Source organism: Streptomyces sp. NPDC005761, assembly GCF_040630635.1.
Lineage (GTDB): Bacteria > Actinomycetota > Actinomycetes > Streptomycetales > Streptomycetaceae > Streptomyces.
Genome location: NZ_JBEXXX010000004.1, coordinates 227018 through 279329, shown reverse-complemented (window position 1 = coordinate 279329; position 52312 = coordinate 227018). Strand labels below are relative to the sequence as shown.

The following is a 52312-nucleotide window of genomic DNA, read 5'->3' as shown; positions in this document are numbered from 1 at the left end:
GACGCACCGACAAATCCCAAACAAGACAGTCGAAGACGTCAGTCAGTCGGCGAGTCAGACGCATCAGCAGAACCACCACTCACATCATCACTGTCAGTCGATGAGCGAGTTCTTCGGGGACAGCACGCAGAACTCGTTGCCCTCGGGGTCCTCCAGCACCACCCAGCTCACGTCCGCAGGCTGACCGACGTCGGCCCGCCGGGCCCCGAGTCCGGTGATGCGCTCGACCTCGGTGTCCAGGTCGTCGGGGGCGAGGTCGATGTGCAGCCGGTTGAAGGTTGTCTTGGCGTCCGTCACGGGGACGAAGGTGATGCCCGGCAGGGCGTGCTTGTCGGCGCCGATGACGATCTCGTCCTCCGCCTCGAAGAGCACCTTCCAGTCGAGCACTCCGCACCAGAACCGGGCGAGTGCGGGAAGGTCATGAGTGTTGACGACGATGCTGTAAAAGGAAACGGCCATGCCCGCCATTGTGCCCGGCGGACATGGCCGCGCGGGTGATTCGTCCCCGACGCCACGGCCGTTGTCACGCTCGCCGGGTGGCTCGTCCGCCCCCGTCGTTCCGCCGGCACACCGGAACGGCCGTGTCCGCCGGGCGGACCTGTGGGCACGGCCGTACGAAGGGCCGGTCGCGGCACGCTCCGCGCCGGCTCAGCCGCCCACGGTGAACCAGGTGGCGCGGGACTTCTTCCACTCGTCGTGGTCGAGGTCCTTGGCCTCCGTACCGTCCCCGTACAGATCGGCGGAGCCGGCGTCCGTGATCAGCTGCGCCCGCGCGCCGGGCACCGTCAGGTCCGGCACGTCCACGACGGCCTCCCAGCCACCGGGGTCGGCGGTCGGCAGGTCGAGCCGCTTCACCGGCGCGTGTGCCGCGACGCCGTCCCAGGAGTAGAGGGCGTACGGGTCGGAGTTGTCGTCAGCGGCCCAGGAACCGGCCACGATCAGATACTGGTCGGCGGAGTTCTTACGGATGTCGCGGATGCTGAGGCCGCCGAGGTCCAGCTCGACGGGTGTTCCGATGACCGCCTTCGCTCCGGAGCCGGCCATCCTGTCGAAGTTGGTGACCGGCACGATCAGCGCCTTGCCGCCCGCCTTCGGCGGGACGAGGGGCGCCCGGAAACCGAGGTAGGCGGTCGTCGTCGAGCCGGGTGCGAACTCCAGCCCCTCGATGTTGAACCCGTCGATCTGCTTGGGCACTTCGCCGTCCGCCGTGCCCGCGGCGAAGCCGTAGCGGTTGCCGTTGGCCTTGTCCCAGGCGACGAGGTCGTCGCGGAGGTTCTTGTAGGAACGGCCGACGGTCAGCTGGGTCGCGGCGCCGGAGCCGCTCACCGTGGTCGTGAAGACGGTGTTGCGGTCGGCCTTGTACTCGCCGTCCTTGTTGTTGCCGAGCGAGCCGGTCCAGTAGACCGTGTTGCCGACCCGGGCCGCGCCCTCGATGTCGATCTCCTTGGAGACACCGAGCACCGAGCCCACGTCCCACGTCCGCACCGGCCCACCGGAGGAGGAACGGTCGTAGAGGCGCAGCGTGTTGGACTCGTCGTCGGCGACCACCGCGTAGCCGTCCCCGACGTCGACGGCGGCCGAGGCGTCGGAGGAGCCGGTGAGGTAGCGGGTGTCGGCGGCGTTCTGCACCGCGGCGGAGGCCGCGAAGTGCAGCGTCCTGGTGGCGGTCTTGCCGCCGAGGCCGGTGACCTTGACGGTGAGGTCGGTGTAGCCACGGGCGTGCGGGGCGACACGGAGCTGCCGGGTGGCTCCGGTGCCGGTCACCGTCACGTCTCCGGTCGCGGCGACGGACGGCTTGGAGCTGGCGGAGGCCGCCACGCCGAGCGCGGTGACGTCGGCGCCGCTCTGCGCGACGGTGACCGTCACCACCGGGTCGGCGGTGGCGCCGCCCGCGCCGGAGAGATATCCGGCCGACAGGGCGATCGTCGGCGTTCCGTAGCTCGCGGCGTGGGCGGGCACGCCCAGGCCCAGGGCTGCGAGCGCCAGGACGCCTCCGGCGGCGGCGGTCCTGCGGTGGCGGAGGACAGGGGGATGCGGCACGGCGTACCTCTCGTCGGCGTGGTGTCGAGGAGAAGGTTCCGGTTCCCGTGCCAACGAGCGGTACACGCCAGGCGTACGCCGGACGAACGGACAACGCAGAACGGCCCCCGGCGGGTGCCGGGGGCCGTTCACACGCGTACGGGGGTGCTCAGACGTTGAAGCCCAGCGCGCGCAGCTGCTCGCGCCCGTCGTCCGTGATCTTGTCCGGGCCCCACGGCGGCATCCAGACCCAGTTGATCCGGAGCTCGCTGACGATGCCGTCCGTCGCGGACTTCGCCTGGTCCTCGATGACGTCGGTCAGCGGGCAGGCCGCGGACGTCAGCGTCATGTCGAGGGTCGCGATGTTGGCATCGTCGATGTGGATGCCGTAGATCAGGCCCAGATTGACGACGTCGATGCCCAGCTCGGGGTCGACGACGTCGTACAGCGCCTCGCGGACCTCCTCCTCGGAGGCCGGCTTGGTGGTAAGAGTCTCGTTCTCGCTCATGCCGTCTTCCCTTCGGACAGCGCTTTCGCCGTCGCGTCCTTCCACGCCATCCAGCTCAGCAGCGCGCACTTGACCCGGGCCGGGTACTTGGAGACGCCGGCGAACGCGACCGCGTCCTCCAGCACCTCCTCCATCGCGTCGTCCGGCTCCAGCTGTCCCTTGGACTGCATCAGCTCCAGGAACGCGGCCTGGATCTTCTGGGCCTCGCCCAGTTCCTTGCCGACCAGCAGCTCGTTCAGCACGGAGGCGCTGGCCTGGCTGATGGAGCAGCCCTGACCTTCGTAGCTCACATCGGCGATCGTCTCGCCGTCGTACCGCACCCGCAACGTGATCTCGTCACCGCACGTCGGATTGACGTGGTGCACCTCGGCGTCGCCGTCCCGCAGGCCGCGCCCGTGGGGGTGCTTGTAGTGGTCCAGGATCACTTCCTGGTACATGGAATCAAGCTTCACCAGTCAACCCTCAGCCGCTGTCTAACCGAAAAAGTTCCGGACGTGTTCCAGACCGTCCACCAGGGCGTCGACCTCGGCGGGCGTGGAGTACAGATAGAACGACGCTCGCGTCGTCGCAGGAATTCCGTACCGCAGGCATACCGGTCGGGCGCAGTGGTGTCCGACCCGGACCGCGATGCCCAGCTCGTCGAGCACCTGCCCCACGTCGTGCGGGTGGATGTCACCGAGCGTGAAGGAGATCGTGGCACCGCGGTCCTCCGCGGTGGCCGGACCGATGATCCTGAGGTCCGGGACCTCCAGAAGGCGCTTCACCGCGTACTCGGTGATGGCCTGCTCGTGTCGGTGGATGTTCTCCATGCCGATGGCCGAGAGGTAGTCCACGGCCGCGCCGAGGCCCACGGCCTGGGCGATCGGGGGCGTACCGGCCTCGAACTTGTGCGGCGCGGGGGCGTAGGTCGAGGAGTGCATCGACACGGTCTCGATCATCTCGCCGCCGCCGAGGAACGGCGGCAGGTCCTCCAGGAGTTCCTGCCGTCCCCAGAGCACGCCGATGCCGGTCGGACCGACCATCTTGTGACCGGTGAAGGCCACGAAGTCGGCCTGCAGCGCCTGCACGTCGAGCACCATGTGCGGGGCGGCCTGCGAGGCATCGATGCACACCAGCGCGCCGACCTCCTGGGCGCGCCGGACGATCTGCTCGACCGGGTTTATCGTGCCCATGATGTTCGAGACCAGCGTGAAGGAGACGATCTTCGTCTTCTCGGTGATGATCTCGTCGATGTTGGACAGGTCGAGCCGGCCGTCGTCGGTGATGCCGAACCACTTCAGCTTCGCGCCGGTGCGCTGCGAGAGCAGCTGCCACGGCACGATGTTGGAGTGGTGCTCCATCTCCGTGGTGACGATCTCGGTCTCGTGGTCGACGCGGTAGGGCTCATCGGCCCAGCCGAGCATGTTGGCCACGAGGTTGAGCGACTCCGAGGCGTTCTTGGTGAAGATCACCTCGTTGCGGCTGGGCGCGTTGATGAACGCGGCGACCTTGTCACGGGCGCCCTCGTACAGCGCCGTGGCCTCCTCCGCGATCGTGTACACGCCGCGGTGCACATTGGCGTTGTGCCGCTCGTAGTACTCGTTGAGGGCGTCGAGCACCTGGCGCGGCTTCTGCGAGGTCGCAGCGCTGTCCAGGTAAACGATCTTCTTCCCGTCGTGGACCGTACGATCCAGCAGGGGGAAGTCCTTGCGGATCGCCTCGGTGTCGAGGAGGCCCGGCAGCTGTGTCACGCGGAAGCGCCACCCTTCACATATGCCTCGTAGCCCTCGTTCTCCAGCTTGTCGGCGAGCTCGGCGCCGCCGGACTCGGCGATCCGGCCGTTGGCGAACACGTGCACGAAGTCGGGCTTGATGTACCGGAGGATCCGGGTGTAGTGCGTGATCAGCAGGGTGCCGACCTCGCCGGTCTCCCGGACCCGGTTGACCCCCTCGGAGACGATGCGCAGGGCGTCGACGTCCAGACCGGAGTCGGTCTCGTCGAGGATCGCGACCTTCGGCTTGAGGAGCTCCAGCTGGAGGATCTCGTGGCGCTTCTTCTCGCCGCCGGAGAAGCCCTCGTTGACGTTGCGCTCGGCGAAGGACGGGTCCATCTGGAGGCCGGCCATCGTCTCCTTGACCTCCTTCACCCAGGTACGCAGCTTGGGCGCCTCGCCGCGGACGGCGGTGGCGGAGGTGCGCAGGAAGTTGGAGACCGAGACACCGGGGATCTCGACCGGGTACTGCATGGCGAGGAACAGGCCGGCACGGGCGCGCTCGTCGACGGTCATGTCCAGGACGTTCTCGCCGTCCAGGGTCACCGTGCCGCTGGTGATCGTGTACTTGGGGTGGCCTGCGAGCGAGTACGCGAGGGTGGACTTGCCGGACCCGTTGGGGCCCATGATGGCGTGGGTCTCGCCCTGCTTCACGGTCAGGTCGACGCCCTTGAGGATCTCCTTCGTGGCGTTGTCGGCCTCGACGGTGACGTGCAGGTCGCGGATTTCAAGCGTTGCCATGGGTGACTCAGGACTCCTGGGTGACGGAGACGAGCACATCGTCCCCTTCGATCTTGACGGGGTATACGGGGACGGGGCGCGTCGCGGGGAGGCCGGACGGCTTGCCGGTGCGCAGGTCGAAGCTCGATCCGTGCAGCCAGCACTCGATCATGCAGTCCTCGACCTCGCCCTCGGACAGCGACACGTTCGCGTGCGAGCAGATGTCGTTGATCGCGAACACCTCGCCCTCGGTGCGGACGACGGACACCGGCGTGCCGTGGAGCTCCACCCGCTTCGGGGTGTCGTCCTCCAGCTCGCTCAGTGCGCACGCCTTGACGAAGGCCATCAGACCGACGCCTTCAGCTCGGTCTCGATCTTGTCGAGGAGACGGGCCTCGACGTCCGGCAGGCCGATCTGCTGGACCAGCTCGGCGAAGAAGCCGCGCACGACGAGACGGCGGGCCTCCTCGGCCGGGATGCCGCGGGACTGGAGGTAGAACAGCTGCTCGTCGTCGAAGCGGCCGGTCGCCGAAGCGTGGCCGGCGCCGACGATCTCGCCGGTCTCGATCTCCAGGTTCGGCACCGAGTCGACCCGCGCACCGTCCGTGAGGACCAGGTTGCGGTTCATCTCGTAGGTGTCGGTGCCCTCGGCGGCGGCCTGGATGAGGACGTCACCGATCCACACGGCGTGGGCACCGTCGCCCTGCAGCGCGCCCTTGTAGGCCACGTTGGACTTGCAGTGCGGGGTGTTGTGGTCGACCAGGAGGCGGTGCTCCTGGTGCTGGCCCTTGTCGGTGAAGTACAGGCCGAAGAGCTCCGCCTCGCCGCCCGGGCCCGCATAGGCGATCCGCGGGTGGAGCCGGACCACGTCGCCGCCGAAGGTGACGACGATGGACTTGAAGGAGGCGTCGCGGCCGACCAGCGCGTTGTGCTGGCCGACGTGGACGGCCTGCTCGTCCCAGTCCTGGACGGAGACGACGGTCAGCTTCGCACCGTCACCCAGGACGTAGTCGACGTTGGCGGCGAGCACCGCGTCGCCCGTGTGATCGATGACGACGACGGCCTCGGCGAACGCTCCCAGCTCGATGACCTGGTGGCCGTAGGCCACGCCGCCCTCACCGTGCACGGCGATCCGGATCGGCTCGGTGAGCACGGCTTCCTTGCCGACGGTGACGACGGAGGCCTGCTCGAAGGACGAGTACGCCTGAGCGGCGACCCGGTCCACCGGCGTACCGGCCTTGCCGAGGCGGGAGTCGTCGCGGCCGACCGTCTCGACCGTGACCCCCGCGGGCGCCTCGATGGCGACCTTCACACCGCTGCCGGTGGCGACGGCGGTGCCGTCGTGCAGCCCGCGCAGGCGCTCCAGCGGCGTGAACCGCCACTCCTCCTCGCGGCCGTGCGGGACCGGGAAGTCCGCGACGTCGAAGGACGGGGGCGCGCTCATGCGCGTGGCGACGGTGGACTCGGCGGCCACCGCGATGGACCCGGCGGTCGTGGAGCCCGCAGGGATGTTCTGAGCCTCAGCCATGGCTGTCGTGGTGCTCTCTTTCTCAGTCGGACAGATGTCAGGGGGGCCGGTCGTCGGCGTACTAGCCGACCGAGCCCTCCATCTGCAGCTCGATCAGCCGGTTGAGCTCGAGGGCGTACTCCATCGGGAGCTCCTTCGCGATCGGCTCGACGAAGCCGCGCACGATCATCGCCATCGCCTCGAACTCGGTCATGCCGCGGCTCATCAGGTAGAAGAGCTGGTCCTCGGAGACCTTGGAGACGGTCGCCTCGTGCCCCATCGACACGTCGTCCTCGCGGACGTCGACGTACGGGTAGGTGTCGGAGCGCGAGATCGTGTCGACCAGCAGTGCGTCGCACAGCACGTTGGACTTCGCGCCGGGCGCGCCCTCGCCGATCTCGATCAGACCGCGGTAGGAGGTGCGGCCACCGCCTCGCGCCACCGACTTGGAGACGATGTTGGACGAGGTGTTCGGAGCCATGTGGACCATCTTGGCGCCGGCGTCCTGGTGCTGGCCCTCGCCCGCGAAGGCGATGGACAGGGTCTCGCCCTTGGCGTGCTCGCCCATCAGGTAGACGGCCGGGTACTTCATGGTGACCTTGGAGCCGATGTTGCCGTCGACCCACTCCATCGTCGCGCCCTCGTAGGCGACGGCGCGCTTGGTGACCAGGTTGTAGACGTTGTTCGACCAGTTCTGGATCGTCGTGTAGCGGCAGCGGCCGCCCTTCTTCACGATGATCTCGACGACCGCGGAGTGCAGGGAGTCCGAGGAGTAGATCGGCGCGGTGCAGCCCTCGACGTAGTGGACGTAGGCGTCCTCGTCGACGATGATCAGCGTCCGCTCGAACTGGCCCATGTTCTCCGTGTTGATACGGAAGTAGGCCTGGAGCGGGATCTCCACGTGCACGCCCTTCGGCACGTAGATGAAGGACCCACCGGACCACACGGCCGAGTTCAGCGAGGCGAACTTGTTGTCACCGACGGGGATGACGGTGCCGAAGTACTCCTTGAAGAGCTCCGGGTGCTCCTTCAGCGCGGTGTCGGTGTCCATGAAGATGACACCCTGCGCCTCCAGCTCCTCGTTGATCTGGTGGTAGACGACCTCGGACTCGTACTGCGCGGCGACACCGGCGACGAGGCGCTGCTTCTCCGCCTCCGGGATGCCGAGCTTGTCGTACGTGTTCTTGATGTCCTCGGGCAGGTCCTCCCAGGACTCCGCCTGCTTCTCCGTCGACCGCACGAAGTACTTGATGTTGTCGAAGTCGATGCCCGACAGGTCCGAGCCCCAGTTCGGCATGGGCTTCTTGCCGAAGAGCTTGAGGCCCTTGAGCCGGAGCTTCAGCATCCACTCGGGCTCGTTCTTCTTGTCCGAGATGTCGCGGACGACAGCCTCGGAGAGGCCGCGCTTGGCCGCTGCGCCTGCCGCGTCGGAGTCGGCCCAGCCGAATTCGTACGTGCCCAGGCCATCGAGCTCAGGGTGGGCAGTCTCCGTAGGGAGCGTCATGCGGGGTTCCTCCCGGGCGTGCTTGCAGATGCTGAATCGGTGGTCTGTGGGGTGGGGTGGCCACTGCGCGGAATGTACGTCGTGCACACGCCGTCGCCGTGGGCGATGGTGGCCAGACGCTGCACATGGGTCCCCAGGAGGCTGGAGAAGATCTCGGTCTCCGCCTCGCACAGCTGCGGGTACTGCTCGGCGACATGCGCGACCGGGCAGTGGTGCTGACACAGCTGCTCACCCTGCTGCGGGCCCGGCGCGCTGCGCGCCGTAGCAGCGTACCCGTCGGCGGACAAGGCCTTGGCCAGTGCCTCCGTGCGGGCTTCGGGCGCCGCGGCCTCGACGGCCGCGCGGTAGGCCGCCGACTGGTCGGCGATCCTGGCCCGGGCGAAGGCCATGACAGCTTCGTCGCCCGAGGTCTCGGCGATCCAGCGCAGGGCGTCCGCGGCGAGCTTGTCGTAGGACTGGTCGAAGGCGTCCCGGCCGCAGTCGGTCAGGGCGAACACCTTGGCCGGGCGGCCACGGGTCCGTGCCCCGTAGACGCGCTGCTCGCGGGCCACCACGACGTCGTCGGTGACGAGGGCGTCGAGGTGGCGGCGTACGGCGGCCTGGGTGAGCCCCAGGCGCTTCGCCAGGTCGGCGACGGTGGACGGGCCGTGGTCCAGGATGGAGCGCGCGACCCGGTTGCGCGTCGAGCGCTCACCGGTCGCGAGTTCCTCCTGCGGAGCCTCGCCCGTGTATTTCACAACGCCATTGTTGCGTAATTCCCTCGGCTCTGACAACCACGGTCCGGAACGATCACGGGTGGAATCCATCACTTAGGGTCACCTAATCAAGCCCCCGGACCGGGCCCACACCGACGGCTGCCTAGACTTACCGCCCATGAAGAGCGAGTCCGCCCCACCCCCTTCCGGCCCGGCTGTCCAGGTCCGCGGCCTGGTGAAGCGGTACGGCAGCAAAGCCGCGGTGGACGGCCTCGACCTGGACGTCCGAGCCGGTGCGGTCACCGCGGTCCTCGGCCCCAACGGCGCCGGCAAGACCACCACGATCGAGACCTGCGAGGGATACCGCCGCCCCGATGCCGGAACGGTCCGGGTGCTCGGGCTCGACCCGGTCGCCGACGCCGCGCGTCTGCGTCCCCGCATCGGTGTGATGCTCCAGTCGGGCGGCGTCTACTCCGGCGCACGCGCCGACGAGATGCTGCGCCACATGGCGAAACTGCACGCCCACCCCCTGGACGTGGACGCCCTCATCGAACGTCTGGGCCTGGGCGGCTGCGGCCGCACCACCTACCGCAGGCTCTCCGGCGGCCAGCAGCAGCGGCTCGCCCTGGCGATGGCCGTCGTCGGCCGCCCGGAGCTGGTCTTCCTGGACGAGCCGACCGCGGGCCTCGACCCGCAGGCCCGCCGCTCCACCTGGGACCTCGTGCGGGAACTGCGCGCCGACGGGGTGGCTGTCGTCCTCACCACCCACTTCATGGACGAGGCGGAGGAACTCGCCGACGACGTCGCCATCATCGACGCCGGCCGGCTGCTCACCCAGGGCAGCCCCGAGGCCCTGTGCCGCGGCGGCGCCGAGAACACCCTGCGCTTCACGGGCCGCCCGGGCCTCGACATCGGCTCCCTGCTGAAGGCACTGCCCGACGGCACGCAGGCCGCCGAACTCACCACCGGCGCGTACCGCATCACCGGCGGCATCGACCCGCAGCTTCTGGCCACCGTCACCTCCTGGTGCGCCCAGCACGGTGTGATGCCCTCCGGCATCTCCGTCGAGCGCCACACCCTCGAGGACGTCTTCCTCGAACTGACCGGCAAGGAGCTGCGCGCATGAGCGCCGGAACGTACGCCCCCCGGCCGGGCGCCGCCCCACTGCCCCGCATGATCGCCGCGCAGACCGCGCTGGAGACCCGGATGCTGCTGCGCAACGGTGAACAGCTGCTGCTGACGGTGATCATCCCGACGCTGCTGCTCGTGCTGTTCAGCGCGGTCGACATCGTGGACACCGGCTCGGGCGAGTCGGTCGACTTCCTGACCCCCGGCATCCTCGCCCTGGCCGTGATGTCCACGGCCTTCACCGGCCAGGCCATCGCCACCGGCTTCGAGCGGCGCTACGGCGTACTCAAGCGGCTCGCCGCCTCGCCGCTCCCCCGCTGGGCGCTCATGGCCGCCAAGACGCTCGCGGTCCTGGTCACCGAGGTGCTCCAGGTCGTACTGCTGACGGTGATCGCCTTCGCGCTGGGCTGGTCCCCGCACGGCAACCCGTTCGCCGTGCTGCTGCTCCTGGTCCTCGGCACCGCCGCGTTCTCCGGGCTCGGCCTGCTGATGGCCGGGACGCTGAAGGCGGAGGCGACGCTGGCCGCCGCCAATCTGGTCTTCCTGCTGCTGCTGGTCGGCGGCGGGGTCATCGTGCCGCTGGACAAGTTCCCCGGCGCGGTGCAGTCGGTGCTGGGCCTGCTGCCGATCGCCGCCCTGTCGGACGGCCTCAGGGACGTGCTGCAGCACGGTGCCGCGATGCCGTGGGCCGACCTGGGCATCCTCGCCGTGTGGACGGTGCTGGGGCTGGGCGCGGCGGCGAAGTTCTTCCGCTGGGAGTGAGCCCGCGGGCGCGCTCCGTAGGCGGTTCGGGGTAAGTCGTCCCCCTCGTGAAAGCTTGCACAAGCGGCCGCCTACGATGGTGCGCGTGCCCAAGCTGACCCGAGCCGATGTCGCTCAAGCCGTGCGGAACCCGCTCCTCTACATCGCCGAGCGCTGGACGCCGTCCCCCCGGACCGTCCGCCGTGCGGCGATGTCCGCCGTCGTGATGAGCGTCGTCATCGTCGTCACCGGCGGTGCCGTGCGGCTGACCGGATCCGGCCTCGGCTGCCCGACCTGGCCCAAGTGCACCGACGACAGCCTGACGGCGACGAGCGCGATGGGCTTCCACGGCGCCATCGAGTTCGGCAACCGGATGCTCACCTACGTCCTGTGCGCTGCGGTCGGGTGGGCGATCATCGCCGCCCGGTCCGCCAAGCCCCGGCGCCGCAGCCTCACCCGGCTCGGCTGGACGCAGTTCTGGGTGGTCATGGGCAACGCGGTGCTCGGCGGCATCGTGGTCCTCGTCGGCCTCAACCCGTACACCGTCGCGGCGCACTTCCTGCTCTCCACCGCACTGCTCACGATCGCCCTGGTGACGTGGCAGCGGGTCGGGGAGGGCGACGCCGCACCGCGCCCCCTGGTCGGCAAGGCCGTCTCGCAGCTCACCTGGCTGCTGGCGGTCGCGGCGGGGCTGCTGATCGCGGTCGGCACGGTCGTCACGGGGGCCGGGCGGCACGCCGGCGACTCCAGCGACGTCCACCGCATCCCGATCGACTGGAAGATGATCGCCCAGCTGCACGCCGACCTGGCCTGGGTCGTGGTGGCACTGACCGTCGCGCTCTGGTTCGTCCTTAAGGCCGTCGACGCGCCCGCGGGACCGCTGCACCGTGCCCGGGACCTGTTCGTGATCCTGATGGCGCAAGGCGTGATCGGGTACGTGCAGTACTTCAACGACACTCCCGAGATCCTGGTCGGGATGCACATGTTCGGCTCGTGTCTGGTGTGGATCGGCGTGGTCCGCGTCCTGCTCTCACTGCGCGAGCGGCCGCCGGTTGTGGCCCCGGTGCCCGGGCCTGCGGCCGAGCAGCCCGAGCCCGCTACGGCGGGCTGAGGCGCCCGTACCCCTCGCACACGTCAGGGGCTCCCCCGCCGGACGGCTTGCACGCCGTCCCGTGGAGGAGCCCCTGTTCTGCGTCGCGAGCCGTTCTCAGGCCTTGTTCGCCGGGCCGCCGACCTGGATACCGGCCATCCGGGTCCACTCGTACGGGCCCGTGTGGACCTTCGCCGCGAACTCGCCGTCGAAGGACTCGTGCATCGTGATCCCGGACTTCTGTGCGGCGCTCTCGGCGACCGCGTACGAAGGGGCGACGAGATCGCCCCAGCCGCCGTCCTCGCCGACGAGAACGATGCGGGTGCCCATCTGCCCGATGTAGGCGAGCTGCCCCTCGGCTCCACCGTGCGCCTTCGCGAAAGCACCGATCTGCTTGGCCAGCCTGGCGGCCCTGCGCTCCGCGCGCGCCGCCTGCTTGCCGTCCACCTGCTGGGTCTCAGCCGTCTCTGCCATGCACAGGATGCTACCGATGGGTAGGTCAACGTGCGACGGGCGGGGAGCGTGGCGTGGGCCACGCTCCCCGCCCGTCGGCAGGTCGTACCGGAGCTGTGCTACTTCAGGAAGGGGTCCACCGCCACGGCGACGAACAGCAGGGACACATAGGTGATCGACCAGTGGAACAGCCGCATCTCCTTGAGCTTCGCGCCGGTCACACCGGACTTGGCCCGGTTCAGCAGGCCGTGCGCCTCCCAGAGCCAGAAGCCGCCGGTCAGCACCGCCACCAGCGTGTAGAACCAGCCGGTGTAGCCCAGCGGGGTCAGCAGCAGCGAGACGGCCACCATCACCCAGCTGTAGAGGACGATCTGGCGGGCCACCACCCGGTTGGAGGCAATGACCGGCAGCATGGGAACACCGACCCGTGCGTAGTCGTCCTTCACCTTCATGGAGAGCGGCCAGTAGTGCGGCGGCGTCCAGAAGAAGATGACGGCGAAGAGGATCACCGCGGCCCAGGACATCGAGTTCGTCACGGCGGACCAGCCGATGAGGACCGGCATGCAGCCCGCGATCCCGCCCCAGACGATGTTCTGCGAGGTACGACGCTTCAGGATCATCGTGTACACGACGACGTAGAAGAGCAGGGCGCCGAGCGACAGTCCCGCCGACAGCCAGTTCACCAGCAGCCCGAACCAGAGCGTCGAGATCACCGCGAGGGCGATGCCGAAGGCCAGGCACTCGCGCGGGCTCACCATGCCGGTGACCAGCGGGCGCTGCGACGTACGGTCCATCAACGCGTCGATGTCGCGGTCGATGTACATGTTCAGTGCGTTGGCACCGCCGGCGGACAGGTATCCGCCGATCGTGGTCGTGAGCACGAGCCACAGGTCGGGTACACCCTGAGCGGCCAGGAACATCACCGGAACAGTGGTGATCAGCAACAGCTCGATGATCCGAGGCTTGGTCAGCGCCACGAATGCCTTGACACGGGCCCCGAACGGGCGATGGCCCCCCGGGCTCGGAGTCAAGGCGACCCCTGCGGGTCGGGACTCGACGGCCGTCACGCACACCCCTGACAGAGAAATCCCAGCAAGCTCCGGGCGTGAAGGCCCGGTAGAGACTTGCGCGAACCAGACCACTGTAGACGTTGGGGACAGGCCGCCCTTCGCGGGGGTGGGGTCGTGTTGATGTGGCGCGGGGCGTTGCCTCGGCACATGTGCGAACGCTCGCACACGCCCCCGCGGCTCAGCGGCCCGCAGCGACGCGCGCCCCGCTCGCACAGGTGTGCTCCAGCCCACTCACGAGGGTGTCTCAGGAGTGTGCGCGGACGCTCATCGGAGGCCTCAGGAGTGAGCCTCCACGCTCATCGGAGAGAGCCCATCGGTGAGCCTCCGCGCTCATACGGGAGGCGGATTCGACGGGCCGCCCGCACCCTGGAAGGAGCCGGAAATCGCGGGTGCTGACGGGGGTAGGCTCGGCAATGCCCGGTGCGGTCACAGTCACCGGTTTACGACAGTGGAGAGGAGCCCTGACTCAGGGTGAGCACCAAGCCGACCACCACAGACCTCCAGTGGACCGAATTGGACCAGCGGGCCGTGGACACCGTCCGCGTCCTGGCCGCGGACGCCGTACAGAAGGTCGGAAACGGCCACCCGGGTACGGCCATGAGCCTGGCTCCCGCCGCGTACACCATTTTCCAGAAGGTGATGCGGCACGACCCCGCCGACGCGGAGTGGACCGGCCGCGACCGGTTCGTGCTCTCGGCGGGCCACACCAGCCTGACCCTCTACATCCAGCTCTACCTGGCCGGGTACGGCCTGGAGCTCGATGACCTGAAGGCCTTCCGCACCTGGGGCTCCAAGACCCCGGGGCACCCGGAGTACGGCCACACCACAGGCGTGGAGACGACGACCGGCCCGCTGGGCCAGGGTGTCGCCAACGCCGTGGGCATGGCCATGGCCGCCCGCTACGAGCGCGGCCTGTTCGACCCGGAGGCGGCCCCCGGCACCTCCCCCTTCGACCACATGGTCTGGGCCATCGCCGGCGACGGCTGCCTCCAGGAGGGCATCTCCGCGGAGGCGTCCTCGCTGGCCGGGCACCAGAAGCTGGGCAACCTGGTCCTGCTGTGGGACGACAACCACATCTCCATCGAGGGCGACACGGAGACCGCGGTCTCCGAGGACACCCTGAAGCGCTACGAGGCGTACGGCTGGCACGTCCAGCGCGTCGACCAGCTGCCCAGCGGCGACCTGGACCCTGCGGGGCTGTACAAGGCGCTGCTGGCCGCCAAGGCCGAGACCGAGCGCCCGTCGTTCATCGCGGCCCGCTCGATCATCGCCTGGCCCGCCCCGCACGCGCAGAACACCGAGGCCGCGCACGGCTCCGCGCTCGGCGACGACGAGGTCGCCGCGACCAAGCGCGTGATGGGCTTCGACCCCGAGAAGTCCTTCGAGGTCTCCGACGAGGTCATCGCGCACACCCGTCAGGCACTGGACCGCGGCCGCGAGGCCAAGGCCGAGTGGGAGAAGACCTTCGCCGCCTGGCGCACCGCCAACCCGGAGCGCGCCGCCGAGTTCGACCGCATCGCCGCGGGCGAGCTGCCCGAGGGCTGGGAGGACAAGCTCCCGGTCTTCGAGCCCGGAAAGGGCGTCGCCACCCGCGCCGCCTCCGGCAAGGTTCTCCAGGCGCTCGGTGAGATCGTTCCCGAGCTGTGGGGCGGCTCCGCCGACCTCGCGGGCTCGAACAACACCACGATCGACAAGACGTCGTCGTTCCTGCCGGCCGGCAACCCGCTGCCCGGTGCGGACCCGTACGGCCGCACGATCCACTTCGGGATCCGCGAGCACGCCATGGCCGCGGCCATGAACGGCATCGCGCTGCACGGCAACACCCGCATCTACGGCGGCACCTTCCTGGTGTTCTCCGACTACATGCGCAACGCCGTGCGGCTGTCCGCGCTGATGCACCTTCCGGTGACGTACGTGTGGACGCACGACTCGATCGGTCTCGGCGAGGACGGCCCGACCCACCAGCCGGTCGAGCACCTGGCCTCGCTGCGCGCCATCCCAGGCCTGAACGTGGTCCGCCCGGCCGACGCCAACGAGACCTCCATCGCCTGGCGCGAGATCCTGCGCCGCTACACCAAGGTGTTCGGCAAGGGCGCTCCGCACGGCCTGGCGCTGACCCGGCAGGGCGTGCCCACGTACGAGGCGAACGAGGACGCGGCCAAGGGCGGCTACGTGCTCTTCGAGGCCGAGGGCGGAGAGCCCCAGGTCCTGCTGATCGGCACGGGCTCCGAGGTCCACCTCGCCGTCGAGGCGCGCGAGGAGCTCCAGGCGGCCGGCATTCCCACGCGTGTGGTGTCGATGCCGTGTGTCGAGTGGTTCGAGGAGCAGGACCAGGCGTACAAGGACAGCGTCCTGCCGCCGTCCGTGAAGGCCCGCGTGGCCGTCGAGGCGGGCATCGGCCTGACCTGGTACCGGTTCGTCGGGGACGCCGGCCGGATCGTCTCGCTGGAGCACTTCGGTGCCTCGGCCGACGCCAAGGTCCTCTTCCGCGAGTTCGGCTTCACCGGCGAGGCCGTCGCGGCCGCCGCCCGGGAATCTCTCGCCGCCGTCACGCGCTGACGCCGTTATACGACTAGTAGGAGATGCAATTCTCATGACAGACGCACTCAAGCGCCTCTCCGACGAGGGCGTGGCGATCTGGCTCGACGACCTCTCGCGCAAGCGGATCACCTCGGGCAACCTCGCCGAGCTGATCGACCAGAGCCACGTCGTGGGTGTCACCACCAACCCCTCGATCTTCCAGAAGGCGATCTCGCACGGCGACGGTTACGAGCAGCAGCTCACCGACCTCGCCACCCGCAAGGTCACCGTGGACGAGGCCATCCGCATGATCACGACGGCGGACGTCCGTGACGCGGCCGACATCCTGCGTCCGGTCTTCGACGCCACCGACGGCCAGGACGGCCGGGTCTCGATCGAGGTCGACCCGCGCCTGGCCCACCACACGGCGGCCACGGTCGCCGAGGCCAAGCAGCTGGCCTGGCTGGTGGACCGGCCGAACACACTCATCAAGATCCCGGCGACGAAGGCCGGTCTGCCGGCGATCACCGAGGTCATCGGCAAGGGCATCAGCGTCAACGTCACGCTGATCTTCTCGCTGGAGCGCTACCGCGAGGTCATGGACGCCTACCTGGCGGGCCTGGAGAAGGCGAAGGCCGCGGGCCTGGACCTCTCCAAGATCCACTCGGTGGCGTCCTTCTTCGTGTCCCGCGTGGACACCGAGATCGACAAGCGGCTCGACACGATCGGCAGCGACGAGGCCAAGGCCGCCAAGGGCAAGTCCGCGCTCGCCAACGCACGCCTGGCCTACGAGGCGTACGAGGAGGTCTTCGCCGGTGAGCGCTGGGCCGCCCTCGACAAGGCGCACGCCAACAAGCAGCGTCCGCTGTGGGCCTCCACCGGCGTGAAGGACCCGTCCCTCAAGGACACCCTGTACGTCGTGGACCTCGTCGCCCCGAACACGGTCAACACCATGCCGGAGGCGACTCTGGACGCGGTGGCCGACCACGGCGAGATCACCGGCAACACCGTCGCCGGTTCCTACGACCAGGGCCGCGCCGACCTCGAAGCGATCAAGAAGCTCGGGGTCAGCTACGACGACGTCGTCCAGCTCCTCGAGGACGAGGGCGTCGAGAAGTTCGAGGCCGCCTGGATCGACCTGCTCAACTCGACCGAGGCGGAGCTCAAGCGCCTCGCCCCTTCGGAGGGCTGACCACTTTGTCTGGTGTTCCCGGAGCCAACCCGCTCCGTGACGCCCAGGACCGACGGCTCCCGCGCATCGCGGGGCCGTCGGGCCTGGTCATCTTTGGCGTCACGGGCGATTTGTCCCGTAAAAAGCTGATGCCCGCCGTCTACGACCTGGCCAATCGCGGCCTGCTGCCGCCGGGCTTCTCGCTCATCGGCTTCGCGCGCCGCGAGTGGCAGGACGAGGACTTCGCACAGGAGGTCCACGACGCCGTCAAGCAGCACGCCCGTACGCCGTTCCGCGAGGAGGTCTGGCAGCAGCTCATCCAGGGGATGCGCTTCGTCCAGGGCAACTTCGACGACGACGAGGCCTTCGAGACCCTGAAGGCCACCATCCAGGAGCTCGACCAGGCGCAGGGGACGGGCGGCAACTTCGCCTTCTACCTCTCCGTGCCGCCCAAGTTCTTCCCCAAGGTCGTCCAGCAGCTCAAGAAGCACGGGCTGGCCGACCAGAAGGAGGGTTCCTGGCGGCGTGCCGTCATCGAGAAGCCCTTCGGGCACGACCTGCAGAGCGCGCAGGAGCTCAACCAGCTCGTGCACGACGTCTTCCCGCCCAACGAGGTCTTCCGGATCGACCACTACCTGGGCAAGGAGACGGTCCAGAACATCCTGGCGCTGCGGTTCGCCAACACGATGTTCGAGCCGATCTGGAACCGGAGCTACGTCGACCACGTCCAGATCACGATGGCCGAGGACATCGGCATCGGCGGCCGGGCCGGGTACTACGACGGCATCGGCGCCGCTCGTGACGTCATCCAGAACCACCTGCTCCAGCTGCTGGCGCTGACCGCGATGGAGGAGCCCGGCTCCTTCCACCCGAAGGCCCTGGTCGCCGAGAAGCTCAAGGTGCTCACGGCCGTGGAGCTGCCGGAGGACCTCGGCAAGCACACCGTGCGCGGTCAGTACGCGCACGCGTGGCAGGGCGGTGAGGAAGTCCTCGGCTATCTGGAGGAGGACGGCATCGACCCCAAGTCGAAGACCGACACCTTCGCCGCGATCAAGCTGACGATCAACAACCGCCGCTGGGCGGGCGTGCCGTTCTACCTGCGTACCGGAAAGCGGCTCGGCCGCCGGGTCACGGAGATCGCGGTCGTCTTCAAGCGCGCCCCGTACCTCCCGTTCGAGTCCGGGGCGACGGAGGAGCTGGGCGGCAACGCCCTGGTCATCCGGGTCCAGCCGGACGAGGGCGTGACCGTGCGGTTCGGCTCCAAGGTGCCCGGCACCTCGATGGAGGTCCGGGACGTGACGATGGACTTCGCGTACGGCGAGTCCTTCACCGAGTCCAGCCCGGAGGCCTACGAGCGGCTCATCCTCGATGTGCTGCTCGGCGACGCCAACCTCTTCCCCCGCCACCAGGAGGTCGAACTCTCCTGGAACATCCTCGACCCGATCGAGCAGTTCTGGGACAAGCACGGCAAGCCCGCGCAGTACCCGGCGGGCACCTGGGGCCCGGCCGAGGCGGACGAGATGCTCGCACGAGACGGACGGAGCTGGCGCCGGCCATGAAGATCGATCTCACGGAAACCACTTCCAGCAAGATCAACCAGGCGCTGGTGTCGGCCCGTCGTGCCATCGGCACCCCGGCCATCGGCATGGTGCTCACGCTGGTCATCGTCACCGACGAGGAGAACGCCTACGACGCTCTCAAGTCGGCCGGCGACGCCTCGCGCGAGCACCCCTCGCGGATCATCGCGGTGATCAAGCGGGTCAGCCGTTCACCGCGCAACCGGCGGGACGCCCGGCTGGACGCCGAGGTCCGGGTCGGCTCCGACGCGGGTACCGGTGAGACCGTGGTGCTGCGGCTCCACGGCGAACTGGCCAACCACGCCCAGTCGGTGGTCCTGCCGCTGCTGCTGCCGGACGCCCCGGTCGTGGTCTGGTGGCCCGAGGCCGCGCCCGCCGATCCGGCGAAGGACCCGCTGGGCGCACTGGCCCAGCGCCGGATCACCGACGCGTACTCGGCCGAGCAGCCGAGCGCCGAACTGTCGGTGCGCGCCAGGTCTTACACCCCCGGGGACACGGATCTGTCCTGGACCCGGATCACGCCGTGGCGCTCCATGCTGGCGGCCGCACTCGACCAGCAGGCCGTGGAGGTCGTCTCGGCCACGGTCGAGGGCGAGTCCGAGAACCCGAGCTGCGAGCTGCTGGCCATGTGGCTCGCGGACCGGCTGCAGGTTCCGGTCGAGCGCACCATGTCCGGCGGCCCCGGTCTGACGGCCGTCCGGATGGAGACCAAGGCCGGCACGATCGTCCTGGACCGGGCCGACGGTTCGCTGGCCACGCTCTCCATGGTGGGACAGCCGGACCGCGCGGTGGCACTCAAGCGCCGGGAGACCGCGGAGCTCCTCGCCGAGGAGCTGCGCCGGCTCGACCCGGACAACACCTATGAGTCCGCGGTGAAGTTCGGCGTGGAGCGGCTCGGTGAGGCGGCGAAGCCCAAGGCGGCGGCGTCCTCCGGGCAGACCGCGCCCGCCGCCAAGAAGACGGCCGCGCCGGCCAAGAAGGCGGCCTCGAAGTGAGTGTCGTCCCGCAGCTCGTCGTGCACCGCGACAAGGAGCTGATGGCGCAGGCCGCGGCGGCCCGGCTGATCACGAAGATCGTGGACGCCCAGGCCGCACGCGGTCACGCCTCGGTGGTGCTCACCGGCGGCCGCAACGGCAACGGCCTGCTGGCGGCACTCGCCGAAGCGCCCGCCCGGGACGCGATCGACTGGTCGCGGCTCGACCTCTGGTGGGGCGACGAGCGGTTCCTGCCCGAGGGCGATCCGGAACGCAATGTCACGCAGGCCCGCAAGGCCCTGCTGGACTCGGTGCCGCTGGACCCCTCCCGGGTGCACGCGATGCCCGCGTCGGACGGCGCGCACGGCCCGGACGTCGATGCGGCGGCCGCCGCGTACGCCGCGGAGCTGGCTGCCGCGGCCGGCCCGGAGGACCACGGTCCGGTGCCGGTGTTCGACGTGCTGATGCTGGGTGTCGGCCCGGACACCCATGTCGCCTCGCTCTTCCCCGAGCTGCCGGCGGTCCGGGAGACGGAGCGCACCGTCGTCGGAGTGCACGGGGCGCCCAAGCCACCGCCCGTCCGCGTCTCGCTGACGCTGCCCGCCATCCGGGCGGCGCGTGAGGTGTGGCTGCTCGCGGCGGGCGAGGACAAGGCGGAGGCCGCCGCCATCGCCCTGTCGGGGGCCGGGGAGATCCAGGCCCCGGCGGCGGGTGCATACGGTCGCAGCCGCACGCTGTGGCTGCTGGACGCGGCGGCGGCCTCTCAGCTGCCGCGCGCCCTTTATCCGCCGGCTTCCGCCTGACCTGTCGTCAGCGGTACGCCTCGCAGGCCCGGTTCGCTCCTCGGAGCGGACCGGGCCTGCGCGTCGTGACAGGCTCGGCCCATGGTGCACTCCGCGACCGCGGAGACGGGCCCGCAGGACGTGCGGCGCGCGGCAACGTTCCGGAAGAGAGGGTCGACCGGAAGCCGCACCCCGGGGACCCCGACATCGTGGTCCTCGCGTCCCGCCGGGGGAACCGATTCCGTCATCGACGCGACACACCGCCCGCCCGGGCTCACTCCCCCGGCGGGACCCGGTCCAGGAAGGGCTCCAGCAGGCCCGGGACGGCCTCGGAGGCGAAGGCGAGCCCCTCGGACGTCTCCGCGTCGTACACCGTGTACGCGCCCGCTCCGGCGGCCGTCGTCGCGGTGATGTTCAGTACCCCGGCCCGTCGCTGGAAATACGACTGGCGGACCGCCCAGCCGATCACCCCGGCCCGTTCCAGCGCGGCCGTGGAGCGGCGCAGGGAGCCCGAGCGGGTCACCAGGTAGCCGCCGCTGAGGGCGTGGCCGAGACCGCGGTACGCGTCTCGGGCCAGGAGCACCCCGACGGGCAGCCCGACCGCCGCGGTGCCCAGGGCGGTCCAGAGGAGGACGGACGTCAGCAGGGCGCCGAGCAGGGCCTGGACGAGAACGGGCAGCAGGACCGCCCAGTACGCCCGGCGCAGCCGCCGGCCGCGCGCTGCGGGCGGATGAGCGGTCAGGGCCGCCCCGGTCGGCGACACCGTCTCGCGCAGCACGGCGGCTGCGGCCTCGTCGGCGACCCGCCGGGGGGCGGCGGGCAGCAGCGTGTTGTGGTCGCCGTGCTGCTCCTCGTCGTCCTTGGCCAGTCCGGTGGTGATGGCGTCGACCCGGGCGGCGCCCAGCAGCCGGACGCCGAGCGGCTCGACGAGGTCGACGCCGCGCAGCCGCCGCTCCTCGATGGAGACGGACCGGGAGGTGAGCAGTCCGCGCCGGATGCGCAGGGTGCCGCCCGGTTCGCGTTCGAGGCGGTAGTTCCACCACATCTCGATCCAGAGGCCGAGCGCGCCCATGACGCCGGCGAGGGTCGCGGCGAGCACGACGAGCACGATCACGGACGGCAGGGAGAACTCCCGCAACCGGTCACCGACCCATTCGATCACCTGCCCCTGCGCCCCGAACCAGTCGCTGACCTGCAGCACGGCCCCGGCCGCGGCGCCACCGAGCGCCGGTGCGACGAACGAGACCGGTGCGTAGCGGATCCAGCGCGGGTCGAGCCTGACGAGTTCGCCCTCGCGGTGGCTGCCGGACGCCCCCGTGAGGCCGCGCTCCAGGAGCGCGCGGCGCAGTCGTTCGCCCTCGGCGCGCCGGACCGGGTCGAGTTCCAGGGTGGAGTCGTCGCCGTCGTGCTCACCGGTGCCGATCCGGATGGTGACGAGGCCCAGGACACGCTGGAGCGGGTGGGCGGTGAGGTCGACGCTGCGGATGCGTTCCCGCGCGAGGGAGCGCTTCCTGATGAGCAGGAGGCCGGTGTGGAGCTCGACCCGGTCGGCTCCGATCCGGTAGCGGGTGCGGCGCCAGCGTATGTAGTCGGCGCCCGCGCTGCCCGCGATCAGCAGGGCCGCGCCCGCCGCCACCCAGGCGACCGCGGTGGCGAACCCGAACCGTCCGGAGAGCCCGAGGGTGGTCGGCACGGCGGCTCCGGCCGCCACGCCCGCCGTGACGAGGGCGGTGGCCAGGACCGTACGACGGTCGAGCCGGCGCCAGTCCACGGCCGGGGCGGCGGTGCTCATGTGGCGTCGCCGGGGGTGTCCTGGGTGATGCGCGTCAGCCGCTCGGCGAGCTCGGCCGCCAGCTCGTGGTCGAGGCCCTCGATCCGGACGGCGCCCTTGGACGAGGCGGTGGTGACGGTGACCGTGGCGAGCCTGTAGAGCTGTTCGAGGGGGCCGCGCACGGTGTCCACGGTCTGGATCCGGGACATCGGCGCGATCCGCCACTCCTGCCACAGCACCCCCGTACGGACGTACACCGCCTCGTCGGTGACCTCCCAGCGGTGCGTACGGAACCACCAGAGGGGGACGAGGACGGCGCAGCAGGTACCGAGCACCGCGAGCGCGGCGGCGGACAGCAGCAGCCAGAACCGGGCGGACGGGACGAACACGCCCAGCACGGCCAGGACCACCACCGGCAGCGCCGTCAGCAGCAGCCACTGCGCCCGCCACCAGCCGACAGCCCGCGGGTCCAGCGTGTGTGCCGGAGCCCGCAGCCGTACGTCCCCCTCCCCCGTGGTCATGGGTCTCAGCGTCCCCGGAGCTCGCGGTAGGCGGCGACGAGCGCCGCGGTCGAGCTGTCCAGCTGCTCAGCACCCTTGCCCTCGGTCAGCACCGGCTCGATCCGCCTGGCGAGGACCTTGCCGAGCTCGACACCCCACTGGTCGAAGGAGTCGATGTTCCAGACGGCGCCCTGGACGAAGACCTTGTGCTCGTAGAGCGCGATCAGCTGGCCGAGCACGGACGGGGTCAGCCGGTCGGCGAGGATCGTCGTCGTCGGGTGGTTGCCGAGGAACGTCTTGTGCGGCACCAGCTCCTCGGGAACTCCCTCGGCGCGCACCTCGTCCGGTGTCTTGCCGAAGGCCAGGGCCTGGGTCTGGGCGAAGAAGTTGGCCATCAGCAGGTCGTGCTGGGCGACCAGGCCCGGCAGCAGGGCGTCGACCGGCTCGGCGAAACCGATGAAGTCGGCAGGGATGACCTTGGTGCCCTGGTGGATCAACTGGTAGTAGGCGTGCTGACCGTTGGTGCCGGGGGTGCCCCAGACGACGGGTCCGGTCTGCCAGTCGACCGGATTGCCGTCGCGGTCGACGGACTTGCCGTTGGACTCCATGTCGAGCTGCTGCAAGTACGCCGTGAACTTGGACAGATAGTGGCTGTAGGGCAGCACGGCGTGCGACTGGGCGTCGAAGAACGCGCCGTACCAGACGCCCAGCAGGCCCAGCAGCAGCGGGGCGTTCTCCTCCGCCGGGGCGGTGCGGAAGTGCTCGTCGACGAGGTGGAAGCCGTCGAGCATCTCGCGGAACCGGTCCGGCCCGATCGCGATCATCAGCGAGAGGCCGATGGCGGAGTCGTACGAGTAGCGACCGCCGACCCAGTCCCAGAACTCGAACATGTTGGCGGTGTCGATGCCGAAGTCGGCGACCTTCCCGGCATTCGTCGACAGGGCCACGAAGTGCTTGGCCACCGCATCCTGCCCGGCCCTCAGGCCGGTCAGCAGCCAGTCGCGGGCGGAGGTGGCGTTGGTGATCGTCTCGATCGTGGTGAAGGTCTTCGACGCGATGACGAAGAGCGTCTCGGCCGGGTCGAGGTCGTGCACGGCCTCGTGCAGGTCGGCGCCGTCGACGTTGGAGACGAAGCGGACGGTGAGCGAGCGGTCCGTGAAGGAGCGCAGCACCTCGTACGCCATGGCGGGGCCGAGGTCCGAGCCGCCGATGCCGATGTTGACGATGTTCTTGATGGGCCTGCCCGTGTGGCCGGTCCACTCGCCGGACCTGACGCGCTCGGAGAAGGCCGCCATCTTGTCGAGCACCGCGTGCACGGCGGGCACCACGTTCTCGCCGTCGACCTCGATCACGGCGTTCCGCGGGGCGCGGAGCGCGGTGTGCAGGACGGCGCGGTCCTCGGTGGTGTTGATCTTGTCGCCGCGGAACATCGCGTCGCGCAGCTCGGCGACCCCGGTGGCGGCGGCGAGCTCCCGGAGCAGCCGGAGCGTCTCGTCGGTGACCAGCTGCTTGGAGTAGTCGACGTACAGGTCGCCGACGCGCAGGGTGTATCCCGTGCCACGCTCGGGATCGTCCGCGAACAGCTGTCGCAGATGGGTCTTCCCGAGCTGCTCACGGTGCTTGCCCAGCGCGGTCCATTCCGGCGTCTGGTTGAGCCTGGTTCGGCTTTGTGCGTTCATCCCGGACATCAGCCCACTTCTTCTCGTAACCGCAGTTCCCCGCTGCCCCTCCAACTTAATTGATCAGGGAGGCGGACGGGACAACGGCGGGCTGCGGCACGGCAGAAGCGTTCCGGCCGGACACCCTGGGGGTGTCCGGCCGGTGAACAACTTCTACAGAGGCACGAGAGGTGTCAGATCTCGCCGCGGAGTTTGGCGAGGGCCTCGGCGAGGATGGCCTCGCCGTCCGCGTCACTGCGCCGCTCGCGCACGTACGCGAGGTGCGTCTTGTACGGCTCGGTGCGCGGCGGGTCCGGCGGGCTGTCCCGGTCCTGGCCGGCCGGGAATCCACAGCGCGGGCAGTCCCAGGTCTCCGGTACCTGCGCGTCATGGGCGAAGCTCGGCTGCGTCTCGTGCCCGTTCGAGCACCAGAAGGAGATGCGGGCCCGGGGCGCGGACTCGCCGCGCTCGGCCTCCCCCATCGGCCCCGCTCCGACCCGGCTTCCCCGGATCGCGTTGCCACTTGCCACGGTCGTAACTCCCTGCGTGATGGTGCTCGAAGATGCCCCAGTCTACGTAAGGCCCAACGCGCGTCCAGTGGTTGGAGTTACACCCTCACCGGAATCGCGTACGACGGGTCAGTTGTCCAGCTTGATGAGCAGACCAAGCACCACGATGCACGCGAACCAGCCCAGACCGACCACGACGGTGATCCGGTCGAGGTTGCGCTCGGCGACCGAGGAACCACCGACGGAGGACTGCATTCCGCCACCGAACATGTCGGAAAGACCGCCGCCCTTCCCCTTGTGCATCAGCACCAGCAGCATCAGCAGCAGGCTGAAGACGATCAGGGCGATCTCGAACCCCAAAATCACGGCTGGTCCCTACTTTCCGAAAATTCCTGACTGCATGTGCGAACAACGGGGGCCGGGAGGCTGCCCTCCTGGCCCCCGCAAGGGTACGACGGATCCGCGCTAGCGCATACTCACTGGTCGCGGAAGCGGACGATCTTGACGAACTCGTCGGCGTCCAGTGCGGCGCCGCCGATCAGTGCGCCGTCCACGTCGGGCTGCGCCATGATCGCGGCCACGTTGCCGGACTTGACCGAGCCGCCGTACTGGATACGGACCGCGTCGGCCAGCTCCTGCGAGTACAGCTCGGCGAGGCGGACGCGGATCGCACCGCAGACCTCCTGCGCGTCCTCGGGGGTGGCGACCTCGCCGGTGCCGATGGCCCAGACCGGCTCGTAGGCGACCACGATGGTCTCGGCCTGCTCGGCCGGGATGTCCTTCAGCGCGCCGTCGAGCTGCGCGAGCGTGTACGCGACCTGGTCACCGGCCTTGCGGATGTCCAGACCCTCGCCGACGCAGAGGATCGGGGTCAGGCCGTGCCTGTAGGCGGCCTTCACCTTGGCGTTGCAGACCTCGTCGGTCTCCGCGTGGTACTGGCGGCGCTCGCTGTGGCCGACGGCGACGAACGTGCACTTCAGCTTGGCGAGCATCGGGCCGGAGATCTCACCGGTGTACGCGCCGGAGTCGTGCGCCGAGATGTCCTGGGCGCCGTACTTGATCTTCAGCTTGTCGCCGTCGACCAGCGTCTGCACGGAGCGCAGGTCGGTGAAGGGCGGCAGGACGGCGACCTCTACGGCGTCGTAGTCCTTGTCGGCCAGGGCGAAGGCGAGCTTCTGGACGTGCGCGATGGCCTCGAGGTGGTTGAGGTTCATCTTCCAGTTGCCCGCCATCAGCGGGGTCCGGCCTTGGGTGGGAGCAGTCATGAAAGGTCAGTCCTCCAGTGCGGCGAGGCCGGGAAGCGTCTTGCCCTCGAGGTATTCGAGGCTGGCGCCGCCACCGGTCGAGATGTGTCCGAACGCGTTCTCGTCGAAGCCCAGGATGCGGACCGCGGCGGCGGAGTCGCCACCGCCGACCACGCTGAAGCCCGAGGAGTCGACGAGGGCCTGGGCGACGGCCCGGGTTCCCTCGGCGAAGTCAGGGTGCTCGAAGACGCCCATCGGGCCGTTCCAGAAGACGGTGGCCGCGTCGGCGAGCTTCGATGCGTACAGCTTGTTGGTCTCCGGGCCGTTGTCCAGCCCCATCTGCCCGGCCGGCATGGCGTCGGCGGCGACGGTGGTGGGGTGGGCCGGGGCCTTGGTCTTGAGGTCGGGGAACGCCGGGGCGACCACGACGTCGACGGGGAGCACGAACTCCACGCCCTTGTCCTCGGCGCGCTTGAGGTACTCCTGCACCACCGGGATCTGGTCCTCCTGCAGCAGCGAGCTGCCGACCTCGTGGCCCTGGGCCTTGAGGAAGGTGTACGCCATGCCGCCGCCGATGAGGATGCGGTCGGCCCGCTCCAGGAGGTGGTCGATGACGCCGAGCTTGTCGGAGACCTTGGCGCCGCCGAGCACGACCGCGTAGGGGCGCCGGACGTCGTCGGTGAGCTTCTTCAGGACACCGACCTCGGTGGCGATCAGGTCGCCGGCGGCGTGCGGCAGCCGGGCCGGGAGGTCGAAGACCGAGGCGTGCTTGCGGTGGACGGCACCGAAGCCGTCGCCCACGTACAGATCGGCGAGCTCGGCCAGCTGGTCGGCGAAGGCGCCGCGCTCGGCGTCGTCCTTCGAGGTCTCGCCGGCGTTGAAGCGGAGGTTCTCGATGACGGCGACCTGGCCGTCGGTCAGCGCGGCGACGGTGGCGCGGGCGGACTCGCCGACCGTGTCGGTCGCGAAGGCCACGCCGGTCCCGAGCAGTTCGCCGAGGCGGGTGGCGGCGGGCGCCAGCGAGAACGCCGGGTCCGGGGCGCCCTTGGGGCGGCCCAGGTGCGAGGCGACGACGACCCGGGCGCCGGCCTCGGCCAGTTTGGCCACGGTCGGCTGGACGGCACGGATGCGGCCGTCGTCGGTGATGGTGGTGCCGCTGAGCGGCACGTTGAGGTCGGCGCGGACGAATACGCGCTTGCCGGCGACCCCTTCGGCGAGAAGTTCGTCGATCGTCTTCATCTGTCTGGACTCCTTGGAGGACGAGGGAGCATGCGACGGGGCCCGAACGGCGCTGCGTTGCGCTGTTCGAGCCCCGTGCTCACATCGAGGTGCCTGCCGATCCGAGGATCAGAGCTGGCCGCCGACGAAGACGGTCAGGTCGACGAGGCGGTTGGAGTAACCCCACTCGTTGTCGTACCAGCCGAGGATCTTCACCGTGTTGCCCTCCTGGACCATGGTCAGGGAGGAGTCGAAGGTGCAGGACGACGGGTCGCTGACGATGTCCGAGGACACGATCGGGTCCTCGGTGTACGTCAGGAAGCCCTTGAGGTCGCCGTCGTCGGACGCCTTCTTGAACGCGGCGTTGACCTCGTCCTTGGTGACCTCGCGCTGCAGGGTCACGACGAGGTCCGTGGCGGAACCGGTCGGGACCGGGACACGCATCGCGATGCCGTCGAGCTTGCCCTTGAGCTGCGGCAGGACCAGGGCGGTGGCCTTGGCGGCACCCGTCGTGGTCGGGATGATGTTCTCCGCGGCGGCGCGGGCGCGACGCAGGTCGGAGTGCGGGAAGTCCAGGATGCGCTGGTCGTTCGTGTACGCGTGGACCGTCGTCATCAGGCCCTTGACGATGCCGAAGTTCTCGTCGAGAACCTTGGCCATCGGCGCCACACAGTTGGTGGTGCAGGAGGCGTTGGAGATGACGTGGTGGTTGGCCGCGTCGTACTTGTCCTGGTTGACGCCCATCACGATGGTGATGTCCTCGTCCTTGGCCGGAGCCGAGATGAGGACCTTCTTGGCGCCGCCCGCGATGTGCTTGGCGGCGTCGGCCTTCTTGGTGAAGATGCCGGTCGACTCGATGACGATGTCGACGCCCAGCTCGCCCCACGGGATGTCCGCCGGGTTGCGCTCGGAGAGCACCTTGATGGTGTGGCCGTCGACCGTGATGGTGTCGGCGGTGTGGCTCACCTCTGCCTTGAGACGACCCAGAATGGTGTCGTACTTCAGCAGGTGGGCCGTGGTCGCAGTGTCACCCAGGTCGTTGACAGCCACGATCTCGATGTCCGCACCCTGCTCCAGCAGCGCGCGGAAGTAGTTACGACCGATGCGGCCAAAGCCGTTGATGCCTACGCGGATCGTCACGAACCGATCTCCTCGTTAGGTACGCCGGTTTTCGACGCCGGCGAGTTGTATGGGATGTCCCCGACCGCCTCCGACCCTACCTCTCCGGAGCCCCAGGGGTGACATCGAGAGGGGCCACGGGAACGGCAGAAGCCCGTACTCCCCAGTAGGAGTACGGGCTTCCGGTTGCTCCGCTCCGCCTGCTGCAACGATTACGCAGCGTCAACGCCCGCGGGTGCGCGGCGCGTTCCCACCTCGGCTCGTCGGCGGAGGGTGTGGATCAGCCGACCAGGCCGTCGGCCAGCTCTTCGCTGAGAGTGGATTCCGTGCCCGGGATCCCCAGGTCCTGAGCGCGCTTGTCGGCCATGGCGAGCAGCCGTCGGATCCGGCCCGCCACGGCGTCCTTGGTCAGCGGCGGGTCGGCGAGCGCGCCCAGCTCCTCCAGGGAGGCCTGCTTGTGCTCCATGCGCAGCCGTCCGGCCGCCGCGAGGTGCTCGGGGACCTCCTCGCCGAGAATCTCCAGCGCGCGTCCCACCCGGGCGCCCGCGGCGACCGCGGCCCGGGCGGACCGGCGCAGGTTCGCGTCGTCGAAGTTGGCGAGCCGGTTGGCGGTGGCACGGACCTCGCGCCGCATCCGGCGCTCCTCCCAGGCCAGCACCGACTCATGGGCGCCCAGCCGGGTGAGCAGGGCGCCGATCGCGTCGCCGTCCCGGACGACGACCCGGTCCACGCCCCGCACCTCACGGGCCTTCGCCGCGATGGAGAGCCTGCGGGCGGCGCCGACCAGCGCGAGGGCTGCCTCGGGGCCCGGGCAGGTCACCTCCAGGGAGGAGGAGCGGCCCGGCTCGGTGAGCGAGCCGTGGGCCAGGAAGGCCCCGCGCCAGGCAGCCTCGGCATCGCAGGTGGCCCCCGAGACCACCTGCGGGGGCAGTCCGCGGATGGGACGGCCGCGGCCGTCCACCAGGCCTGTCTGACGGGCCAGCTGGTCGCCGCCCGCCACCACCCGCACGACATAGCGGGAGCCGCGCCGCAGGCCGCCGGGAGCCATCACGATCAGCTCCGAGCTGTGCCCGAAGATCTCGAGGATGTCCCGCTTCAGCCGGCGCGCCGCCATCGCGGTGTCCAGCTCCGCCTCGATCACAATCCGGCCGCTCACCAGGTGCAGCCCGCCCGCGAACCGAAGAATCGCCGAGACTTCTGCCTTCCTGCAGCAGGTCCGGGTGACGGGAAGCCGAGAGATTTCGTCCTTCACCGCTGGCGTCATCGCCATGGGCCGATCCTTCCATGCATCCGAAAAATACGGTCGTACGCGGCGGCCAACAGCTCCGGATCATGAATCGGATCGCCGTCGGGTGAGGCCACGGGCGCCAGCTCGACCGCGGCGCCGAGCCGTTTTGCGGCATCGGCGAGGGACTCGCGGTCGGGCACGGCGGCCTCGTCGGCCAGCACCACGTCCAGGGCGAGTTTAGGGGCGTGTCGTCCCAAAACCTCCAAATGACGCTGCGGAGAGAAGCCATCTGTTTCACCTGGTTGCGGTGCGAGGTTCAGCGAGAGGACCTTCCGGGCCTTCGTTTCGATCAGCGCGTCCAGCAGATCGGGCACGAGCAGATGGGGAATGACCGAGGAGAACCAGGACCCGGGACCGAGCACCACCCAGTCCGCGTCCAGGACCGCGGCAACCGCCTCGGGCACGGCCGGCGGGTCGTGCGGGACCACGTGCACCGACTGGACCTCGCCCGGGGTGAGCGCCACGGTGGCCTGGCCGCGCACCGTGTCCACCTGGTCCGGGTGCTCCGGGTCGTGCCCCTTCACGAGGGCCTGGAGTTCCAGCGGCACGGCGGACATCGGCAGCACCCTGCCGTGCGCGCCCAGCAGCTTGCCGACCAGGTCCAGGGCCTGCACGTGATCGCCGAGCTGCTCCCACAGGGCGACGATCAGCAGATTGCCGACCGCGTGCTCGTGCAGGTCGCCCTTGGACTGGAAGCGGTGCTGGATGACCTGGGCCCAGGTCTGGCCCCATTCGTCGTCGCCGCACAGGGCGGCCAGTGCCTTGCGCAGGTCGCCGGGCGGCAGGACGCCGAGCTCCTCCCGGAGCCGGCCGCTGGATCCGCCGTCGTCGGCGACGGTGACCACGGCGGTCAGGTCGCCGGTGATCCGCCGCAGCGCGGTGAGCGAGGCGGACAGGCCCATGCCGCCGCCGAGCGCGACGACCTTGGGCTGTGCGCCGCGCTTGCGGCCCGACAGGGGGGTGCCCCTGCGCAGCCTGCGCAGGCGCATGTTGCGACTGGTCACTCGCGCCCCATGTCCCGGTGCACAAGCACGGTCTCGATGCCCTCGGTGGCGAGCCGGGCGGCCAGCTTCTCCGACATGGCCACGGAACGGTGCTTGCCGCCGGTACAGCCGACGGCGATGGTCACGTACCGCTTGCCCTCGCGGCGGTATCCCGCAGCGACGAGCTGGAGCAGCTCCGTGTACTGGTTGAGGAATTCCTTGGCGCCCGGCTGGTCGAAGACGTACGCGGACACCTCCTCGTTGAGGCCGGTGAAGGGACGCAGCTCGGGAACCCAGTGCGGGTTGGGCAGGAAGCGGCAGTCCACCACCAGGTCGGCGTCGACGGGCAGCCCGTACTTGAAGCCGAAGGACATCACGGTGGCGCGGAGCTCGGGCTCCTCGTCGCCCGCGAACTGGGCGTCCATCTTGGCGCGCAGTTCGTGCACGTTGAGGCTGGAGGTGTCGATCACCAGGTCGGCGTCGCCGCGCAGCTCGCGCAGCAGATCGCGCTCGGCTGCGATCCCGTCGACGATGCGGCCGTCCCCCTGGAGGGGGTGCGGCCGGCGGACCGACTCGAAGCGGCGGACCAGGGCGTCGTCGGAGGACTCCAGGAAGACGATCCGGCGGGTGACGCCCTTGGACTCCAGGTCGGCGAGGGATTCCCGGAGGTTGTCGAAGAAGCGGCGGCCCCGGACGTCGACGACGACGGCGATCCGAGCCACGTTGCCCTGCGAGCGGGCGCCGAGCTCCACCATCGTGGGGATCAGCGCGGGCGGCAGGTTGTCGACGACGAACCAGCCGAGGTCCTCCAGACACTTGGCCGCCGTGCTGCGGCCGGCGCCCGACATTCCGGAGATGATCACCAGCTCCGGGATGGCCACCGTACTGTCGCCCGTCTCGATCGAGGTGCCCGTACTCACGTGTGCTGCTCCGTCTGCTCGGTCTGTGCGGTCGTGCCCGTGTTCATTCTCGTTCTCGGTCATGTCGTGCTGCCCCCGTCGTCCTCTTCAATGATCTCTCCTGTCGCCGTGTTCACGGCGGGCGTGGCCGGGGCCGCCGCGGCGAGGGCTACAGCCACTGATTCCGCCGTCCTGCGGCCTATCCCCGGAACCTCGCAGATCTCGTCGATTGTCGCCTGCCGCAGCTTCTTCACGGAGCCGAAATGCTTGATCAACGCCTGTTTCCGGGTGTCGCCCAGGCCGGCGACCGCGTCCAGGGGGCTCGAGCGGATGCGCTTGGCCCGTTTGGCGCGCTGGTAGGTGATGGCGAAGCGGTGCGCCTCGTCGCGCACGCGCTGGAGGAGGTAGAGGCCTTCGCTGGAGCGGGGCAGGACCACCGGGTCGTCGTCATCGGGCAGCCAGACCTCTTCCAGCCGCTTGGCCAGGCCGCAGACGGCGATGTCGTCGATCCCCAGCTCGTCCAGGGCGCGCTTGGCCGCGGCGACCTGGGGCTGCCCGCCGTCGACCACGAGGAGCTGCGGCGGGTAGGCGAACCGCTTGGGCCGGCCGTCGTCCTCACGGGGCTCGGCGGCCTCCGCGTCGGGGCCGGCGGGCACAGGGCCCGTAAGAGCAGGGCCGGCGGGCACAGGCCCCGTAGCAGCGGGGCCGTCGGGCACAGGCCCCGTGGGAGCGGGGCCGTCGGCGGGGCTCTCCTCCCACTCCCCCGTCCGCTCCTTCTCCTGGAGGTAGCGGCGGAAGCGGCGGCTGATCACCTCGTGCATCGAGCGGACGTCGTCCTGTCCCTCGAAGCCCTTGATCTGGAAGCGCCGGTACTCCCCCTTGCGGGCCAGACCGTCCTCGAAGACCACCATCGACGCCACCACGTCGTCACCCTGGAGGTGGGAGATGTCGAAGCACTCGATGCGCAGCGGGGCCGTGTCGAGGCCGAGCGCCTCGGCGATCTCCTCCAGGGCCCGCGAGCGGGTGGTCAGGTCCGAGGCGCGCTTGGTCTTGTGCAGCCCCAGGGCCTGCTGGGCGTTGCGCTGGACCGTGGCCATCAGGTCCTTCTTGTCGCCGCGCTGCGGGATGCGCAGGCTGACCTGGGAGCCCCGGCGGGCGGCCAGCCACTGGGAGACCGCGTCGGGGTCCTCGGGGAGGGCCGGGACGAGAACCTCCTTGGGGACGGAGTCGCCGGTCTCCTCGCCGTACAGCTGCTGGAGGGCGTGCTCGACGAGGCCCGAGGTGTCGACGTTCTCCACCTTGTCGGTGACCCAGCCGCGCTGGCCGCGCACCCGGCCGCCACGGACGTGGAAGATCTGGACCGCCGCCTCCAGCTCGTCCTCCGCGACCGCGATCAGGTCCGCGTCGGTGGCGTCGGCGAGCACGACCGCGCTCTTCTCCATGGCGCGCTTGAGCGCCCCCACGTCGTCGCGCAGGCGGGCCGCGCGTTCGTACTCCATCTCCTCGGCCGCCTCCGTCATCTCCTTCTCCAGGCGGCGGATGTACGCGCCCGTGCGACCCGCCATGAAGTCGCAGAAGTCGTCCGCCAGTTCGCGGTGCTCCTCGGGTGTGACCCGGCCGACGCAGGGGGCCGAGCACTTGCCGATGTAGCCGAGGAGGCAGGGGCGGCCGCTCCTGGCAGCGTTCTTGAAGACGCCTGCGGAGCAGGTGCGCACCGGGAAGACCCTGAGCATCAGATCGACCGTCTCGCGGATCGCCCACGCGTGCCCGTACGGACCGAAGTAGCGCACGCCCTTCTTCTTGGCGCCGCGCATGACCTGGACGCGGGGGAACTCCTCATTGAGCGTGACCGCGAGGTAGGGGTAGCTCTTGTCGTCGCGGTACTTGACGTTGAACCGGGGGTCGAACTCCTTGATCCAGGAGTACTCGAGCTGGAGCGCCTCGACCTCCGTGGACACGACGGTCCACTCCACGGACGCCGCGGTGGTCACCATCGTGCGCGTGCGCGGATGGAGGCCGGACAGGTCCTGGAAGTAGTTGGCCAGGCGCTGGCGCAGGCTCTTCGCCTTCCCGACGTAGATCACCCGGCGGTGTTCGTCGCGGAATTTGTAGACCCCCGGGGAGTCGGGGATCTGTCCCGGCTTGGGGCGGTAGCTGGAGGGGTCTGCCATGTCTCCCACCCTACTTGCGGGCAGTGACAGCACGGCGTGCTCATGGATGGTGCCGCGCTCCGGGACACGGGGGTGGGACACGTGTCCCGGAGCACGGAGTCATCCCGTGCGGACGGCCCCGCCTGTCACCGCGTCCCGCGTCGGCGGTCGCGGGCCCGCAGGGCGGTGACACCGCAGAGGGCGAGTACGGCGACGGCGCCCGCAGCCGCTGCCCCGGAGGCCGCGGTCAGGGCTGCGTCCGCGGTGGTGGCCCCGGCAGTGCCCGCCGCGATCGCGGGTCCGGGCCGGTCCGTGCCGGACCCCGTGGCGGAGGGCCCGTAGCCGCCAGCACGGCCCGCGCGGGCGTAGCCGGAACCGGGGAGCTTGTCCGCGTACGCGGCGCGTACCCGGGTGCGGTAGGCGGCCAGGGTGGTGCCGTCCGCGCCGACGGCACGGACGGCGTCCTCGTCCAACGGGAGCACCCGGCCGCCCTTCTGGACGTACCAGGCGTCGATCTGCGGTTCCCGGAACACGATGCCGCCCGGCAGCTTGCGGGCACCGCCGACCGCGTACCGGCTCTCGTCGTCGCCGGTGGCGATGTTCACCACGTGCCAGCTCCCGTCCTTCCCGGGCTCCGGAAGCGTCCAGAGGGATGCCTTCTGTCCGTCGGAGGAGACCGCCGTGCTGGCGAGGTAGTGCAGCACGGCGACGGGCGCCCCCGGCTCTCCCGCGACGAAGTCCTCGGACAGGGTGCGAACAGGCACGGCCGCGCCCTCGATCCGGGGTGCTGCCGCCGTCTCGGTGACGGCGCCCTCACGGGCGAAGAAGCGCGACAGCGTGTTCAGGGTCGTGGCGTCGGTGGCCGCCACGTGGGCCGCCGCCAGAGCCGCGGGAGTGGCCGAGGGGCCGGTGGTGGCGACCGCCTGCGGGGCGACGGTGAGCAGGGCGGCGCCGGCCAGCACACCGCTCGCGGCCAGGGCCGCTGCGAACGGACGCACGCCGCGTGCGGGACGGGTCGCGGAACTGGTGGAGGTCATGCCCTCACGCCCCTATCCGGTAGAGCGAGTGGGTCCAGGAGAACTCGTTGTTGTTCACGTACCAGGCGTGCGAGGCCCAGTTGTAGCGGTTGCCGGAGGGCCAGGGGTCGCCCCAGTAGACCCAGCTGTTCGCGTCGTCGTACCCGTACAGGACATGCATGTGCCCACCGCCCGAGGACCACTGGATGCGGGTCTCCACCGGACGCCCGGCGGCGATCTCGGCCTGCACGGTCGGATAGCGCAGCCAGCCGGTGACGTACGAGCCGGGGTTGATGCCGGCCCAGTCCAGACCGTCCTGGACGTTGCCGAGCGAGGCCTGCGAGTTGGGGCACTCGTATCCCTGGGCGCGGCCGAACGCGGCGTTGCAGAACTGGTTCTGGCTGTAGTTCCGGCCGAACCAGGTGGCGATGGTGTTGCCGGCGGCGGCCCAGCACCAGTTCGACTTCTGCTGCGCCTGCATGCTGATGTTCAGCCGCTGGGCGGCGGCTAGCGTGCTGGTCGCCGCGGAAGGGGCGGGCTGCCGGCCGGCGGCAAAGACGGTGGCGTGGTGCTGTTCGGCGGCGGCGGTCGCCGTGGGTGCGGCGAGCAGCAGGGCGGCGAGTACGGCTGTCACCGACAGCCGTACCGGCCTGACTCTTCGGTTGCGCATGGCGTTCCTCCCGGGCGGGGGGTGGGGGATCCAAGGGGCGCGTCCGGACGCTGCCGAGGAGCATCAACCGTTGTCGGGAGCGGGTCAACACGCTTCAATGCGGGGGAACATCGCGGTGTGAACGCCGGTGACGGGAGCGTGAACACTCCCCCCTGGCCACCTGCGGCCCCACATCCGTCGGCGCGGCCCGCCCGTCGCCCGTCGTGAACGTTCACCAGGAGGACCCATGCAGCACACCGAGGCCGAACTGGCGCAGGTGCTGCACACCGGCCCGTTCCACCTGGCGCTGCGCACCGCACTCTCGGTGCGCGGACTGCCGCTCCAGCGGGTGCAGCACCATCTGGCGCACCGCGGTGTCAAGGTCGGTGTGACCAGTCTCAGTTACTGGCAGCAGGGTGCCCGCCGCCCCCAGCGCCCGGAGTCCCTGCGGGCCGTGAAGGCGCTGGAGGAGGTGTTGGAGCTGCCGGGGAACTCCCTGCTCGGGCTGCTCGGGGCCGGGGAGTCCCGCGCGGACACCGAGCGCCCGCCGACCCGCTCGTACCGCTCCCTGGTGGACGCCTCCGGCGCGGTGGAGCGGCTGCTCGCGGCCATGGAGTCACCTGCGGACGGCGGGCTGCACACGGTGGGGCACCAGGAGCGGGTACGGATCGGGCCCGGCCGTCGGATGCAGTACCGGAGCTCGCAGCACGTCGTGCGCGCCCACCGTGACGGCGTCGACCGCTATCTCGCCGTGTACCGCGGTGACGCGGGCTGTGATCCGGCACGGGTCGGGGTGAGCGCCCGGGAGAACTGCCGGACGGGTCGGATCCGCTGGGACGCGGAGGCGGGGGTGCTGGTCGCGGAGCTGCTCTTCGACACCCGGTTGCGGGCGGGTGAGACGTACCTCTTCGGATACGGCTTCGAGGACGGCACGGGAGGGCCGTGCGGAGAGTACGTACGCGGCTTCAGCTTCGGCGGCGGGCAGTACGTGCTGCAGGTCCGGTTCGACGAGGCGGCGCTACCGGTACGGTGCCGGCGGTTCGCCCAGGCCTCGGCGGGGGCGCCTCGAGGGGCCCGTAGCGAGCTCACGCTCACCGGCCGGCACCGGACCGTTCATCTGGTGGAGCAGGGGGTGCGGCCCGGTCTGGTCGGCATCGACTGGGACTGGGAGTGAGACGGGCGCTCCGGGTCTGCCCGCCTCCGGGGCCGGGTCAGGCGTCCGGACCCGCGATCAGCTTTCCGCCTTCGACCTTGACCGGGACGGAGGGCAGCGGCACGGTCGCGGGACCGTGGAGGGCCTTGCCGGTCGTGGTGTCGAAGAGGCTGCCGTGGCACGGGCAGTGCCCCTCGTTCTTCTCGACCTTGTCCAGCAGGCAGCCCGCGTGGGTGCACTGGGCGCTGAACGCCTTGAACTGGCCCTTGGCCGGGCAGCTGACGATGACGCGCTGCTCGCGGTAGAGCTTGGACTCACCGACCGGGATCTCGTCGGGGGCGCCGAGCTCGACGGGCGCGGTGGGGGTCGGCGTCTGGGCGTGCCCGAGCTTCGAGTCGGTCGAGCAGGCGGCCACTCCCAGCCCGGCGACGCCCGCGAGAGCGGCGCCCTTAAGCACGGTGCGGCGGGCGGTGGGCTGGCCGGACATGCGGTCTCCACGGGTCAGAGGGCTAGTGGGTGCCAGGGCTGCCCGACTTGCCTGAGGCGGCAGGACAGCGGTGACGTAACCGACGATACCGGCGGAGACGGGCGCCTCCGCGCGCGGGCCGGTCGCACGCGTTCGTGCCTGGTCAGGCCGGTCCAGGAGGCGGCGGCACGGGGCGCGACGCGGTGGGGCGGGACAAGGTGGGGCGGGGCTCGACGCATCGGGGCGGGACGCATCGGGGCCGGGCGTGACGCGGTGGGGCGGGGCGCGACGCATCGGGGCCGGGCGCGACGCGTCGGGGCGGGACGCATCGGGGCGGGACGCGACGAGGTGGGGCGGGACGCGACGAGGTGGCGGCCCCCCGGGAGGGACCGCCACCTCGCACCGCGTGATCCCGGTGTCAGGCCTTGCGCGCGCGGGCCGCCTTCTTGGCCGCGGGCTTCTTCGCCGCTGCCGTCCCAGCGGCCTTCGCCGTGGCCTTTTTGGCCGTGGTGGCCTTCGCGGTCGCTGTGCTCCGCGCGGTCGTGGACTTCGCGGCGACCGCCTTCTTCGCGGCGGTCTTCCGCGCCGGCTTGCGGGCCGCGGGCACGGCCGCCTCGCTCACCCGGTCCGCGTCCAGGATGCCCTGGAGGAACTTCCCGGTGTGGCTGGCGGGGACCCCGGCCACGTACTCGGGGGTGCCTTCGGCGATGACCAGGCCACCGCCGTTGCCCCCCTCGGGTCCCATGTCGATGACCCAGTCGGCGGTCTTGATGACATCGAGGTTGTGTTCGATGACGATCACCGAGTTGCCCTTGTCGACGAGGCCGGAGAGCACCTTGATCAGCTTCGAGATGTCCTCGAAGTGCAGACCGGTGGTGGGCTCGTCCAGGACGTAGACCGTGCGTCCGGTGGAGCGCTTCTGGAGCTCGCTGGCCAGCTTCACCCGCTGCGCCTCACCGCCGGAGAGCGTCGGCGCGGACTGGCCGAGCCTGACGTATCCCAGACCGACCTCGTTGAGCGTCCGCAGGTGACGCGCGATGGTCGGGACGGCCTCGAAGAACTCCAGGCCCTCCTCGATCGGCATGTCCAGCACCTCGGCGATGGACTTGCCCTTGTAGTGGACCTCCAGGGTCTCCCGGTTGTAGCGCGCTCCGTGGCAGACCTCGCACGGGACGTACACGTCCGGCAGGAAGTTCATCTCGATCTTGATCGTGCCGTCGCCGGAGCAGTTCTCGCAGCGGCCGCCCTTCACGTTGAAGGAGAACCGGCCCGGCAGATAACCGCGGACCTTGGCCTCCATCGTCTCCGCGAACAGCCTGCGGACGTGGTCGAAGACGCCCGTGTACGTCGCCGGGTTGGACCGGGGCGTACGGCCGATGGGCGACTGGTCGACATGGACCACCTTGTCGACGAGGTCGTCCCCGTCGACCCGGGTGTGCCGGCCGGGCACGGACTTGGCGCCGTTCAGCTCACGGGCCAGGTGCGTGTAGAGGATGTCGTTGACCAGCGTCGACTTCCCGGATCCGGAGACGCCGGTCACGGCGGTCAGCACACCGAGCGGGAAGGAGACGTCGATGTCCTGGAGGTTGTTCTCCCGGGCGCCGTGGACCGTCAGCAGGCGCGAGGGGTCGACGGGACGCCGGATCTCGGGCATCGCGATCGACCTCTTGCCGGTCAGATACTGACCGGTGATCGACTTGTCGTTGGCCAGCAGTTCCTTGAGCGATCCGGAGTGGACCACCTTGCCGCCGTGCTCGCCTGCGCCGGGGCCGATGTCGACGACCCAGTCGGCGACCTTGATGGTGTCCTCGTCGTGCTCGACGACGATGAGCGTGTTGCCCATGTCGCGGAGCCGGACCAGGGTCTCGATCAGCCGGTGGTTGTCGCGCTGGTGCAGCCCGATGGAGGGCTCGTCCAGCACGTACAGCACGCCGACCAGGCCGGAGCCGATCTGGGTGGCGAGCCGGATGCGCTGTGCCTCGCCGCCGGACAGCGTGCCCGCCGCGCGGTTGAGCGAGAGGTAGTCCAGGCCGACGTCGACCAGGAACTTCAGCCGCTCGTTGACCTCCTTGAGCACCCGCTCCGCGATCTTCTTGTCGCGGGCGTTCAGCTTCATCCGGCCGAGGAACTCGGCGCACTCGCTGATCGACATCGCGGCGACCTGGGCGATGGACTTCTCCATCACCGTGACCGCGAGGACGATCGGCTTGAGCCGGGTGCCCTCACAGGTCGGGCAGTGCACCTCGCGCATGTAGCCCTCGAAGCGCTCCCTGCTGGAGTCGCTCTCGGCCTCGGAGTGCCGCCGCTTGACGAACTGCACGGCGCCTTCGAAGGAGGGCGTGGTGTAGGCGCGCTCGCGCCCGTACCGGTTGCGGTAGCGGACCTCGGTCTGGATCTTGTGACCGAAGAGCAGGGCCTTCTTCGCGCGCTGCGGCAGCCCGGCCCAGGGGATGTCCGTACGGAATCCGAGGGCTTCGGCCAGGGCGTTGATCTGACGGCCGAAGTACTCCTTGGTGTGGCCGTGCGACCAGGGGTGGATCGCGCCCTCGTCGAGGGACTTCTCCTCGTCCGGGACGATCAGCTCCGGGTCGACCTCCATGCGCGTACCGATACCGGTGCAGTCGGGGCAGGCGCCGAAGGGGCTGTTGAAGGAGAAGGAGCGCGGCTCCAGCTCCTCGAAGGAGAGGTCGTCGTAGGGACAGTAGAGGTGCTCGGAGTACATCCGCTCGCGCTCGGGGTCGTCCTCGGAGAGGTCGACGAAGTCGAGCACGACCATGCCGCCGGAGAGACCCAGCGCCGTCTCGACCGAGTCGGTCAGCCGGCGCTTGGCGCTGTCCTTCACCGTGAGGCGGTCGATGACCACCTCGATGGTGTGCTTCTCCTGCTTCTTGAGCGTGGGCGGCTCGGAGAGCTGAATGGTCGCGCCGTCGACCCTGGCCCTGCTGTACCCCTTGGTCTGCAGGTCGGCGAAGAGGTCGACGAATTCGCCCTTGCGCTCGCGCACCAGCGGCGAGAGCACCTGGAACCGGCTGCCCTCGGGCAGGGCGAGGACCTTGTCCACGATGGCCTGCGGCGACTGGCGCGAGATCGGGCGGCCGCACTCGGGACAGTGCGGCTTGCCGATCCTGGCGAAGAGCAGCCGGAGGTAGTCGTAGACCTCGGTGATCGTGCCGACCGTCGAGCGCGGGTTGCGCGAGGTCGACTTCTGGTCGATGGAGACGGCGGGCGACAGGCCCTCGATGAAATCGACGTCCGGCTTGTCCATCTGGCCGAGGAACTGCCGGGCGTACGAGGAGAGGGACTCCACGTAGCGCCGCTGGCCCTCGGCGAAGATCGTGTCGAACGCGAGGGACGACTTGCCCGACCCGGAGAGCCCGGTGAAGACGATGAGGGAGTCGCGGGGGAGGTCGAGCGAGACGTTCTTGAGGTTGTGCTCGCGAGCGCCACGGACGATGAGACGGTCGGCCACGCCGGTCCGCACCTTTCTAGAGAGAAGCGGGGGAACTGAGCCCCTGCCCCAGGGTATGGGGGGTGCCACAGCGATGTACGAAGCTTTCGACTCCGAGCGTATAGCACGCGCATTCGATTTACGGACGGCTGATGACTCCTTCACCCGAATGAGTGGCGAGGCTAGGCTCGGCCCCATGACTGATCATGCGCACGACCTGGCCGCACTGCGGGAAGCGACCGACCGGCTGCTCAGCGCCACCGCGAAACTGGACGACGCGGCACTCGCCGAACCGTCGCGCCTCCCGGGCTGGAGCCGGGGTCATGTCGTCGCGCACCTCTCACGTAACGCCGACGCGCTCGTAAATGTTCTCCGGGGCCGGCCCATGTACGCAGACAGCGAAACCCGCGACCGCGACATCGAGCGCGACGCGCCGCGCCCGCAGGCGGAACAGCTGGCCGACCTGGCCACGAGCGCTGCCGCCTTCATGGACGCCGCCGCGGCCCCTGCCGACCGGTCGCGGGTCGTCACGCTGCGCAACGGCGTGACGGACTCGGCCTCCCGGATCCCCTTCCGCCGCCGCGCCGAGGTCGAGCTGCACCACGTCGACCTGGGGGTGGGCTACGAGCTGGAGGACCTGCCGGACGAGTTCACCGCACGGGAGATCGATTTCCTGGCCGAGCGCTTCGGTCAGCACCCTGCGGTCGTCTCGACGGACCTGGCCGACGGCACGGGGCGGACCTGGACGACGGGCGGCGGCGCGGAAGGCGGGCCCGTCGCGGTCCGCGGCACCGCGTCCGACCTGCTCGGCTGGCTCAGCGGGCGGCGCGACGGGTCCGCCCTGACCGTCGAAGGCGGGGCCCTTCCCGCGCTGCCCCCGCTATAGGCTGAGAGGCATGACGTACAGCGGAACGGTCAAGGTCGGCGGACGCGCGGACGTACACGAGTTGACGGATCTGATGATCTCCAAGGTCGCCGTCGGCCCGATGAACAACAACGCCTATCTGCTGCGTTGCCGAGCGACCGGGGAGCAGCTCCTGATCGACGCGGCGAACGAGGCCGGGACCCTGCTGCGGCTGATCGGTGACGACTCGATCTCCTCGGTCGTCACCACGCACCGGCACGGCGACCACTGGCAGGCGCTGGGCGAGGTGGTCGCGGCCACCGGCGCGCGCACGTACGCCGGGCGGTTCGACGCCGAGGGGATCCCGGTCCCGACGGATGTGCTGGTCGCGGACGGCGACACGGTCCGGGTCGGACAGGTCGCGCTGACCGCCCGCCATCTGACCGGCCACACCCCGGGCTCGATCGCGCTCGTCTACGACGACCCGCACGGCGCTCCGCACCTGTTCACCGGGGACTGCCTCTTCCCGGGCGGGGTCGGCAACACGTTCAAGGACCCCGAGGCCTTCGTGAGCCTGCTGCACGACGTGCAGACCAAGCTCTTCGACGCGCTGCCCGACGAGACCTGGGTCTACCCGGGGCACGGACACGACACCACCCTGGGCGACGAGCGGCCGCACCTGCCCGAGTGGCGCGAACGGGGCTGGTGATGACGGCGGGGGGTGCGGGCTCGCGATCCGCGTGCCCGCACCCCCCGCCTCCGCTCAGGCGTCTACGCCGGCGCCCTTGTCCGCGGGGCCCTCGGCTTTCCCCGCCTCCGCGGCGGCGTCCGCATCGGCCTGCTTCTTGTTGGCGATCAGGCTCGTGATCGTGGTGATCACCAGCACCCCGCAGATGACGCCGAGCGAGACCGGGATGGAGATCTCGGGGACGTGCACCCCGGACTCGTGCAGCGCGTGCAGCACCAGCTTGACGCCGATGAAGCCGAGGATGACCGACAGCCCGTAGCTGAGGTGGACCAGCTTCTTGAGCAGGCCGCCGATCAGGAAGTACAGCTGCCGCAGCCCCATCAGCGCGAAGGCGTTGGCGGTGAACACGATGTACGGGTCCTGGGTCAGGCCGAAGATCGCCGGGATGGAGTCCAGTGCGAACAGCACATCGGTGGTGCCGATGGCGAGCATGACGACCATCAGGGGGGTCAGGACGCGCTTGCCGTTGACGCGGATGAAGAGCTTGGTGCCGTGGTACCGGTCGGCGACGCCGAAGCGGCGCTCGATGGTCTTCAGGAGGCGGTTCTCCTCGAACTCGTCCTCCTCCTCGTCGGCCCGTGCCTCCTGGATGAGCTTCCAGGCGGTGTAGATCAGGAACGCGCCGAAGATGTAGAAGACCCACGAGAAGTTGGCGATGACCGCGGCACCGGCGGCGATGAAGATCGCCCTGAGAACCAGCGCGATCATCACGCCGACGAGCAGCACCCGCTGCTGGAGGTGGGAGGGCACCGAGAACTTCGCCATGATCAGCACGAAGACGAAGAGATTGTCGACGCTCAGCGACTTCTCGGTGATGTAGCCGGCGAAGAACTCGCCCGAGGCCTGGGTCTCACCGAAGGCGAGCAGCCCGAGCCCGAAGAGTACGGCCAGCACGATCCAGACGATCGTCCAGATTCCGGCTTCCTTGGTCGACACGTCATGGGGCTTGCGCCCGATGAAGAAGTCGACGGCGATGAGGGCGCACAGACCAAGAATGGTCAGCGCCCAGAGGGTCCATGAAACGTCCACTGCGCCTCCGGCAGTTCGCTACGGCTACTGATCAGCGTCGTCGCTGCCGGAGGTCTCTTCCACCCGGGCGCACGGGATGCGCGCCTGGGCCGGCGCCCCGGGACCGGTCACAGTCCGTACTGACGGGCACGCCGCGATCGGGAGTACTCCCCTCCGCCCAAAGAACAGTACAGGGAACACCAAGGAAAGGTAAAGAGGAGGGTAAAGAGACCCCAAAAGGCCAGGTCGTGGCGGGTACGGCCGTTCGGCCGGGTGGGTGGCTCAGCGATGTCCGGTGCGACGCGCGGCGGCCACCCGCTCCAGCACCTGCTCCAGGACGCGGCTGCCCGACGGGGTCCTGGGCGGCTCGTACGTCCAGGCGTGACCGACCCAGGGGTCGGCCAGATGGTCGTCGGCAACCGGGGTGACACGGAGCAGGGACCGCCACAGCGGATCGAGCACCGGACCGTACGCCGAGGCGTCCTCCCGGTCGGCGACCATCATGAGATGCACGCCGACGGAGGGACCCTCGTCGGCGAGATAGCGCAGTTGGGTGACGGCGCGGTCGTCGAAGCCGTGCGGGAAGTCGTTGACGATAAGCAGCTGCTCGGCCGGGTCCAGGTCGGGCGGCAGTGAGTCGGCGGCTCCGGCCCTGATCGCCATCTGCACGAGGTCCACCCGCCGGGTCAGCTGGGCGAGGACCGAGGTCACTCCCCCGGGCCCGGAGGCGGGCGGGCTCGCGAGCACCCCGGCACCGACCAGCGGGGCCAGGGCCGCGGCACCGGAGCCTGCCGGGTCGATGACGTGGACCGAGAACTCGTTCGGCGGGTAGACGGCGAGCATCCGTGCCGCATGCAGGACGGCGCTCTCCATGGCCAGCCGGCGCAGCTGGTCCGAATCGGTCAGGGCAGCGGCCTCGGACGCCGTACGCCCGCTGTCGATCCACATGCCACGCTCCAGCGGCAGCCGTACCAGCAGTGGGATGCTCAGCCCGGTGCTCTCCGGCAGATGGAGGTCCCCGATGCGCAGCGCCATGGGGATCTCCATCGGGACGCGGTAGGCGTGCCAGACGGGGTTGTCCCAGCCCGCGTAGGCGGCGGGGAGCGCGGGCTCCACCACGGCGGCCTCGGCGGCGAGCTGGGCGAGGTCGCGGTCCAGGGCCTCGCGGGCCCTGCCGGTCAGCTCGTCGCGCTTGGCCCGGGCCTCCTCCCGGGCCCGGTCACCCGCGCCGCCGATCCGGCTGCGCGGATCGGACAGGGTCCGCTCCAGCTCCTGGTCCATCCGGGATTCGGCGAAGTCGACGGCACTGCGGTACGCGGCGGTCGCCCGGGCCAGGTCCTCGAACATGCCCCAGACCTGGTTGTAGAGGCGCTCATCCATGGACCAGCCGGTCGCGTCCCCGGCCACGGGGGTCGCGGGGCGGCCGGGCTCGGCCGGGGGCGCCGCGGGCGGAGGCGGCGGGGGCGCGGTCGCCTCGCGGCGAGGGTGCGCATAGTTGATGGGGCCCCCCGCGGAGGGCGGGGCGGGCGCGACCGGGGTGATGGCGGGGGACGGCGAGGAGGGCTCGTCCAGGGGCTCGGGCTGCGGGGCCGCCTGGGGCGAAACGGGGCCTCCCGCGTGTCTGACCCGGCCGCCCTCCGGGGTGCGGGGCGGGGGCGGGGCCACCGATCGGGCCAGCCCGCGGGCGACCGCTGCCTGGATCGACCTGGCCAGCTCGGGCGCCTCGGCGACCCCCAGGTCGGCGAGCATCGCGGCGAGACCGCCGGCGTAGCCCTGGCCGACCGCGCGGACCTTCCAGGCCCCCTGCCTGCGATAGAGCTCCAGGGCGGCGACCGCGGACTCGGTGTCCAGACCGGTCAGGGTGAAGGTGGCGATCTCCGCGCCGTCGAGTCCGGTGACGGCGACGAAGGGCGAGGCGACGGCCCCGAACCGGTTCGGTCCGCCCGCTTCCAGCGGCAGTGCCAACAGCACCGTGACCCGGTGCACCTCCACGGGCAGCGCGGCGAGGTCGACCGCGAGCCGGTGCTCGGCCGCGGCCTGCCGGGACACCTCCAGCCCCGGCAGCTGCGGTGATCCGGGGTGCGCTATCCACTCGATGCCGTGCACCCTGCCGTGCTCGTCCCCGAGCGTGGCACCGGCCACGACGGGCGCGCCGGCCGAAACCCGGATCTCCAGACGGGTCTGGGGCAATGTGTGGTTCTGCCCCCGGACCAGCTCGGCCGTCATTGCCCTGTCCCCTCGACGAGTTGCTGCTGTTGCGCGATGCGGTGTCGTGCCCCGTGCGGCGCCGGGCCGTACCGGTGCCGCGATGCGGTGCAGCTCCCGGCGGCCGATGCCGCCGGGAGCTGCGCGTCATGATGCGGACCCGTGGGCCCGGTACTGCCTACAGGTGCGGCAGGATCGCCGGCATGAGGTCCTGGAAGGTGCGGCCGTTGGCCGGGGTGCCGATGGCGGTCATCTGCCAGCCGCTCCCCGCACGGCTCACCTTGGCCATGATCTGGGCGGTGTACTGCCCGCCGCCGTCCAGCGTGTAGCGGGCAAGCTCCTGGCCGTTGGTCTCGTCCACGATCCGGCAGAAGGCGTTCTGCACCTCCTGGAACGTCTGACCGGTGAAGGAGTTCACCGTGAAGACGATCTGGTCGATGTGGACCGGCACCCGCTGGAGGTCGACCAGGATCGCCTCGTCGTCGCCGCCCGAGCCGGCGCCGCCGACCAGGTTGTCCCCGGTGTGCTTGACCGAGCCGTCGTCACTGACGAGGTGCCGGAAGAACACGACGTCGACCGGCTGCTTGTCGGCGAACAGGACCGCCGAGGCATCGAGGTCGATCTCCCGGGTGCGCGAGCCGAACAGGCCGCGGCGCGGAGCCGCCTGCCAGCCGAGCCCCATCCGTACCGCGGTCAGGGTCCCCCCGTCGCTCTTCTGCAGGCTGATGGCCTGACCCTTGGTCATATTGACCGTCACGCGCTGTCCCCTCTCCGCTGTCCCCGCAACCGTCCTTGCGCGGTTTTCCAGCACCCTACGCATTCACACCACGGGCACAGCCCTCGCGGGCCGTTTTGTGTCGGTCTTGCAACACACCAGGTGCGGCGTGGTCAGGCCAGGCCCGCCTCACGCATCTGGCGCAACTCCTTCTTCAACTCCCCCACCTCGTCACGCAGTCGTGCGGCCACCTCGAACTGCAGGTCGGCGGCGGCCGCACGCATCCGGTCGGTCATCTCCTCGATGATCCCGGCGAGTTCGGTGGCCGGGCGGTCGGTGACCGCCGCCTCGCCCCCTCCGGCCTTCCCCTTGGCCGCACCGGCCTTGATGCCCAGCGTGGGCACGGGCGCCTTGGTCCCCTTGGTCTGGCGGTATCCGGTGCCGAGCAGCTGCTCGGTGTCGATCTCCTCGCGGGCGATCGTCGCGACGATGTCGTTGATCTTCTTACGCAGCGGCTGCGGGTCGAGTCCGCGCTCGGTGTTGTACGCGATCTGCTTCTCGCGTCGGCGGTTGGTCTCGTCGATGGCCTGCGCCATCGCCGGTGTGACCTTGTCCGCGTACATATGGACCTGCCCCGACACGTTACGGGCCGCGCGCCCGACGGTCTGGATCAGTGAGGTCGCCGAGCGCAGGAAGCCCTGCTTGTCGGCGTCGAGGATGGCCACGAGCGACACCTCGGGCAGGTCGAGTCCCTCACGCAGGAGGTTGATCCCGACCAGGACGTCGTACTCGCCGGAGCGCAGTTCCCGCAGCAGTTCGATACGGCGCAGGGTGTCGACGTCACTGTGCAGGTAGCGGACCTGGATGCCCAGCTCCAGGAAGTAGTCGGTGAGGTCCTCCGACATCTTCTTGGTGAGGGTGGTGACCAGCACCCGCTCGTCCTTCTCGGTGCGCTTGCGGATCTCGTGCACCAGGTCGTCGATCTGCCCCTCGGTGGGCTTGACGACGATCTCCGGGTCGACGAGACCGGTGGGCCGGATGATCTGCTCCACGAAGCCGTCGCCCCGGGAGAGTTCGTACTTGCCGGGGGTGGCGGAGAGGTAGACCGTCTGGTTGATCCGTCCCAGGAACTCCTCCCACTTCAGCGGGCGGTTGTCCAGGGCCGAGGGCAGACGGAATCCGTGGTCGACGAGGGTCCGCTTGCGGGAGGCGTCGCCCTCGTACATCGCGCCGATCTGCGGGACGGTGACGTGCGACTCGTCGAGAACGAGGAGGAAGTCCTCGGGGAAGTAGTCGAGGAGGGTGTGGGGGGCGGTGCCGGGGTCGCGGTCGTCGAAGTGCATCGAGTAGTTCTCGACGCCGGAGCAGGTGCCGATCTGGCGGAGCATCTCGATGTCGTACGTCGTACGCATCCGCAGCCGCTGAGCCTCCAGCATCTTGCCCTGCTTCTCCAGCTCGGCGAGGCGCTGCTCCAGCTCCCGCTCGATGCGGCCGACCGCCCTCTCCATGCGCTCGGGGCCCGCGACGTAGTGGCTGGCGGGGAAGACGTGGAGCGATCGGTCCTCGCTGATGATCTCGCCGGTGAGCGGGTGGAGCGTGGAGAGGGCCTCGATCTCGTCACCGAACATCTCGATGCGGACGGCGAGCTCCTCGTAGACCGGGAAGATCTCGATGGTGTCGCCCCGCACCCGGAAGGTGCCCCGGGTGAACGCCAGGTCGTTGCGGGTGTACTGCATCTCGACGAAGCGGCGCAGCAGCTGGTCGCGGTCGAACTCGTCACCCACCTTGAGCTGGACCATGCGGTCCACGTACTCCTGGGGGGTGCCGAGGCCGTAGATGCAGGACACGGAGGCGACCACGACGACGTCGCGCCGGGTGAGCAGCGAATTCGTGGCGGAGTGGCGGAGCCGCTCGACCTCCTCGTTGATCGAGGAGTCCTTCTCGATGTAGGTGTCCGACTGCGGGACGTACGCCTCGGGCTGGTAGTAGTCGTAGTACGAGACGAAGTACTCGACGGCGTTGTTCGGCAGGAGCTCGCGGAACTCGTTGGCCAGCTGGGCGGCGAGTGTCTTGTTCGGCGCCATGACCAGGGTGGGGCGCTGGAGCTTCTCGATCATCCAGGCGGTGGTCGCCGATTTACCGGTGCCGGTCGCGCCGAGGAGCACGACATCCTTCTCACCTGCCCTGACGCGCCGCTCCAGCTCCGCGATGGCCGCGGGCTGGTCGCCACTGGGCTGGTAGGGACTGACGACCTCGAAAGGCGCCACCGAACGTTCGATCTTCGAAACGGGCCGCATGCAACCACCGTACGACCCCCCACTGACAACGGGGCCGGGTCAGCGCCCGCGGCGGCCTCCGGTCACCAGTCGTGGGGCTGGGCGGAGTCCTGGCGCTGCTGCGAGTGGAACGAGGCCGGGTCGGCGTGCGTACCGAACCGCGGCACCTGGCGCTGGGCCGGGACCCCGGGCCTCCGGGCCCCGCGGGTGGTCTCGGGGTCGTCCCAGTCGGGGGTTCCCATGACCACCAGGGGGTCGAACATCACCACGACGGCGGCCAGCAGCAGGAAGCAGGCCGGGCCGATCAGCATCGGGACGAGCAGAGCGGTCGCGCTGTCGCCGGAACCGGAGGCGCCTCCGGTGGGGGCGGAGGGGTGGAGATGGACCCTGAGGGCCGCCATGCCGGTGTAGTGCATGCCACTGACCGCGACACCCATCACGATGCTGGCGCCGAGGCTGGGCAGGAAGCCGTGAATGGAGACCGCGGCCCAGAGTGCGGCGGTCGAGGCCACCACGGCGATGACGACGGAGAGGGACACGGTGATCGTGTCGTACTCGAACTGCCCATCAAGTCGCATACCGGCCATGCCGAGGTAATGCATGGAGGCCACGCCGAGCCCGGTGATCGTTCCTCCCGTCACCAGCGCCATGCGGGTGGCGCCGCGGTACCCGACCAGGAAGATTCCGATACCGACCATGACGATCGCGACGGCGAGACTGGCGAAGGTGATCGGCCTGTCGTAGCCGATCGGCACCTCCTCGACGGTGAAACCCACCATCGCGATGAAGTGCATCGTCCAGATGCCCGAGCCTATGGAGGTCGCGCCCAGAGCCAGCCAGCCGGCCTTGAAGGAGCGCTCGGTGCGCAACGACCGGGCGGTGCAGCGCAGGCCCAGGGCCGCACCGAGACAGGCCATGAGGAAAGCGGCCACGGGAGTGACCGCCCCGTAGCCGAAACCGTCGATTGTGCCCTGCATGCTCGTACGCCCTTCGCAGAAGCCCGGGTGCGGATGACCCTAAGGCGCAAGGCCCGGCAGACAAACAGAAGAGCTGCATTTTATCGACTGGGGCAGCGGCCCGTGACCCGGTCCCCGGCGTGCGTTCACGTCGTGGCCATCCTTCACCTGCTCCCCGTTCGGGGGCGGCTGGGACCCTCGGGCCGTCCGCAACTCTGACGCAAGGAGTCCACGTGTACGCGAGCACCGCAACCGCCTCCGTCGCCGTCGCCGCCCTGCTGGGCGTCGGCACGTTGCTGATGTCGGGTACGACCGCCGATGCACCGGGCCGGGACGCCGCGTCGGCCGGCCCCGCGGCGGTGGCCCACACCGTCGCCGCCGGTACCGGGGTACGGACGGCGGGCGACGTGGCCCGGGGCCGCACGGGTGACCCGGTCGTCATCGCCCACCGGGGGGCGTCCGCGTACGCGCCGGAGAACACTCTGGCGGCCGTGGACAGGGCCGACGATCTGGGCATCGACTGGGTGGAGAACGACGTCCAGCTGACCCGGGACGGGGTCCTGGTCGTCATCCACGACACCGGTCTGAAGCGGACCACGGACGCCGAGGAGGTCTTCCCCGGCCGCGCACCGTGGGCGGTCAAGGACTTCACGGCCTCCGAGATCGCCCGGCTGGACGCGGGCAGCTGGTTCGGTCCGCAGTACGCCGGGGCCCGGGTGCCCACCCTCCAGCAGTATCTGCACCGGATCGGGCGCAACGGACAGAACCTGCTCCTGGAGATCAAGAGCCCCGAGACCTATCCCGGAATCGAGCGGGCGACCCTGCGGGTCCTTCGTCAGGAGGGGTGGCTCGACCGCGAGCACGTCCGCGGCCGCCTGGTGATCCAGAGCTTCGGCGCCGACAGCGTGCGCACGGTGCACGAACAGCGCCCGGACGTCATCACGGGCTTCCTCGGCACCCCGGCCGTCGCCGATCTGCCCTCGTACGCGGAGTTCACCGACCAGATCAACCCGGCGTACACCTCGGTCTCGGGCGAGTACGTGGCGGCGGTGCACGCGCTGAAGGGCCCCCACGACAAGCGGCTCCGGGTCAGCACCTGGACGGTCAACGACGCGGAGCACGCGCTCCGGGTGGCCGGCTACGGCGTGGACGGCATCATCACCAACACCCCCGATGTCGTGCGTGAGGCCACCGGCTGACCTCTCGGGCCCACCGGGAGCACAGCCGTACGGCAGCCCACCGTCCGTTGTCAGTGGGCGGCCGTACGGTGGTTCCCATGAACAGCGACGGGGTTGTCGAGTGGGCCGTGATCGACAGTGACATCGGCCCTCTCCTGCTGGCCGCGACCGGCTCCGGCCTGGTGACCGTGGTCTTCCACGCCCGGCCGGAGGTCCGCGACAAGGTGCTGGACCGGCTGCGCACGCGACTGGGCGCCGAACCCGTGGAGTCACCGGGCTCCGCCCGGCTCGCCGAGCCGATACGCCAGCTCGCGGCGTACTTCGCGGGCACGCTGCGGGAATTCTCGCTCGACCTGGACTGGTCCCTGACCAGCGGCTTCAACCGCCAGGTGCTGCGCGAGCTGGCGGCGGGCGTGCCGTACGGCGCGGTCGCCGGGTACGGGGACCTCGCCGACCGGGTGGGTCAGCCCGGAGCGGCTCAGGCGGTCGGCGCCGCGATGGGGTCCAACCCGCTGCCCGTGGTGGTGCCCTGCCACCGGGTCGTGGAGAGCGACGGGGGGCTCGGCGGCTTCGGTGGCGGTCTGGAGACCAAGCGGCAGCTGCTGGCCCTGGAGGGTGTGCTGCCGCAGCCGTTGTTCTGAGCCGGGGACCCTGCGGGGTCCGGACCTGGCGTACCGCCTGGCACACTGCGTCGGTGACGAACACCCTCGACGCCCCCGACACCCCCGGCGAACCGAGTCCCGCCGGAGGCGTCACCGAGGCCGATCTGCCCGGGCTCCGGCGCAGGACGTCCGCCGTGCTCATCGTCAGCCAGATACTCGGCGGCCTCGGCGTGCCCATCGGCATCGCCCTGGCCCCCGTGCTGGCGACACGCGTCAGCGGCTCCGAGGCGCTGTCGGGCCTCGCGCCCACCGCGTCGGTAACCGGCACAGCGCTGCTGTCGCTGCCGCTGGCCGCGCTGATGACCTCGCGCGGCCGTCGCCCCGGCCTCGTCCTGGCGTATCTGATCGGCGCGCTCGGCGCGGGTCTCGTGGTGCTGGCGACCATGGTGGAGAGCTTCCCGCTGCTGCTGCTCGGCATGGCCGGGTTCGGTGCGGGGTCCTCGGCCAATCTGCAGGCCAGGTTCGCCGCCGCCGACCTGGCCGAGCCCGACCGGCGCGGCCGGGCTATCTCGACCGTCATCTGGGCCACCACCATCGGCTCGGTGCTCGGGCCCAACATCGCCGCGCCGGCAGGCCGGGTCTTCCGGGGCACCGCCGTCCCGGAGACAGCCGGCCCGTTCCTCTGGGCGGCCGGCATCTTCCTGCTCGCCGCCGTCGTGGTCGCGGTGCTGCTGCGGCCCGACCCCCTCCTCACCGCACGCGCCCTGGCCCCGCAGGAGAGCCGGTCGGGCGGGGGCCGTTCACTGCGCGCGGGCGTCGCGGCCGTACGGGCGTCGCCCATGGCCCGGCTCGCCCTGGTGACCGTGACCGTCTCGCACACCGCGATGGTCTCGATCATGGTGATGACACCGGTCGACCTCGGTCACCACGGCGCGGATCTCCAGCTGATCGGCCTGGTGATCAGTGGCCACATCGCCGGGATGTACGCGTTCTCGCCGGTGATGGGCTGGTTGTCCGACCGCTTCGGCCGCCTCACCGTCATCGGGCTGGCGGCCGGACTGCTCGCCCTCGCCGCTCTGCTGGCAGGCACCGCGGGCGCCGCCCACGGCAGGACCGCGGCGGGCCTGTTCGTCCTCGGTCTCGGCTGGTCCGCGGGCCTGGTCGCGGGTTCGGCGCTGCTGACCGACTCCGTACCGCAGGAGGCGCGGGCCGCTGTACAGGGCCTGTCGGACCTCACCATGAACGCATCGGCGGGCATCGGCGGCGCGGTCGCCGGCGTGATCGTCTCCCAGGCCGGCTACGGCTGGCTGAACCTGACCGGAGCGTGCCTGCTGCTGCCCATGGCGGCGCTCGCACTGCGCCGGTCCCTCGCCCGCCGCGCCACGGCCTGAGACCGGGGGGCCCGGGGCCGGGCCCCCCAGGGCATTTCGGCACCGCCGCGAATGTGTGCCGGGCGTCACGCGGCAGAGGGGAGTCCGACGACGGACATGGGCCCCGGGCC

At 70.2% G+C, this 52312-nt stretch carries 47 protein-coding genes; 14 read left to right on the top strand and 33 right to left on the bottom strand.

The window, feature by feature from the left end; genetic code table 11:
- Positions 1-93 precede the first annotated feature (93 nt).
- The 10 genes from ABZ434_RS06575 to ABZ434_RS06530 all read right to left on the bottom strand — a co-directional run bounded on the left by ABZ434_RS06575 (position 94) and on the right by ABZ434_RS06530 (position 8744).
- Positions 94-459 (bottom strand): VOC family protein, encoded by a 366-nt coding sequence (locus ABZ434_RS06575; protein WP_359132553.1) that lies wholly within the window; start codon positions 457-459, stop codon positions 94-96.
- A gap of 189 nt (positions 460-648) precedes the next feature.
- Positions 649-2040, bottom strand: a complete 1392-nt coding sequence (locus ABZ434_RS06570; RefSeq protein ID WP_359132552.1) for a DUF3616 domain-containing protein — start codon at positions 2038-2040, stop codon at positions 649-651.
- 148 nt (positions 2041-2188) lie between these two features.
- Positions 2189-2527 carry a metal-sulfur cluster assembly factor gene (locus ABZ434_RS06565; protein WP_145802444.1) on the bottom strand — a complete coding sequence of 113 codons (339 nt, stop codon included), beginning with the start codon at positions 2525-2527 and terminating at the stop codon, positions 2189-2191.
- Positions 2524-2979 (bottom strand): Fe-S cluster assembly sulfur transfer protein SufU, encoded by a 456-nt coding sequence (gene sufU, locus ABZ434_RS06560; RefSeq protein ID WP_024492621.1) that lies wholly within the window; start codon positions 2977-2979, stop codon positions 2524-2526. Before sufU ends, ABZ434_RS06565 begins: the two co-directional genes overlap by 4 nt.
- 21 nt (positions 2980-3000) lie before the next feature.
- Positions 3001-4257 carry a cysteine desulfurase gene (locus tag ABZ434_RS06555; protein WP_359132550.1) on the bottom strand — a complete coding sequence of 419 codons (1257 nt, stop codon included), beginning with the start codon at positions 4255-4257 and terminating at the stop codon, positions 3001-3003.
- On the bottom strand, positions 4254-5018 hold the full coding sequence (gene sufC, locus ABZ434_RS06550) for a Fe-S cluster assembly ATPase SufC (RefSeq protein WP_359132549.1): 765 nt from the start codon (positions 5016-5018) through the stop codon (positions 4254-4256). Before sufC ends, ABZ434_RS06555 begins: the two co-directional genes overlap by 4 nt.
- A gap of 7 nt (positions 5019-5025) precedes the next feature.
- A complete protein-coding gene (locus tag ABZ434_RS06545) occupies positions 5026-5343 on the bottom strand; it encodes a bifunctional 3-phenylpropionate/cinnamic acid dioxygenase ferredoxin subunit (protein WP_359132548.1) in 318 nt (105 codons plus the stop codon).
- Positions 5343-6524, bottom strand: coding sequence for a Fe-S cluster assembly protein SufD (sufD, locus tag ABZ434_RS06540; RefSeq protein WP_359132547.1), 1182 nt, complete (start codon positions 6522-6524; stop codon positions 5343-5345). Before sufD ends, ABZ434_RS06545 begins: the two co-directional genes overlap by 1 nt.
- A gap of 61 nt (positions 6525-6585) precedes the next feature.
- The gene (gene sufB, locus ABZ434_RS06535) at positions 6586-8007 is read right to left on the bottom strand and encodes a Fe-S cluster assembly protein SufB (protein WP_123469251.1); all 1422 of its coding nucleotides are present in this window, start codon (positions 8005-8007) and stop codon (positions 6586-6588) included.
- Positions 8004-8744, bottom strand: coding sequence for a metalloregulator ArsR/SmtB family transcription factor (locus ABZ434_RS06530; RefSeq protein WP_359132546.1), 741 nt, complete (start codon positions 8742-8744; stop codon positions 8004-8006). Before ABZ434_RS06530 ends, sufB begins: the two co-directional genes overlap by 4 nt.
- Before the next feature lie 136 nt (positions 8745-8880).
- On the opposite strand from ABZ434_RS06530, the gene ABZ434_RS06525 reads away from it, so the two are divergent.
- The 3 genes from ABZ434_RS06525 (at position 8881) to ABZ434_RS06515 (ending at position 11682) form a co-directional block, all read left to right on the top strand.
- Positions 8881-9828 (top strand): ABC transporter ATP-binding protein, encoded by a 948-nt coding sequence (locus ABZ434_RS06525; RefSeq protein ID WP_359132545.1) that lies wholly within the window; start codon positions 8881-8883, stop codon positions 9826-9828.
- Positions 9825-10592: an ABC transporter permease gene (locus tag ABZ434_RS06520; RefSeq protein ID WP_359132544.1), complete on the top strand. Its 768-nt coding sequence runs from the start codon at positions 9825-9827 to the stop codon at positions 10590-10592. Before ABZ434_RS06525 ends, ABZ434_RS06520 begins: the two co-directional genes overlap by 4 nt.
- Before the next feature lie 76 nt (positions 10593-10668).
- Positions 10669-11682 carry a COX15/CtaA family protein gene (locus ABZ434_RS06515; protein WP_359132543.1) on the top strand — a complete coding sequence of 338 codons (1014 nt, stop codon included), beginning with the start codon at positions 10669-10671 and terminating at the stop codon, positions 11680-11682.
- A gap of 96 nt (positions 11683-11778) precedes the next feature.
- On the opposite strand, the gene ABZ434_RS06510 is transcribed toward ABZ434_RS06515, so the two are convergent.
- Both ABZ434_RS06510 and ABZ434_RS06505 read right to left on the bottom strand, forming a co-directional pair.
- Positions 11779-12135 (bottom strand): hypothetical protein, encoded by a 357-nt coding sequence (locus ABZ434_RS06510; RefSeq protein ID WP_359132541.1) that lies wholly within the window; start codon positions 12133-12135, stop codon positions 11779-11781.
- Positions 12136-12233: 98 nt separating this feature from the next.
- Positions 12234-13187 carry a heme o synthase gene (locus tag ABZ434_RS06505; RefSeq protein WP_359132540.1) on the bottom strand — a complete coding sequence of 318 codons (954 nt, stop codon included), beginning with the start codon at positions 13185-13187 and terminating at the stop codon, positions 12234-12236.
- A 468-nt stretch (positions 13188-13655) separates the two neighbouring features.
- Between ABZ434_RS06505 and tkt the strand changes: the two genes are divergently transcribed.
- From tkt to pgl, 5 genes are read left to right on the top strand one after another with little or no spacing between them, the layout of a single operon-like run.
- Entirely contained in the window at positions 13656-15743 is a 2088-nt protein-coding gene (gene tkt, locus ABZ434_RS06500; protein WP_359132538.1) for a transketolase, read from the top strand.
- 34 nt (positions 15744-15777) lie between these two features.
- The gene (gene tal, locus ABZ434_RS06495) at positions 15778-16896 is read left to right on the top strand and encodes a transaldolase (protein WP_359132536.1); all 1119 of its coding nucleotides are present in this window, start codon (positions 15778-15780) and stop codon (positions 16894-16896) included.
- Positions 16897-16901: 5 nt separating this feature from the next.
- Positions 16902-18434: a glucose-6-phosphate dehydrogenase gene (zwf, locus tag ABZ434_RS06490; RefSeq protein ID WP_359132535.1), complete on the top strand. Its 1533-nt coding sequence runs from the start codon at positions 16902-16904 to the stop codon at positions 18432-18434.
- Positions 18431-19447, top strand: a complete 1017-nt coding sequence (gene opcA, locus ABZ434_RS06485; protein ID WP_359132533.1) for a glucose-6-phosphate dehydrogenase assembly protein OpcA — start codon at positions 18431-18433, stop codon at positions 19445-19447. The genes zwf and opcA overlap by 4 nt, the downstream gene beginning before the upstream one ends.
- A complete protein-coding gene (pgl, locus tag ABZ434_RS06480; RefSeq protein WP_359132532.1) occupies positions 19444-20229 on the top strand; it encodes a 6-phosphogluconolactonase in 786 nt (261 codons plus the stop codon). The genes opcA and pgl overlap by 4 nt, the downstream gene beginning before the upstream one ends.
- Before the next feature lie 253 nt (positions 20230-20482).
- Here pgl and ABZ434_RS06475 read toward each other — a convergent pair whose 3' ends face one another.
- The 14 genes from ABZ434_RS06475 to ABZ434_RS06410 all read right to left on the bottom strand — a co-directional run bounded on the left by ABZ434_RS06475 (position 20483) and on the right by ABZ434_RS06410 (position 35233).
- The gene (locus tag ABZ434_RS06475) at positions 20483-22000 is read right to left on the bottom strand and encodes a PH domain-containing protein (protein WP_359132531.1); all 1518 of its coding nucleotides are present in this window, start codon (positions 21998-22000) and stop codon (positions 20483-20485) included.
- A complete protein-coding gene (locus ABZ434_RS06470) occupies positions 21997-22500 on the bottom strand; it encodes a PH domain-containing protein (RefSeq protein ID WP_359132530.1) in 504 nt (167 codons plus the stop codon). Before ABZ434_RS06470 ends, ABZ434_RS06475 begins: the two co-directional genes overlap by 4 nt.
- 5 nt (positions 22501-22505) lie before the next feature.
- Positions 22506-24158 carry a glucose-6-phosphate isomerase gene (gene pgi, locus ABZ434_RS06465; RefSeq protein ID WP_359132596.1) on the bottom strand — a complete coding sequence of 551 codons (1653 nt, stop codon included), beginning with the start codon at positions 24156-24158 and terminating at the stop codon, positions 22506-22508.
- A 173-nt stretch (positions 24159-24331) separates the two neighbouring features.
- Positions 24332-24667 carry an RNA polymerase-binding protein RbpA gene (locus tag ABZ434_RS06460; protein WP_078622699.1) on the bottom strand — a complete coding sequence of 112 codons (336 nt, stop codon included), beginning with the start codon at positions 24665-24667 and terminating at the stop codon, positions 24332-24334.
- Between the two features lie 108 nt (positions 24668-24775).
- The gene (gene secG, locus ABZ434_RS06455) at positions 24776-25012 is read right to left on the bottom strand and encodes a preprotein translocase subunit SecG (RefSeq protein ID WP_018104607.1); all 237 of its coding nucleotides are present in this window, start codon (positions 25010-25012) and stop codon (positions 24776-24778) included.
- A gap of 110 nt (positions 25013-25122) precedes the next feature.
- Positions 25123-25911: a triose-phosphate isomerase gene (gene tpiA, locus ABZ434_RS06450; protein ID WP_359132528.1), complete on the bottom strand. Its 789-nt coding sequence runs from the start codon at positions 25909-25911 to the stop codon at positions 25123-25125.
- Positions 25912-25917: 6 nt separating this feature from the next.
- Entirely contained in the window at positions 25918-27129 is a 1212-nt protein-coding gene (locus ABZ434_RS06445) for a phosphoglycerate kinase (RefSeq protein ID WP_359132527.1), read from the bottom strand.
- A gap of 108 nt (positions 27130-27237) precedes the next feature.
- Positions 27238-28248, bottom strand: a complete 1011-nt coding sequence (gene gap, locus ABZ434_RS06440; RefSeq protein ID WP_219573458.1) for a type I glyceraldehyde-3-phosphate dehydrogenase — start codon at positions 28246-28248, stop codon at positions 27238-27240.
- A 259-nt stretch (positions 28249-28507) separates the two neighbouring features.
- Positions 28508-29497 (bottom strand): DNA-binding protein WhiA, encoded by a 990-nt coding sequence (gene whiA, locus ABZ434_RS06435; RefSeq protein WP_030919772.1) that lies wholly within the window; start codon positions 29495-29497, stop codon positions 28508-28510.
- Complete coding sequence (yvcK, locus tag ABZ434_RS06430; RefSeq protein ID WP_359132526.1) at positions 29488-30519, bottom strand: uridine diphosphate-N-acetylglucosamine-binding protein YvcK; 1032 nt, start codon at positions 30517-30519, stop codon at positions 29488-29490. Before yvcK ends, whiA begins: the two co-directional genes overlap by 10 nt.
- Positions 30516-31481: an RNase adapter RapZ gene (rapZ, locus tag ABZ434_RS06425; protein WP_359132525.1), complete on the bottom strand. Its 966-nt coding sequence runs from the start codon at positions 31479-31481 to the stop codon at positions 30516-30518. Before rapZ ends, yvcK begins: the two co-directional genes overlap by 4 nt.
- Positions 31478-33568 carry an excinuclease ABC subunit UvrC gene (gene uvrC / locus ABZ434_RS06420; RefSeq protein ID WP_359132524.1) on the bottom strand — a complete coding sequence of 697 codons (2091 nt, stop codon included), beginning with the start codon at positions 33566-33568 and terminating at the stop codon, positions 31478-31480. The genes rapZ and uvrC overlap by 4 nt, the downstream gene beginning before the upstream one ends.
- A gap of 125 nt (positions 33569-33693) precedes the next feature.
- Complete coding sequence (locus tag ABZ434_RS06415) at positions 33694-34584, bottom strand: hypothetical protein (protein WP_359132523.1); 891 nt, start codon at positions 34582-34584, stop codon at positions 33694-33696.
- A gap of 4 nt (positions 34585-34588) precedes the next feature.
- Positions 34589-35233: a papain-like cysteine protease family protein gene (locus ABZ434_RS06410; protein ID WP_359132522.1), complete on the bottom strand. Its 645-nt coding sequence runs from the start codon at positions 35231-35233 to the stop codon at positions 34589-34591.
- A gap of 226 nt (positions 35234-35459) precedes the next feature.
- Here ABZ434_RS06410 and ABZ434_RS06405 point away from each other — a divergent pair, with 226 nt between their 5' ends.
- Positions 35460-36386, top strand: a complete 927-nt coding sequence (locus ABZ434_RS06405) for a hypothetical protein (RefSeq protein ID WP_359132521.1) — start codon at positions 35460-35462, stop codon at positions 36384-36386.
- 37 nt (positions 36387-36423) lie between these two features.
- On the opposite strand, the gene ABZ434_RS06400 is transcribed toward ABZ434_RS06405, so the two are convergent.
- Both ABZ434_RS06400 and uvrA read right to left on the bottom strand, forming a co-directional pair.
- The gene (locus ABZ434_RS06400; RefSeq protein WP_359132519.1) at positions 36424-36852 is read right to left on the bottom strand and encodes a Rieske (2Fe-2S) protein; all 429 of its coding nucleotides are present in this window, start codon (positions 36850-36852) and stop codon (positions 36424-36426) included.
- 397 nt (positions 36853-37249) lie between these two features.
- Complete coding sequence (uvrA, locus tag ABZ434_RS06395) at positions 37250-40300, bottom strand: excinuclease ABC subunit UvrA (RefSeq protein WP_359132518.1); 3051 nt, start codon at positions 40298-40300, stop codon at positions 37250-37252.
- 175 nt (positions 40301-40475) lie between these two features.
- Here uvrA and ABZ434_RS06390 point away from each other — a divergent pair, with 175 nt between their 5' ends.
- Both ABZ434_RS06390 and ABZ434_RS06385 read left to right on the top strand, forming a co-directional pair.
- A complete protein-coding gene (locus ABZ434_RS06390; RefSeq protein WP_359132517.1) occupies positions 40476-41165 on the top strand; it encodes a maleylpyruvate isomerase family mycothiol-dependent enzyme in 690 nt (229 codons plus the stop codon).
- Positions 41166-41175: 10 nt separating this feature from the next.
- Positions 41176-41832, top strand: a complete 657-nt coding sequence (locus tag ABZ434_RS06385; RefSeq protein ID WP_359132515.1) for an MBL fold metallo-hydrolase — start codon at positions 41176-41178, stop codon at positions 41830-41832.
- A gap of 54 nt (positions 41833-41886) precedes the next feature.
- Here the strand turns inward: ABZ434_RS06385 and ABZ434_RS06380 are convergent, their stop codons facing one another.
- From ABZ434_RS06380 to ABZ434_RS06360, 5 genes are all read right to left on the bottom strand, one after another.
- The gene (locus ABZ434_RS06380; RefSeq protein ID WP_359132514.1) at positions 41887-42900 is read right to left on the bottom strand and encodes a TerC family protein; all 1014 of its coding nucleotides are present in this window, start codon (positions 42898-42900) and stop codon (positions 41887-41889) included.
- A gap of 261 nt (positions 42901-43161) precedes the next feature.
- Positions 43162-45105: a TerD family protein gene (locus ABZ434_RS06375; protein ID WP_359132513.1), complete on the bottom strand. Its 1944-nt coding sequence runs from the start codon at positions 45103-45105 to the stop codon at positions 43162-43164.
- A gap of 157 nt (positions 45106-45262) precedes the next feature.
- Positions 45263-45841, bottom strand: a complete 579-nt coding sequence (locus ABZ434_RS06370; RefSeq protein ID WP_359132510.1) for a TerD family protein — start codon at positions 45839-45841, stop codon at positions 45263-45265.
- Positions 45842-45972: 131 nt separating this feature from the next.
- A complete protein-coding gene (gene uvrB / locus ABZ434_RS06365; RefSeq protein WP_359132509.1) occupies positions 45973-48096 on the bottom strand; it encodes an excinuclease ABC subunit UvrB in 2124 nt (707 codons plus the stop codon).
- 62 nt (positions 48097-48158) lie between these two features.
- A complete protein-coding gene (locus tag ABZ434_RS06360; RefSeq protein WP_359132508.1) occupies positions 48159-49052 on the bottom strand; it encodes an MHYT domain-containing protein in 894 nt (297 codons plus the stop codon).
- A 212-nt stretch (positions 49053-49264) separates the two neighbouring features.
- Between ABZ434_RS06360 and ABZ434_RS06355 the strand changes: the two genes are divergently transcribed.
- From ABZ434_RS06355 to ABZ434_RS06345, 3 genes are all read left to right on the top strand, one after another.
- Positions 49265-50230, top strand: coding sequence for a glycerophosphodiester phosphodiesterase family protein (locus ABZ434_RS06355; RefSeq protein ID WP_359132507.1), 966 nt, complete (start codon positions 49265-49267; stop codon positions 50228-50230).
- A 77-nt stretch (positions 50231-50307) separates the two neighbouring features.
- Complete coding sequence (locus ABZ434_RS06350; protein WP_359132506.1) at positions 50308-50850, top strand: methylated-DNA--[protein]-cysteine S-methyltransferase; 543 nt, start codon at positions 50308-50310, stop codon at positions 50848-50850.
- 53 nt (positions 50851-50903) lie between these two features.
- Positions 50904-52202: an MFS transporter gene (locus tag ABZ434_RS06345; protein WP_359132505.1), complete on the top strand. Its 1299-nt coding sequence runs from the start codon at positions 50904-50906 to the stop codon at positions 52200-52202.
- The last annotated feature ends 110 nt before the right edge of the window (positions 52203-52312 follow it).

Excerpts from the sequence above, each read along its gene's own strand:
- tal (WP_359132536.1), top strand. The coding sequence starts at position 15,778 with ATGACAGACGCACTCAAGCGCCTCTCCGACGAGGGCGTGGCGATCTGG.
- uvrC (WP_359132524.1), bottom strand. The coding sequence starts at position 33,568 with ATGGCAGACCCCTCCAGCTACCGCCCCAAGCCGGGACAGATCCCCGAC.
- ABZ434_RS06445 (WP_359132527.1), bottom strand. The coding sequence starts at position 27,129 with ATGAAGACGATCGACGAACTTCTCGCCGAAGGGGTCGCCGGCAAGCGC.
- ABZ434_RS06545 (WP_359132548.1), bottom strand. The coding sequence starts at position 5,343 with ATGGCCTTCGTCAAGGCGTGCGCACTGAGCGAGCTGGAGGACGACACC.
- tpiA (WP_359132528.1), bottom strand. The coding sequence starts at position 25,911 with ATGACTGCTCCCACCCAAGGCCGGACCCCGCTGATGGCGGGCAACTGG.
- whiA (WP_030919772.1), bottom strand. The coding sequence starts at position 29,497 with ATGGCGATGACGCCAGCGGTGAAGGACGAAATCTCTCGGCTTCCCGTC.
- ABZ434_RS06405 (WP_359132521.1), top strand. The coding sequence starts at position 35,460 with ATGCAGCACACCGAGGCCGAACTGGCGCAGGTGCTGCACACCGGCCCG.
- ABZ434_RS06360 (WP_359132508.1), bottom strand. The coding sequence starts at position 49,052 with ATGCAGGGCACAATCGACGGTTTCGGCTACGGGGCGGTCACTCCCGTG.
- sufD (WP_359132547.1), bottom strand. The coding sequence starts at position 6,524 with ATGGCTGAGGCTCAGAACATCCCTGCGGGCTCCACGACCGCCGGGTCC.
- ABZ434_RS06510 (WP_359132541.1), bottom strand. The coding sequence starts at position 12,135 with ATGGCAGAGACGGCTGAGACCCAGCAGGTGGACGGCAAGCAGGCGGCG.
- ABZ434_RS06415 (WP_359132523.1), bottom strand. The coding sequence starts at position 34,584 with ATGACCTCCACCAGTTCCGCGACCCGTCCCGCACGCGGCGTGCGTCCG.
- ABZ434_RS06525 (WP_359132545.1), top strand. The coding sequence starts at position 8,881 with ATGAAGAGCGAGTCCGCCCCACCCCCTTCCGGCCCGGCTGTCCAGGTC.
- ABZ434_RS06520 (WP_359132544.1), top strand. The coding sequence starts at position 9,825 with ATGAGCGCCGGAACGTACGCCCCCCGGCCGGGCGCCGCCCCACTGCCC.
- ABZ434_RS06410 (WP_359132522.1), bottom strand. The coding sequence starts at position 35,233 with ATGCGCAACCGAAGAGTCAGGCCGGTACGGCTGTCGGTGACAGCCGTA.
- ABZ434_RS06350 (WP_359132506.1), top strand. The coding sequence starts at position 50,308 with ATGAACAGCGACGGGGTTGTCGAGTGGGCCGTGATCGACAGTGACATC.
- pgi (WP_359132596.1), bottom strand. The coding sequence starts at position 24,158 with ATGAACGCACAAAGCCGAACCAGGCTCAACCAGACGCCGGAATGGACC.
- ABZ434_RS06470 (WP_359132530.1), bottom strand. The coding sequence starts at position 22,500 with ATGACCACGGGGGAGGGGGACGTACGGCTGCGGGCTCCGGCACACACG.
- ABZ434_RS06385 (WP_359132515.1), top strand. The coding sequence starts at position 41,176 with ATGACGTACAGCGGAACGGTCAAGGTCGGCGGACGCGCGGACGTACAC.
- uvrB (WP_359132509.1), bottom strand. The coding sequence starts at position 48,096 with ATGCGGCCCGTTTCGAAGATCGAACGTTCGGTGGCGCCTTTCGAGGTC.
- ABZ434_RS06565 (WP_145802444.1), bottom strand. The coding sequence starts at position 2,527 with ATGAGCGAGAACGAGACTCTTACCACCAAGCCGGCCTCCGAGGAGGAG.
- ABZ434_RS06515 (WP_359132543.1), top strand. The coding sequence starts at position 10,669 with ATGGTGCGCGTGCCCAAGCTGACCCGAGCCGATGTCGCTCAAGCCGTG.
- sufC (WP_359132549.1), bottom strand. The coding sequence starts at position 5,018 with ATGGCAACGCTTGAAATCCGCGACCTGCACGTCACCGTCGAGGCCGAC.
- sufB (WP_123469251.1), bottom strand. The coding sequence starts at position 8,007 with ATGACGCTCCCTACGGAGACTGCCCACCCTGAGCTCGATGGCCTGGGC.
- rapZ (WP_359132525.1), bottom strand. The coding sequence starts at position 31,481 with ATGACCGAGAACGAGAATGAACACGGGCACGACCGCACAGACCGAGCA.
- ABZ434_RS06475 (WP_359132531.1), bottom strand. The coding sequence starts at position 22,000 with ATGAGCACCGCCGCCCCGGCCGTGGACTGGCGCCGGCTCGACCGTCGT.
- ABZ434_RS06575 (WP_359132553.1), bottom strand. The coding sequence starts at position 459 with ATGGCCGTTTCCTTTTACAGCATCGTCGTCAACACTCATGACCTTCCC.
- ABZ434_RS06375 (WP_359132513.1), bottom strand. The coding sequence starts at position 45,105 with ATGACGGCCGAGCTGGTCCGGGGGCAGAACCACACATTGCCCCAGACC.
- ABZ434_RS06400 (WP_359132519.1), bottom strand. The coding sequence starts at position 36,852 with ATGTCCGGCCAGCCCACCGCCCGCCGCACCGTGCTTAAGGGCGCCGCT.
- opcA (WP_359132533.1), top strand. The coding sequence starts at position 18,431 with ATGAAGATCGATCTCACGGAAACCACTTCCAGCAAGATCAACCAGGCG.
- ABZ434_RS06390 (WP_359132517.1), top strand. The coding sequence starts at position 40,476 with ATGACTGATCATGCGCACGACCTGGCCGCACTGCGGGAAGCGACCGAC.